Source organism: Vibrio sp. bablab_jr001 (assembly GCF_016464285.1).
In the GTDB taxonomy this organism is placed as follows: domain Bacteria; phylum Pseudomonadota; class Gammaproteobacteria; order Enterobacterales; family Vibrionaceae; genus Vibrio; species Vibrio fluvialis.
In genome coordinates this window covers 173,014-230,684 of record NZ_JACDWZ010000041.1, presented here as the reverse complement: position 1 = coordinate 230,684, position 57,671 = coordinate 173,014, and the positions used below count along the sequence as shown (strand labels likewise).

Here is a 57,671-nt window from a genome sequence, read left to right as displayed (position 1 = left end):
TCGAAAAAAAAATTCTTGATCTTTAGGCAAAAATGCAACCTTGATTTCAATTGATTAAAGTGGAAGCTAGAGCACAAAAAATACGCTAAAAATCCGTGGCCTAGTGTGATATTTAAGCACCGATTTTTAGCGAATAATGCCTCTTAAAATAGGCGCGTATGGATGATGTAATTGACGTCAACGTTTGCGCCCAGGCGGTATGTGTCAGTCAGTGGGTTGTAGAGTAACCCGGTGATAGCCTGTTCCTGCAGAGGAGTGGCATCAATCATCTTGAGTAGTTCAGAAGGACGAATGAATTTTTCGTGGTCGTGCGTGCCTTCCGGAACAATCTTCAGCAGCTTTTCCGCACCGACAATGGCAAACAGATAAGACTTAAAGTTACGGTTAAGCGTGGAAAAGAAAACATGACCGCCTGGCTTTACCAGCGCCGCGCACGATTGAATAACGGAAAGTGGGTCTGGTACGTGTTCGAGCATTTCCATGCAGGTCACCACGTCGTATGCCTGAGCGTTGTCTTGTGCGTGATCTTCGATGGTGCTCTGAATGTAAGTCAGCTTGGTTCCTGTTTCCAGGGCATGCAGACGTGCCACTTCCAGCGGCTCTTTACCCATATCTAGGCCAGTCACTTGCGCACCTTCACGAGCCATGCTCTCGGCAAGGATGCCTCCGCCACAGCCAACATCCAGCACTTTTTTTCCAAACAGTCCGTCAGCGCGTTCCAGCACATAGTTCAGACGCAGCGGGTTAATCTGATGTAGAGGTTTGAACTCACCTTCGAGATCCCACCAACGTGAGGCCATCTCTTCAAACTTCTTGATTTCATTTGGGTCGACGTTTTGCGGTTTGGTCATGCTATTCGTTGCCTGTGTTACGCATCCATGAATAAGGTGGCATTATAACGCCGTTGTCATTTCGCACCAGTTGTTATCTTTGAATCCCAAATGGATGAGCAAAAAATAACCTTTTATCAGTTGGATATGGGAGGAATGTGTAAATTCTCAGCACTTGATACACAACAAAGGTCACAACCTGATAAAAGGGGAGGGAAAGTGATGCCGAAGCTTGGAAACTTGTGTTATATTTTTTCACCTTATAAGTATCAATAATATTCAGGTGTTGCAGCATAAAGTGATTCATGCGGAGATTAGCATGGGCTTTATGTTGTCTGGATATACCGATCAAACTATAGAGGGATAATGGCTCTATGAGCGATCTAGCTAAAGAGATCACGCCCGTAAACATTGAAGATGAGCTACGAGGTTCATACCTGGACTACGCGATGTCAGTTATCGTGGGTCGTGCTCTTCCAGATGTGCGTGATGGCCTAAAACCAGTTCACCGTCGCGTGCTGTTCGCGATGAACGTACTGGGTAACGATTGGAATAAACCATATAAAAAATCTGCCCGTGTGGTAGGTGACGTAATCGGTAAATATCACCCGCACGGTGATAGTGCGGTATACGATACGATTGTACGTATGGCGCAGCCGTTCTCGCTTCGCTACATGCTGGTCGATGGTCAAGGTAACTTTGGCTCGATCGACGGTGATTCCGCGGCGGCAATGCGTTACACCGAAGTACGTATGGCAAAAATTGCCCATGAGTTACTGGCGGACCTTGAAAAAGAAACCGTGGATTACGTACCGAACTATGACGGTACTGAACAGATCCCTGCGGTTCTTCCTACCAAAATTCCTAACCTGCTGGTTAACGGTGCCTCTGGTATCGCAGTCGGTATGGCAACCAACATTCCACCGCATAACTTGACGGAAGTGGTTGACGGTTGCTTGGCGTACATCGACAACGAAAACATCACGATTGATGAGTTGATGGATTACATTCCGGGCCCGGATTTCCCAACGGCAGCCATGATCAGTGGCCGTAAAGGCATCATCGATGCTTACAAAACCGGCCGCGGCAAGATTTACATGCGTTCAAAAGCTGAAATTGAGGCGGATAAGAACGGTAAAGAAACCATCATCGTGACCGAAATTCCTTATCAGGTGAACAAAGCTCGCCTGATCGAGAAAATTGCGGAACTAGTTAAAGACAAGAAAGTTGAAGGCATCAGTGCACTGCGCGACGAGTCAGATAAAGACGGTATGCGCATTGTTATCGAATGTAAGCGCGATGCAGTAGGCGAAGTGGTTCTGAACAACCTCTACGCAAACACTCAGCTTCAGACGACTTTCGGTATCAACATGGTAGCGCTGGACAATGGTCAGCCTAAACTGTTTAACCTGAAAGAAATGCTGAAGTGCTTCGTCGATCACCGCCGTGAAGTGGTGACTCGCCGTACGATTTTTGAACTGCGTAAAGCTCGTGAACGTGCTCATATCCTTGAAGGTCTGGCACTGGCACTGGCCAACATCGATGACATCATCGATCTGATCCGTAAAGCACCAACTCCGGCTGAAGCGAAAGCTGGCCTGATTGCGCGTGGTTGGGATTTGGGTAATGTGGCAGCGATGCTTGAGCGTGCTGGCACCGATGCTGCTCGTCCAGAGTGGCTTGAGCCTCAATACGGCATTCGCGACGGTCAGTACTTCCTGACTGAGCAACAAGCGCAAGCTATTCTGGATCTGCGTCTGCACAAGCTGACTGGTCTGGAACACGAGAAGATTCTTGACGAATACAAACAGCTTCTGGAAGAGATCGCTGAACTGATGCACATTCTGGCAAGCACAGAACGTCTGATGGAAGTGATTCGTGAAGAGCTGGTTACTGTACGTGATAGTTACGGTGACGCTCGTCGCACTGAAATTACTGCGGCAAGCCATGATATCGATCTGGAAGAACTGATCGCACGTGAAGACGTTGTGGTAACACTGTCTCACGAAGGTTACGTGAAATACCAGTTACTGAGCGACTACGAAGCTCAGCGTCGTGGTGGTAAAGGTAAGAGTGCGACTCGCATGAAAGATGAAGACTATATTGAACGTCTTCTGGTTGCGAACACGCACGATAATATCCTGTGCTTCTCGACTCGTGGTAAGACCTACCGCATGAAAGTTTACCAATTGCCATTAGCAAGCCGTACCGCTCGCGGTAAGCCGATTGTGAACCTGCTTCCGTTGGAAGAAAACGAGCGCATCACGGCGATTCTGCCAGTGACCGAGTTCAGTGACGACAAGTACATCTTTATGGCAACCGGCGACGGTACTGTGAAGAAGACGTCTCTGGATCAGTTCGCAAACGTTCGTTCTAACGGTCTGATTGCGTTGAACCTGCGTGACGAAGACTCGCTGATCGGTGTAGATATCACTGATGGCGAAAGCGAAATTATGCTGTTCTCTAAATTCGGCAAAGTAGTTCGCTTCAAAGAATCAGAAGAAACTGCGGTTGTGGATGAAAATGGTCAACCTGTACTGGATGAAAATGGCCAGCCAGAGATCAAGTTCAAAGGCGTAAGACCTATGGGTCGTACTGCAGCTGGTGTTCGAGGTATGAAACTGGCTGATGGCGACCAAGTGGTATCGCTAATCGTACCGAAGACTGATGGTGATGTACTCACCGTAACAGAAAATGGTTATGGTAAGCGCACCAGCTTGTCTGAATACCCAACGAAGGGCCGTGGTACTCAGGGTGTGGTTTCGATCAAAGTCTCTGAGCGTAACGGCAGCGTAGTGGGTGCGGTTCAGGTTGACGAAGGTGATGAGTTCATGATGATCACCAATGCAGGCACACTGGTACGTACTCGTGTGGCTGAAGTTAGCCACGTTGGTCGTAACACCCAAGGTGTAACGCTAATCCGTACTGCAGAAGATGAGCAAGTGGTTGGTTTGCAGCGTATCGAAGAGATTGAAGAATCTGAATTCTCAGAAGAGGAAGGTTCGGAAATCGTAAACGAAGGCAGTGAAGTACCTGAAGCATCCTCTGAAGCACCAGAGACATCCTCTGAAGGTGACACAGAAGAATAATTCTTCTTAAAAGAAAAGCCGGGTTAATACCCGGCTTTTTTGTATCTTAACTCTTTTAATAGTTGAGTACTCAACTGGGTTAATAAACTTTGTTATTACAGATGATCGATTAAATACGGATGAATCCGTAAATAAAAATTGATGATCGTCAATTTTGAAACTCGATAGAATAAAGAAGCTAGCTATCTATAAGCGCGGTTGTATAAGCGGACGGCGTTATGAAACCGACAAGTGACTCAAGGCTTTCAGATGGTTATGTTGAGATATTACTGTTTTTGGGCATGTTTAATTAAATAACGAATTAACAGAATAGTGAGAGAAATAGAAAGAAAGGATCCAATTAAATTAGATCAAATAAAGAGTGTATGATCACTTATATAATCCTGCCTCAATTTAAACTTTAGAAAAATTAGTGTGACAATTATTCCAATAATTAAATTTAACTGACACCAATTTGATTTAAATGATATTATTCCGTTAGAACAAATAATAATCAGTAGGAAAAGGCAGTGGACTATTCAGTGATTACACAACTTAAGAAGGACTTTTACGCACAAATCAGTGCGCTTCAGTCGTGCTCTCTGCCACAAACCAAACCCACATTATCTATTTTGACAGCGGAAGAGCTTAAAGAGCTTGAACAAGTGTGGGTAGAACTCACGGTGTGGAAGAAAACGCAAAGCCATTAATCTACTGATTCTCTGAGAAATTCTGTAAACCCAGCTTGCTCAACAATAGGCTGGGTTTTTTATTGCGCATTTTCTAAATTGTTATAATATAACAATTCGAGTGATTTTGTGATCTTTTCGTTGAAAAGTGGGGTATCAGTCCCCATAGTAAGGTCACAAGTAAGGTATAAGAATGCATACAATAACCAGCATGCATCCAGTAATGAATCAGGTGAGTGCAGATATGGCGGAAGTAAGAGCCAGAGTTGATTTAAAAGTAGGTGCGAAAAGCAACATTGATGCAGAAATCCTTTCCTTTAAAGGATTGAAGACCGATAAAGAGCACGTCGCCGTCATTTTCAAGTCAGCAGATAAAACCCAGGAAATCCCATTAGTGCGTATGCACTCTGAATGTCTGACCGGTGATGTGTTCCACTCATCGCGTTGTGACTGTGGCGAGCAACTGGAAGAAACCATTACGAAAATGGGCGAACATGGTGGGATCATTCTGTATCTTCGCCAAGAAGGCCGCGGCATTGGCCTGTACAATAAGATTGATGCATACCGACTACAAAGTCAGGGCATGAATACTTACGAAGCCAATAACCATTTAGGCTTTGGTGATGATCTGCGTGATTTCACTGAAGCGGCTCAAATGCTCAAAGCGCTCAACGTGACTAAGATTCGTTTGGTGACTAACAACCCGAAAAAGATCCGCGAACTTAAAGAGCATGGCATCGAAATTGTTGAGGTAGTGCACACCGCTGCGCACATCAAATCTGGCAACGAGAACTACCTGAAAGCAAAAGTCTCTCACGGTAAACATCAGCTTAAACTTTAAGCTATTTCCTTAAATCGTTGATAAAAGCCTCACTTCGGTGAGGTTTTTTTCGTTACATCTTGCAAAAAAAATGTAAATTTGTATTATCGCGGCTAAAAGTGCAAATGATAATAATTAGCACTAGCAATGAATAAACGCTCAACAAGGATGCTTAAATGAAAGTTAAGTCACTTTTAGTCCAATCTATTGCCGCTTCACTGGCAGTTGCCAGCGGTGCAAGCTTTGCAGCAGTCACTCAGGATCAGGTTGTCGCTCATTATGCTGACATCGGTCATGCGGTGTTCTCTGACTCTCTGACCACAGCGAAAAACCTAGAAAAGTCTGTCGACGCATTTTTGGCTGCACCTTCCGATGCCAAACTACAGCAAGTCAAACAAGCATGGTTGGCGGCTCGCGTCCCTTACCAACAATCTGAAGTTTTCCGTTTTGGTAACGCCATTGTCGACGATTGGGAAGGACAGCTGAATGCATGGCCTCTGGATGAAGGTTTGATTGACTACGTTTCTGACGATTACCAATACGAACTGGGGAACGAAGGCGCAAGCGCAAACATCGTGGCAAACAAGTCTCTGACCATTGGTGCAACCACGATTGATGCTTCAACTATTACGCCTGAGCTTATTGCGAGCCTGAATGAAGTGGGCGGTTCAGAAGCGAACGTTGCGTCGGGCTACCACGCGATCGAATTCCTGCTTTGGGGCCAAGATCTGCACGGTACTCAACCTGGTGCGGGTGAGCGCCCATACACCGACTACGTTCAGGGCGAGGCATGTACACACGGTAACTGCGACCGTCGCGCTCAATACCTGAAAGCATCGGTACAACTGCTGGTTCAAGATCTGGAATGGATGGAAAAACAGTGGTCTGACAAAGAGAAAGGCAACTACCGCGAACAACTGCTTGCTGATTCTGCGCAAAATGGTCTGCGTAAGATGATGTTTGGTATGGGCTCACTGTCATTGGGTGAACTGGCTGGCGAGCGCATGAAAGTTGCCCTGGAAGCCAACTCAACAGAAGATGAGCACGATTGTTTCTCTGACAACACACACAACTCACATTTCTATGATGAGCAAGGTATCTACAATATCTACACTGGTACGTACACTCGCGCAGACGGTTCCACTCTGACCGGTGCTTCTATCTATGATCTCGTTGCACAGAAAGATGACGTTGCAGCAAAAGAAATCATGAAGCAATTCGATGCAGCACGTGCACAAGTGGGTGAACTGGTGAACTCCGCAGAGAAAAACAATCAGCATTTCGACCAACTGATTGCGGCAGACAACAAAGAAGGCAATGCTCTGGTAAACAAAGCGATCATGTCTCTGGTTGCTCAAACTGCATCGATTGAACGTGCGGCGAACGTTATCGGTATTGATAACCTGAACCCCGACACTGCTGATCACGAATTCTAAAAATAGATCTAATGAGCCCTGTTTACAGGGCTCTTTTTACCCAATCATCAGCGTGTCAAAAAGAGAATTTTTGCCATGTACGGCGATTGGGTTTCTTGCTTTTTATTACACGAGAAGAATGGAATGAAGTTGTATTACTCCGCGCTCCTTCTTGGCTTGATTTCCACACAAGGACTGGCTGGTGAGGTCAAATCTGGCGGGGCAACCAGTACGACCAAAAATGGTCAGAATGCGTATTCAATGCCAGCCTCTAACTTACCCATGTCCAAGCGTCTGGATTTCAGTGTCGGTAACAGTTTTTTCCGTAACCCTTGGGTGGCGGCACCTTCGTCAACAGAAGCCCGTGACGGTTTAGGGCCGCTTTTCAACACTAACGGTTGTCAGAACTGCCACATCAAAGATGGCCGCGGCCATCCGCCCGAAGAGAACGACACTCAAGCCGTTTCAATGCTGGTGCGTATGAGCATTCCGGCAACGACTCAAGCAGATCGCGCCATTTACGAGAAAGAAGGTGTAGTGCCTGAACCAACGTATGGGGCTCAGTTGCAAGATTTCGCTTTGCCAGGTAAAAAACCGGAAGGTCAGATTCACATTACTTATGATGAAGTCGCGGTGCGCTTTGCCGATGGTACGCCCGTGATGCTGAGAAAACCTAACCTTTCCATCGTAGACTTGGCGTATGGTCCGCTGCACCCGAACACTCAGCTGTCGGCACGCGTGGCTCCTCCTATGATTGGATTGGGTTTGTTGGAAAGCATTCCTGAATCTACGCTGATGGGCTGGGCTGACGAACAGGATAAGAACCACGACGGCATTTCCGGTAAACTCAACCGGGTTTGGGATGTTGAAGCTGAGAAAACCGTCATCGGCCGATTCGGTTGGAAAGCCGGCCAGCCTTCTCTGATGCAACAAAATGCAGCCGCATTTAACGGTGACATTGGTTTAACCAGTCGTCTGTTTCCACAGGAAAACTGTACAGCGAGCCAGACATTGTGCGACAGTTTGCCCAATGGCGGCTCACCGGAAGTGAGCGATAACATTCTCGATTTTGTTGAGTTCTATTCACAACACTTGGCGGTTCCTGTAAGACGTAATGTCGATGATCCGCAAGTGATGCAGGGCGAGCAGTTGTTTACTGATAGTGGTTGCGTTGCTTGCCATAAAGCCAATGTGATTACCGCCAAGCGAGAGCATCTTCCCGCGCTTTCAGAGCAGACGATTCATCCTTATACGGATCTGCTGTTGCATGATATGGGCGAAGGGCTGAGTGATGGCCGACCAGAGGCATTGGCGAGCGCTGAGGAGTGGCGGACTCCACCGCTGTGGGGTATCGGGTATACGCAGGAAGTCAACGGACATACCTATTATCTGCATGACGGACGAGCGCGAAATGTAATGGAAGCGGTATTGTGGCATGGTGGTGAAGCGAAAAAATCGCGTGACCGTGTGCTGCAATTTGATCAAAAACAGCGTGAAGCGCTGATCGCATTTTTGAATTCTTTGTAGGTGTGAGAATGACGTTTAAATCATTGACGCCAGTCGCTTTAGCGCTGGTTTTGTCGGCGTGTCAGAGTACCGGAATGTCTGACTCAAAGGCGGAGCAGACCAACCATGTCAGCCAGCCAGTTTATGTTTTGGAATACCAGTCGGCTGCACGTTTTAAGGCCGAATCAGACAATCTGGCTCTCGCGTTCAGCCGCTATTGCGAGCAGGCTGATCTGGATACGGATAAGTTGAAAACGCAGTGGCATCAAACCATGACTGCATGGATGGCATTGCAAGGTCAGGAGCGTGGCCCGGCGGCAGCGCTCGAACAAAGCTGGAATGTACAATTCTGGCCAGATAAAAAGAACACCACGGGTCGTAAGATGGCTTCTTTAGTGCATCAGGACCGAGAGTGGACGGCAGAGCAGATTGCGCAGCAAAGTGTAACAGTGCAAGGCCTAGGCGCACTGGAATGGATGTTGTACGATCCTAAATCACCGCTGACGTCAGCGCCGAAATCTGCCTGTCAGTCAGCTCTGGGTATCAGCCAGAACCTGGCCGATAAAGCGGCGTTGATTGAATCCGCTTGGCAACAAAACCCTTGGAAAACAATGGATGACGCGACCTGGGAATCGGAGTACGTTGCATTGCTGTCGAATCAGCTAGAGCACGCGATGTCAAAAATGACACGCCCGCTGGCTAATGTTGGTCAGCCACGTCCTTACTTCTCTGAATCCTGGCGTTCTAAAACGTCCATGCTGAACCTGAAAGCAAACGTGGAAGCGATGCAGGCGCTTTATCTGGCAAGCCTGGATGGGCAACTTCGTGAGCGCAATCTGGTTGAACTGGCTGATCGAGTTAAAACTCAATACGCGAATCTGGTTGACACTTGGCCAGCGGAACCAAGCCTGTTTGACATGCTGCAGACTAAAGAGGGTTACCGTGATGCCCTGTCTCAGTACAACAAACTGGATCAACTGAAATACCTGCTACATGAAGAAGTAGCAGTGGCTCTGGGCGTAGTATTAGGATTTAACTCTAGCGATGGTGACTGATCAAACTCGTCGCTCGCTACTCAAAGCAGCTTTGTTTGGCGCGTGTGCGCCAATGCTGCCTTTTGGCTGTGCGAGCCAGCCTAGCCAACAACCCGCTCTGATTGGTTGTGCGATTAAAAATCGCAATCAGTTCAGTGCGGTCATTGCCAACAGTCAGGGTGAAGCGATCAGCCAGTTGCCCCTGCCGGGACGTGGTCATGGCGTGGCCATTCATCCGAAGCTGACTCAGGCGGTGGCCTTTGGTCGTCGTCCGGGTGAGTTTCTGATGGTGTTTGATTATCACACCAGCGAGATGATTCTATTGCGTCCGGCTGACGATAATCGTCACTACTACGGCCATGGTGTGTATTCCAATGATGGCCAGTGGTTGTATGCGACGGAAGGTGAACGCGGTACCAGTCGCGGTATTATCGGCGTGTATGACGTAGCTCATCAATACCAGAAAGTGGCAGAACTGACCGGTTTCGGTATTGGTCCGCATGAAGTCATCGTGATGCCGGATGACACGTTGGTGATCGGCGTAGGCGGTGTTCATACCAATGGCCGTGAGCCGCTCAACATTGCAACAATGAAACCGAGCCTGACATACCTGTCAGCGAAAGGCGAGATTCTTGATCAGGTGTCACTGCCGGATCATCACCTCAGTATTCGCCATTTAGCACATGATGGCAGCGAAACGGTGCTTTGCGGTCAGCAATATCGCGGCAAACCGGAAGATTACCCATCGCTGGTCGCAATGCATACGCGTGGTGGCGAAATGATTCCACTGTTGGCTGAGCCAGAACAGTGGGCGCGTTTCAACCACTACATTGCGAGTATTGCTGCAACGGACAAATGGATTCTGGCGACGTCTCCCGTTGGCAACTGTTACGGTATCTGGTCGAAACAAACGCGCGAATTGGTTGAATTGTCGGCATTGCCGGATGCGTCAGGTGTCGTCGTCCATGGCGACCGTTTTCAGGTCAGTTCTGGGTCGGCACTGGTGGTAACCAGTGAGTACCCGCAGCCTGCGCAGCAAAACGTCACCAATGTGCAGTGGGATAACCACTGGTCGGCAATCATCTGACATCGCGCCGTTGTATTTGCTCAAAGCACAGTTCTGACACATTGATGAACTAACATATGCCCATTTCTTTTGCCATACTTAGCGTACTGGCGAGTGATTTGGGCATTGTTATATGAACCGTAGTCGTTTTGTTGTTTTCTTTTTGATTCTTCTCAGTTTTCCTTTAGCAGCTTCTCCTTACTTTGCCAATCTTGGCTGGCTGGATAGCCGCTCCTCGGTGACTCCTCTGCTTCAATATCCAGAGCAGATCGAACGCATCTATCACGAAAACAACGATCAGCTCATCTGGAGTGATTTGGCCACTCAGCAACATTTTGAGCAACAGCTGGACTTGATTCGGCGCGCCAACATCAGCCCGCTGTTTGAACGCCAGTATCATGCGCTTGCGCAGTATCGTGAAGCGGGTGAGTGGTTCGAATATGACTTACTGGCCACCGACACTCTGCTGCTCTATCTCAGCTATGCTGAGCGGGCGCCGAGCGAAGGGATGGAGTGGTTTTTTGATGGCAGTCTGAATCATACATTACCGGCGCCGAGTGAAAAGGCGCAGCTGGCTTTGCACATTGCAATCGGCTTGCAAGGTATTATCGACCTGATTGATCAATATACACCGAGCGATCCTGCGTACCATCAGTTGGTGAATGCCTATCGATACCTCAACCAGTTGGAACTGCACCATTTGCCGGTCTATGTTCAGGCTGGTCTGAAAAAACAAGGTGATAAGCTGGATGACCGTTCGACGCTGGTTCAGCGCTTAGCTCTGGTCAATATCGACGTGATAGGAATAAGTGACAATGTCACGTGGTATGACAAATCGCTGGTGGCCCCGATTAAGCAGTTTCAGAAGATGCATGGCTTAAAGTCCGATGGCATTATTGGTCCCAATACGCTGAAATGGCTGAATATGAAGGTTCCCGACCGTCTGGCGTTGCTTGCTCTGAACGCTGAACGTATGCGTTTGTGGAGTACTAATGATGACACGGTTATCGTCGTTAACGTACCTGGGTTTAACCTCAAATATTGGTATTCCGGTAAACCTGTTTTTCAGTCCAAGGTCGTGGTGGGCCGGATATCGCGCCCGACGCCCGTTATGACCACGCGTCTCGACTCATTGATTCTGAACCCAACCTGGAACGTGCCACACAAAATCATGGTGGAAGACATATTACCGATCACCAAGCGTGACCACACCTACCTGACTCGCCACCATATCGATATTCTTGAAAGCTGGCAGTCTGAGCAAACGCTGGATCCGGAAAAAATCGACTGGAAGAGTGTCAACCCGAAAACATTCCCTTACCGAATGCGGCAACAGTCCGGCAATCAGAATGCGTTGGGGCTTTACAAATTCAACACGCCGAACAAGCGGGCCATCTATCTGCATGACACTCCGAGTAAACATCTGTTCGACAACCCAACCCGAGCCTTTAGCTCAGGTTGCATCCGGGTTGAACATGCCGATCAATTCGCAACGACTTTGCTGGAAACGCAAGGTATTAACAACGTAGATCTTATCCCAGCCAACGAACGCTCAAACCGTTCAATTCCTTTGAAAAAGCGCATTCCGGTGCACATCATTTATCAAACCGTATGGTATGAAGAGGGCGAATTACACTATCGGGACGACATTTACCGCCTAGACCGGATAAAAGAGAACAATGGGTGATGCATCTCTAAATTTGCTAAAAAATGACACAAGAAAAATTTCTTTTATGCTCAATTAGTAAGCTATTTATCTGACAAAATGTGACCGATTCAGCACAAATTATGCATTTGATCTTGGACAAGGAGTCCGGTAGTTTGCCGGATTGTAGAGATCAAATTCCGTAAATAAAAAGGTGTTGTTTTGAGTCTGTCACGTCGAGATTTTCTTAAGTTTGCCGGTTCCGGCTTGGTGGTCGCAGCCTGTGCACCAGGTATTGCGCATGCATCATATCCCGATAAACGTCGTGTTTTGGCAATGAATAACCTACATACCGGTGAAACGTTAGAAACTTGTTATTTTAATGGTCAGCGTTATGTTCGTTCTGAGTTGCAGCGTCTGAATCACATCTGTCGTGATTTCCGCCAGAATGAAGTGCACCCGATGGACAAAAAACTGTTCGATCAAATCACCCGCATTCAAGCTGCGTTAGGCACTGATGCAGAAGTGCAGATCATTTCCGGTTATCGTTCACCGACGACGAATGCCATGCTACGCAGCAAGTCTTCAGGTGTCGCCAAGAAGAGTTTCCATATGCTGGGTCAAGCCATCGATTTTCGTCTGGAAGGTGTCTCGCTCAAGCAGGTTCACGAAGCGGCGCTCAGCCTCAAGGCTGGCGGCGTAGGGTACTATCCCAAGAGTCAATTCGTTCACATTGATACCGGCCCGGTTCGCCAGTGGCAAGGTGCCTAGCTTGTCAAAATGAGATGAGAGTGTCATAGTTCGGGCAATTTCGTTGTTCGAACAAGGTTTAGCATGTCTTTAAAATATCAAATTGTTCCCGTTACGCCGTTTGCTCAAAACTGCTCAATTGTCTGGTGTGATGAAACCATGCAAGGCGTCGTGGTTGATCCGGGCGGTGACGTGAAACAACTGAAAATGATGATTGATGAGCTGGGTGTGAATATCGTCAAGTTGGTGCTGACTCACGGCCATTTAGATCACGTGGGTGGCACGGAGCCGTTGGCGGATTTGCTTGGCGGGATCGATATCATCGGCCCACACAAAGACGATAACTTCTGGCTGCAAGGTCTGGAAGGGCAGAGCAAGATGTTCGGCTTTCCTCTGACAGAGGCATTTGTACCGACGGAATGGTTGGATGAAGGCGACACGGTGACATTCGGAAATCAAACTCTGAGCGTGCTACATACCCCGGGTCATACTCCGGGTCATGTGGTGCTATTCAGCGAAGAAGCCCGTCTGGCCTTTGTCGGCGACGTGTTGTTCAATGGCAGTATCGGTCGCACCGATTTCCCGAAAGGTGATTTCAATACGCTGATCACATCGATCAAAACCAAACTTTGGCCGTTGGGTAATGATGTCACGTTTGTACCAGGTCATGGTCCAACGTCTACCTTTGGTCACGAACGTGCCAGCAACCCGTTTGTTGCCGACGAAATGCCACTTTACTGATCCGATTCCGGCTCGGCGGCGGCAAGATAACGCCGGGCCAATCCCACAAATTCTTCCGCACTGCGGTCAAGATCATTGGCCGAAATAAACACATCGTAATCGTAATACTGGCGCTGATAGCGCATACGGTTTGCCAGCATCGCCATCAAGCCTTTATACACTTTACCTTTGCGTTGTTCGCAGAATGGCTGTGAGTCCAACACCATATCTTCGAACGATGATTCCTGATTTTTCTGCCGCGCCCCGAGATACAACAGCGCACGCTGACTGAGCAGAATTTCCGTCGCGATGCGCGGACAAATACCGTCGAGGTAAGGTTCGTACTGTTTGAGTTTGATGCCTATCCACGGCAGGGGTTGATACCAACCCTCCTGCTCGTAGCTACAAATACCAATATGACTGATGTTGCTCCATTTCACCACCCAGCCGCCATGAAACAGGTGCTGTTGAAAGTGGGTTGGTGTCAAGGTGTAGCCAACCCAACTCTTGCGAATGAGCCAATAACCTAAACCACACAGGCTGCCCATGGCGAAAAGGGAGATCAGCGCCTGAGGCCAGCTCGGCGACAAAATGACCAGAAACAGCGTGGCGACGATGGCCACGAAGCCGACCACTTTGGCGTAAGGGGAGTGCAGGTCAAAATGGTGATTTGATAAATGAACAGTTTGCATACAGCTCGCTACAATCGTCTGAAATTTCTCTGTATTTATACCCAGTAGTGCAACAAGTGATCACTTTACCTCATGATTAAATTGTAGTCATCCATGACATAAAAGCGTGTTTTTACCCTCGATCTTGACCAATACCCTACAAATGGCAGCCGAATTTTGTTATAAAACGCGCTTCAAATTTTCACCACTGCGCCTTATGCAGTGAAATGGAGACATACTCGATGAGACTTGCTCATAAGCGTAACGTGCAGGCTAAACTGCAAAAACGCATTAAAGCGATTGTAGCGAACTTGGCTCAAGCGCCGAAAACAGCAAAGCCTGTGACTGCGAAACCTGTTGTTGAAAAGAAAGCGGCAATCAAACCAGTCGCAGAAAAAGTTGCAGCAGCGACAAAAGTAGACGTAGCGTTAACTCCAAAACAGCAACAGGTACTGGATATCGTTGCTGGGAATGCAGAAGGCATCAATCCTAAGTCGATTGGTCTGGCCGCAGGTCAGGAAGATGCAAAAGCCGCTTCTTGGGCTACGGGTGCTCTGAAGAAACTGCTGGATGAAAACCTGGTGGTGAAAGAGCAACTGGCAGGCAACAAAGTTATCTACAAAGCGATCTAATTTCACCTTTTCAGATAGCGACAGTTCATTCACAAAAAGCCTCGGGTTCTCCGGGGCTTTTTGTTGTCTCACATTCGTCATTCATCACACTTCTGATAACTTTCTGCAATAACCAACTGGTGAAAAACAACTACGTATTAATTCATTTAATTGTTCGAGTAAGAATTAATATATTCTTATAAAACAAAAAAATAAATAAATTATCTGTATATCTCTTACGTGGTACTACTTACGACTTTAGTCCTGTTTTCTATTTCTAGTGTTATCAGTTTGCGTAATCACGCTCATTTCCTCTTGTTCAAACTTCTACCAAAGTGACATCGAACCCATGGCTCCATTGAGCTGAGGAACAATAACAAAAGGACGTGAATAATGAGTCTGATTCATCAATCTGTAAAACGTGTGGTTACTGGCCTGGCGGCAGTAGCGACATGCTTCGCTCTGTTTTCTGCCTCTGCTAGCGCTGCAGAGAAAGTCTACCGTTTGAAGCTGGCGGAAACCTGGGGACCAAACTTCCCGATTTTCGGTGATGCCACCAAAAACATGGCGGCAATGGCTGAAAAAATGTCGAACGGTCGTCTGCAAATTCGTATTGACTCTGCCAACAAACACAAAGCACCACTGGGCGTGTTTGATATGGTCAAGTCGGGTCAGTACGACATGGGCCATTCGGCTTCTTATTACTGGAAAGGCAAAGTTCCTAACACTCTTTACTTTACTTCTATGCCTTTCGGTATGACGCCTCCAGAACAGTACGCATGGTTCTACTACGGTGGTGGTATGGAACTGATGGAGAAAGTGTATGAGCCGCACAATATGCTCTCTTTCCCAGGCGGTAACACTGACGTGCAGATGGGTGGTTGGTTCCAGAAGGAGATCAACACGGTCGACGATCTGAAAGGTCTGAAAATGCGCATTCCTGGTTTCGCGGGTGAAGTTCTGGCGGAAGTGGGTGCCAAACCAACCAACATCGCACCGGGTGAACTCTACACTTCACTTGAGCGCCGCACTATCGACGCGCTGGAATGGGTAGGGCCGTCTCTTGACCTGCGTATGGGCTTCCACAAAATTGCACCTTACTACTACACCGGTTGGCATGAACCAGCGACTGAGCTGCAATTCCTGGTGAACAAACGTACCTGGGAACGTCTGCCAGAAGATCTGCGTGAGATTCTTCGTGTGGCAATGCGTACTGCGGCTTACGACATGTACACTCAATCTGTCCATGAGAGTGGTAAGAACTGGGCATCGATCACCACTGAATATCCGAACGTAAAAGTGAAGACATTCCCACCTGCGGTTATCGAAGCCCTGCGTGCTGCGAATGATCGTCTGCTTGCGGAACATGCCGCAGCCGATCCTCAGGCAAAAGAGATTCAGGAGTCACAGGCGAACTACATGAAACAAGTTCGTGCGTGGACCGATATCTCAACGCGCGCTTACCTCAACAGCGAACAGTAATCTCAACGGCGAGGGCTTAGGCTCTCGCCGCAAAGCCCAAGAAAAATTATAACGACAAGCTCCGCGAACTTCCTGGTTACGCGGAGCATCTTTCCAGTTTCCAGGGAGTCAGGAATGAGAAGTCTCATTTATATCGAAAGGTTGATTAATCGCATCAGCGATTTCTGGGGTTGGGTATCCAGCATACTCTTCATCTTGCTGGTGACCAACGTGGTTTATGACGTCATCATGCGTTATGTCTTTAATGATGTGTCGATTGCGTTTCAGGAGTTGGAGTGGCACCTGTTTGCCGCAGTATTTTTGTTAGGTATCCCGTATACCATCAAAGCGGGTGGCCATGTTCGGGTCGACATCATCTATGAACGCCTTTCCCATAAAGCGCAAGCGGTGGTGGATATCGCAGGCACGTTGATATTCCTGTTGCCGTTTTGTCTGTTAGTCATGTACTTCGGTATCGACTTTGCCAAAGAGAGCTTCGAACTGCATGAAACCTCTGGCGATCCGGGTGGCTTGCCATACCGCTGGCTGATCAAGTCGATTATTTCACTCTCATTCTTCTTTATGGCTATCAGTGGGTTGGGGCTGTTGCTTCACTCGGTCAACAAAATTGTCAACCCGCGTCTGATGCATTCTAGCCTCAACGACTCGAAGTAAAAGGACGACGCTATGATCGGTATCGTGATGTTTTTTGTGGCGCTTTTTGCGCTGCTGTTAGGCTTTCCTGTCGCCTTTACCTTTGGCGGCATTGCATTGATTTTCGGGGTGTGGGCAGAAGGTATCGACATGTTCGCTTTCATGCCGTATCGCATACAGTCCATTATGGAAAACACGGTCATGATGGCCGTACCACTCTTCGTATTCATGGGGCTGGTTCTACAAAAAACCAAATTAGCAGAGCAGTTGCTGGAGTCGATGGGGCGTCTGTTCGGTGGCGTTCGTGGCGGGATCGCGATTTCTACCGTCTTAGTGGGCGCGCTGCTGGCGGCGTCTACAGGTGTGGTGGGCGCTTCTGTGGTGGCGATGGGCCTGATTTCTCTGCCTGTCATGCTCAAGTACAACTACGACAAAGGGCTGGCGTGCGGCACCATTTGTGCGTCGGGGACGTTAGGGCAAATCATTCCACCGTCTATTGTTTTGATTCTGCTGGGTGACGTACTGGGTGTGCCGGTTGGTGACCTATTCCAGGCGGCACTATGGCCAGGTTTGGTGCTGGTTGGCGCGTACGTTCTCTATATTCTGATTTATGCCAAGCTCAACCCAATGGCGGCTCAGCCGATTGAACGTGACGACAGCGTGAGCCGCTCGCAAGAAGTCGTTCGAGCGCTGAAAGCGGTTATTCCGCCATTAGCACTGATTATCGTCGTACTGGGATCGATTTTCGCGGGCGTGGCAACGCCGACTGAATCGGCGGCACTCGGCGGTGCGGGTGCCTTGCTGTTGGCTGTAGCGTATCGTCAATTCAGCTGGAAAATGGTGTATGACGCATCGAAAGAGACGGTGAAAGTGACGGCGATGGTATTTGCCATCCTACTTGGTGCGACGGCGTTCTCGATGGCGTTCACCTACACTGGCGGCGACTTGCTGGTGGAGGAGTGGATGCTGAGTATCCCGGGTGATAAATGGGGCTTCCTGATCGTCACTATGATTGTGATTCTGATCCTTGGCTTCTTTATCGACTTCGTAGAAATCTGTTTCATTATCGTGCCTATTATTGCGCCAGTAGCGAATCTGCTCGATATCGATATGACCTGGTTTGCGATTCTTATTGCGATGAACTTGCAGACCTCCTTCTTGACACCACCGTTTGGCTTTAGTCTGTTCTATCTGAAAGGGGTTGCACCAAAATCGGTAACGACGATGGACATCTATCGTGGTGTTGTTCCGTTTATTACTATCCAGATTCTGGTGCTAGCGACGCTGCTGGTATTCCCCGGCTTCTATGGAATGTGATCAAATTCGAGGTTGTCGACTTCGGGTTTCTTAGAAACACAACATCTTGCTAAAGTGAAACTGCTTACCGACGTTCGGTGAGCAGTTTTTATTTTGGGGAAGGGAATGCCTCTTAAATTCAAATTGATACTGCTGACGCTGTTGCCACTGCTGTTGGTCACCGCGAGTATCAGCTGGATTTCCATTCATCAGGCCAAAAGTCTGGGTGAACGCGAAGTGGAAATCTTTAGGGCGAATTTAATCAAAGCCCGCGAAACCGCTCTCAAAGACAGCGTTGATCTGGCACTGGACGCCATCGCGCTGGTATACAACGATCCTAGTCTTTCGGACGATGATGCCAAGGCTAAAGTCAAAAAGGTTCTGACCAAGCTGCGTTATGGCTCGGATGGTTACTTCTTTGCCTACGATGCCAATGGCATCAACCTGGTTCATCCCACTCAGCCAGAACTCATCGGGCAGGATCTGCTCAAACTGCAAGACAGCGAAGGCGATTACCTTATTGAAGCGCTTTTGTTTCAGGCCCAGTCCGGCGGCGGGTTCCATCAATACTTGTGGCAAAAGCCGTCTTCCGGTGAAGTAGTGCCGAAACTCAGTTACGTTGAATGGTTGGACAAATGGGGCTGGATGGTCGGCACCGGACTGTACATTGAAGATGTCAGCCAGGAAGTGGCAATTATGCAGGCCACCATCAATAAAAACATTGATACGACATTTTTCTCGGTGATGGTGATTCTGGCCGTCACTGTCGCGGTGATCATCGTGCTCACGCTGGCCATCAACCTGCATGAGCACCGTCTGGCAGACAAAAACCTCAAAGAACTGGCTCATAAAACCGTGATGTTTCAGGAAGATGAGAAAAAGCATCTGGCGCGTGAACTGCATGATGGTATCAATCAATTGCTGGTGTCGAGCAAGTGCCATTTGGAGCTTCTTGGACATAAGCTTAAGGATGACACGTTGGCCGGGCACGTCGACAAAGCTCAGCAATCGCTGATGACGGCCATCAACGAGGTGCGGCGCATTTCTCACAATCTGCGGCCAAGTGCGTTGGATGATATTGGTCTGCAGGCTGCCATTGTTACGTTACTGGAAGATTTTCAGTCGCACTCGGGAATTCAAACCGACAGCCATTTCGATACCTTACCGGGCACGAAGCTCAAATCTGAAGTGGCGACGACGCTCTATCGAGTGGTGCAAGAATCGTTAAATAACATTGAAAAACATGCCCGTGCCAAGCGAGTCAGCGTGATGGTACAGCAGATGGGCACTATGCTTCAGTTGATGATTCGCGATGATGGCGTCGGATTTTCAATCAAAGATGCGCGAGTGAAGCGAGGGATCGGGCTGCGCAATATGCGTGAGCGGGTAGAATTTTTAGGCGGTGAACTGGAGCTGATGAGCGAGCCAGGGTTTGGGACTGAAATCACCGTGCTGTTGAATCTGGATGGATTAGTGTATGGGAAAACCAATTAGAGTGGTGATCGTCGATGATCACCGGGTAGTACTTGAAGGGTTTATGGCTCGCTTAGAAATGGAGCCGGAAATCGAAGTGATTGCGACCGCAAGCAACGGATTGGAAGCACTTGAGGTGGTGAAGCAACATCGCCCGGATGTGATTCTGATGGATGTCAGTATGCCGATTATGAACGGCATCGATGCGACGCGCTTAATTAAAGAAGAAGTACCGGATGCCAAAGTCCTGATGCTGACCATGCATGACAACCGTGAGTACATCATGAAAGTGATGCAGGCCGGAGCGGTTGGTTACATGCTTAAAGAGATTTCCGCCGAGAAGATGGTGCAGGCCATCAAAACTGTCAATCTTGGCTCAACCTATTTTTGTGAATCCGTCACGCAGACGTTGTTCACGCAGGACATCATTCCATCGGCTCAAAAGCCTAATCCGCTCAGCCGACGTGAAGAGGCGGTGCTTAAGATGGTGGCTCAAGGCCATAGCAGTAAGAAAATTGCGTCGTTACTCAACATCAGCTACCGCACGGTAGAGACGCATCGTCAGAACATCAAACATAAACTGGATATTCACTCGACGGCGGAGCTTGCGCAATACGCTATCCAGCATGGCATGCTGGAATGACATCAGCCGTAACGTTCAGCGGCAACAAAAAAGGTTGGGCTTATACCCAACCTTTTCTCGTTTTTACTCTGTAGTCATTTCTACCACGATATCAGCACTATTCCGGTTTCGTGATGCTGCCAATTTCCAGCATCGGCGCCACGTCGATGTTCTCGGCGTTCATCATTGCAGACAGACGCTGCACAGAAGAAAGCAGCAGAGACTGTTCCCAATCTTCCAGTTGGCAAAAACGCTCAACAAAATCTTCTTGTAGTGGCTGTGGTGCTTCCGCCAGCAGCTTGAGGCCTTCCTCAGTAAGATGGGCGTGCACTTTGCGCTTGTCGGTGTTGCTGCGAATACGTTGTACATAGCCGTTGCGCTCGAGACGATCGAGAATCGTCGTCGCCGTCGCTTGGCTCATGTTGGTGTGTTTAGAGAGCTCACGAATAGTGACTTCGCCCAATTGCTGAATTGATCGCATCAGAATCAACTGAGGTCCGGTTAATCCGGCACTCTTGCTCAATTTTTTTGAGTGTAGATCAATGGCTCGGATGATCTGGCGAATCGCGACCAGTACTTCTTCATGTTTTTCCAAAATTTACATCCACAACGTATCGAAGAATTTAGGCGCGACGATACATCACTTAAAGCCGGATGAAAAGTATTGACTTCATACTTTTCTATCTCCGCTTTTGACCTATTTTAATCAATGTCTAGTGATGTAAAATGTTTTGTGTACGAACAATATTTTTATTGTTTTTGTTTAATAGATAAACAACCGTTAGCATTTTTCAAGAAAATTAGTACAAAAATCAACCTTTGGGTAGATCTCTTGCACTTGATGTGTAAAATATAGGTCAACTTTACATTAGAACAATAGTTATGAGTACGAAATATATTTGCTGTTTTCAACCTGAATTTATTTCGTTGTCATGGCTGTAGAGTTCAATCTTGAATGAATAAAAGAGAGGACAAATGACGAAAGGTATTGATAAGTACAGTATCGACAGTACCGATTACACCGTCGGGCAGGACAATGTCCAGAAGTGGGGTTTTGACGTCCATAACCCGGTTTTTGGTATCAGTGCAGGTTTAATTCTGCTGTTTCTGTTAGCGACATTAGTCGTGGATGCCGATACGGCGAAAAGTGCACTCGATGGTATTAAGTGGAAAATCATTGGCTCGTTTGACTGGCTGTTTATCTGGTCCGGTAACATTTTCGTGATTTTCTGTCTGGCGCTGGTGGTTTCACCTTATGGCAAGATCCGTCTGGGAGGTCAGGAAGCCGTTGCCGATCACTCATTCATCTCATGGCTGTCAATGCTGTTTGCAGCGGGGATGGGTATTGGTCTGATGTTCTGGAGTGTGGCAGAGCCGGTGGCGTATTTTACCGGTTGGTATGAAACGCCGCTGGGCGTAGAAGCCAATTCTCCGGAAGCAGCTAAGCTGGCGCTGGGGGCAACCATGTTCCACTGGGGCCTTCACCCTTGGGCAATTTATGGTGTTGTGGCTTTGTCACTGGCGTTTTTCTGTTACAACAAGGGGCTTCCGCTGTCGATTCGATCGATTTTCTATCCGATTCTGGGCGATCGCGCCTGGGGCTGGGCGGGGCACGTTGTGGATATTCTGGCCGTATTGGCCACACTGTTCGGCTTGGCAACGTCACTGGGTTTAGGTGCCCAACAGGCGGCAAGTGGTATTCATCATGTGTTTGGTATTGATGCGGGTATTGGCCTTCAGATTGTCGTTATTATTGGTGTCACGCTGCTGGCGACTTTCTCGGTCATCCGCGGTATCGATGGTGGTGTGAAAGTAATTTCCAACATCAACATGGTGGTGGCATTCCTGTTGCTGATTCTGGTGGCGTTAATTGGCTATGCGGTTACGTTTGGTTCGATTCCGACCACACTGATGTCTTACATCGAAAATATTATTCCGCTGAGCAACCCACACGGCCGTACAGATGAAGCTTGGTTCCAAGGCTGGACAGTATTCTACTGGGCATGGTGGATTTCATGGTCGCCATTTGTCGGCATGTTCATTGCGCGTGTTTCTAAAGGTCGTACGATTCGTGAGTTCATCACCGCAGTGCTACTGGTTCCAACGGCTGTGACACTGATCTGGATGTCGGTATTTGGCGGTTTGGCGGTCGATCAGGTTGTGAACCATGTGGGCGAACTGGGTGCCAACGGACTGACCGATGTATCGCTGGCGATGTTCCAGATGTTTGATGTGCTGCCATACGGCACCATTCTCTCTGTGATTGCTGTGGTTCTGGTTCTGGTTTTCTTTATTACGTCGTCCGATTCAGGTTCTTTGGTTATCGACAGCATTACGGCGGGTGGTAAGTTGGATGCTCCTGTTCTACAACGTATTTTCTGGGCGCTAATGGAAGGAGCAATTGCGATTGCGCTGCTGTGGATTGGCGGTACTGAAGCCGTTCAGGCATTACAGGCGGGCGCGATCTCAACTGCGCTGCCGTTCACACTGGTACTACTGCTGATGTGTGTCAGTCTGGTGATGGGCATGCGTACCGAACGCTTCGAGCGTTAACCATTAAGATGTTTGAAAGGCCGGCGTATCGCCGGCTTTTTTTATGGATTATAAATTGACATGCGCCATTGGTTTGACGGAATAATTGCCTGTAAAAGCAATGACTTATATACTTTGCATTGTTTTAGACATATTTCGTGCAACTGCAACAAAATGTAGATACTATCTGCCGCGAATTGTTCCAACTTCTAACAAAAAATTGCGATGAAACTGACATTAAAACAAAAACTCATCGGCGCAAGTTTGTCTGCAGTGGTCGTAATGGCTGGTGCACTGACTTGGTTGTCTGCCGATCAACTGAAAGAGCAAACCACGCGTGGTGTGCTTGACCGCGCTGAAGCAATCTCCGCAACCGCATCGAAAGGCATTTCCGACTGGATCAGTATCCGGAAAGACATCTCTTCGGCGTTCAATGATTACACCGCACAATCTGATGTGGTCCCATTCCTGCAGCAAGCGCGTAAAGCGGGCGGATTTGACGACATCTTCTTTGGCACTCCAAAAGGTGACATGTACCGCTCCCATCCAGAGCGCAATCGTGCTGACTACGATCCTCGTACTCGTCCTTGGTACAAAGATGCTTCTGCAGCAGGCAAGCAGATCATCACAACGGCTTACAAAGATGCCATCACCAACGCACTGCTGGTGACCATCGCAGAACCTGTTCGTCAAAACGGACAATTTGCGGGTGTCGTAGGTGCGGACGTATTGATTGATCAGTTGATCAACGATGTATTGAGTATCGATGCGGGTGAAAACGCCTATGCGATGCTGATTGATACACAGGATGGTACGTTCCTGGCGCATCCAAACAAAGATCTGCTGCTGAAACCGGTAAACAGCCTGTCTAAATCTCTGACTATGTCAACGATTGAGCAGTCTGCGGCTGCGCATCAGTTGCTGACGGTCAATCGCAACGGCAACGATGAATTTTTCTATTTCACTAAAGTGCCAAACACGCCTTGGGTGTTTGCCGTGCAGATGGACAAACACACTGAGTTTGCGTCACACACGCAACTACTGACCAGCCTGCTGGTTATCGCTGTGATCATCACAATCATCGTGGTTGTGATTGTTTCCTGGTTGGTGAGCTTCCTGTTCCGCGATCTGGGCCGCGTGTCAAAAGCGCTGGCAGAAATTGCCTCGGGTGAAGGTGACCTGACGCAGCGTCTGGAACCACGTAGTGACGACGAAGTCGGCCAACTGGCAAGTAACTTCAATACCTTCGTGGGCAACATGCACACCATGGTAATGAAGCTGAGCCACGTTTCTAAGTCGCTTTCTTCTCAGTCTCAGATGACGGCGGCGCACGCTGAAGAACGCAGTGCGCGTATTCGCATGCAGCAAGACGAGATCAACATGGTTGCAACGGCAATCAACGAGATGGCGGCGGCAACTCAAGAGATCGCCAACAACTCTGAAAATACGGCGCAGAACTCTTCTGAAGCGGTAAGCGCATGTGTGCATGGCGCGAAACAGGTTTCTCAAACGCAGAACTCTATTCACTCTCTGGCACAAGAAGTTCAGGTGGCAACGGGTGTTATTCAAGAGCTGGAAGTTCACGGTAATCAGATCAGCACCATCCTGTCGACCATTCAGGATATCGCGGAACAAACCAACCTGCTGGCACTGAACGCAGCGATTGAAGCGGCTCGTGCGGGTGAGCAAGGTCGTGGTTTTGCGGTGGTTGCTGATGAAGTTCGCGTACTGAGCCAGCGTACTCATGCGTCGACGAAAGAGATTCAGACCATGATCGAAACGCTGCAAGGCACAACGTCGAAAGCGGTGGGTATCATGAATGACAGCCGCATGTTGGCTGACACCAGTGTGGATGACTCAAACTCTGCGGCGGCAAGCCTGACTCAGATCCATAACGCGGTGGAAATCATCAGCGATATGGCGACGCAGATTGCATCAGCAGCAGAAGAGCAGGCGTCAGTGACGTCCGAGATCACGCGCAATACTGAAGGCATTCGCGATGTATCAAATGATCTGGCTCAGGAAGCCCATGAAGCGGCTTCTCAGGCGGCCGAACTTTCTCAGCTGTCGTTTGAACTGGAACAAGAAATCCGCCGCTTTAAGCTGTAAAGCACAGTCGGATAGACAAAAAGGAGCCCTAGGGCTCCTTTTTTCATGCGTGACTTAAAATGAACTTGCCTTACAACCAGAATTGACGAACCGGTTGATCTGCAGAGAAATGATGTGCAATTTGCGCCTGAAGCAGTTCAGCTGTCGCAATCGCGTCGGTTAGTGCGTGGTGCGGCGTATAGGCAGGCAAGCCATAACGCATACGTGACTGGCCGAGCCGAACCGATTCTGGCTTTTTGCCACGCAGTCGATTCCAGAGTCCGGCAGTGTGGCGTTTTTGAATCATGGCTTCGATTTCCATTGTATCAATGACCGGAAACTCGATGCCTTCACCAATCCGTCGTCTAAGTGCACGGTCAAGAAATTCACGCTCGATTTTGTGATAGTGCACCACCAGAATTCGGCCTGCCAGCTGGTCAAGAACCTGTTCAAAAATCTCGCTCAGATCTGGCGCATCCATGATGTCGTTATGAGTAATGCCATGAATGACAATGGAATGTTCATCGAGTTTTTGACGTGGGCGAACCGTCCAGTGCTCGCCACGTTTCAGGTAAATGCGGTTTAGGGTAAACGGCACCAGGCCGATGGTGATGATTTCATCCTTATCTACGCTAAGGCCGGTAGTTTCAAAGTCCATCGCGACAAATTCCACCTCGCCGAGCGGGGTATTGCCATCCGGCAGAGCAGAAGAATAAAAGCGCTGCAGGCTAGGGTGGCTGACCACGTTTTGTTTTGCACGATATTTATAGGGCCAGTTGATACTTGGCGCCTGAAACAGTTTCTTCATGGTGTCGCCTATTTAAAGTTGTTGCTGGCCTGATAACGATATTTCAGAAAATTCTGCGCGTTACTGAGAATTTGAAACGCATCTTTAAGATTACGGCGCTCAAATTCCGACAGATTTTCTGGTTCGATGTTGTTGTCTGGATCAATATTATTTTCAACATCAAACGCTTGATGGCGGATACGCACCATGGAAATGAACTCCAGCGCATCACGCAGATCCTGTCCGCGACCTTTGGGCAGAATGCCGGCATCAATGATGTCATCCAAGCGTTCGAATGAGTTCTGCGCGCGTGAGCCTACCGCGAGCGCATGGACCCGAATCAAATCGGCAAGCGGTGCCGTGCCGCGACGCTTGAGGTTGATGGAGTTATTATGGCGGCCATCTTTCTCCATCACGAAGCTCTTGAAGAAACCTAACGGCGGCGTCCGGTTCAACGCATTACGCGCCAGACAAGCGAGGAAACGGTTATTGCGGCGCGCTCGGCGGACAATAAAACCATTGAGCTGTTCTGCCCATTTCAGACGGCCATAGACGCCATCCAAATCAAAGAAGATTGACGCATTGAGCAGGGCTTTCGGATTCGGGTTATCAATCCAGTCGGCGAAGCATGCTTCCCACTCTTGACGCGTCATACGCCAGATTGGGTTGGTTGCCATAATATCGCCGGTGCAATAGCTGTAACCGCATTGATCCAGTGCATCGCAGACGAATTTGGCTAAGTCTGCGAAATACTGGCCGTGAATAGCCTCATCGTAACTGTCGTCCAGAATAATGGCGTTGTCCTGATCGGTGACAATCAGTTGTTCGTCACGCCCCATTGATCCCAGCGCGAGGAAACAATACGGAATGGGAGCCGGGCCGAGGTGTTCTTCAGCCAGTTCAATAATGCGCTGTTTAAAGCTGCGGCCAATCACCGACATCGCTGTACCGACCATATGTGAGTTGGCATCCTCGTTGACCATACGCACGAAACTGTCTTTGACTTGTTTCGATATCAGTGCCAAATCGGGAATGGATTTCTGTTGGAAGATGCTGCTGACCAACAGTAAGGAGTTCTGCGATTCGTAACGAACGATATCCGTCAGATCGATGATGCCGATAGGGTTACGTTCTTTGAGGACGGGAAGATGGTGTACGTTGTAGCGCAGCATTGTCAGCATGGCTTCATAAACATACGCATTGTGGTCGAGCGAAATTACCTCAGTGGTCATCACATTGGTGACAGGTTCGCTATGATCGATACCTGTAGCAATCACGCGGCGACATAAATCGCGATCGGTCAGAATACCTATTAGTGGCCGGTTGTCGTCGTCATCGTTTTGCAAAATATCTGGGTCGATGATGAGCACTGATGAGACGTTCTCTTCCGCCATTTTGACCGCCACTTCCTGAATGGTTGCGGTTTTGTACACGAAGGGCGCTTCTCGGGTAATCAGGCGCTTCACTTTGACGGTGGTGAGATCGTTTTGCTCCGCCGTATTCGATACGGTCTGACGCAAGCGGGCGTTATCCTGTACTTCCACATAGTCGGCGAAAGCGTCGTGGTCTTCATAGAGAGATTGAAACGTTGCCTCGGGAATGCAGTAGACCAAGGTGTCTTCAATCGCTGTTACTGGAAATCGGACTTTATTGTTGGTGAGCAGCCCCATCTGACCAAACAGTCCGCCTTCGGTTAAGCGGTTATAGAGCTCGCCCTTACGTCGATAGACTTCAACCACGCCGCTGCGCACCAGATAGAGGTCTTCGATATGGTCGCCGAAGCGGATGATTGGGGTGTCCTGACGGAAGTAGGCGATTTCAACGTTGTGGGCGACGTCTTCCAGCGTTGCTTCGGGCAAATCGCGAAAAGGCGGATATTGGCTGAGGAAGTTTTTTATTTCTAAAAGTTCGGCTTCCATCTGGGGCTCCTGTCGTTACGTCGTGCATACAAAAATTAGCATACACAGCTTGGCGGTGTTGGAAACCATTCATACTACACGAATTTTTCGCTGAAGGCAGAAATGCAAAAGATATCGCATCCTCATACTAAGGTTTAGTCTAAGCTTGTTTAAAAGACGTTCAACACCGGGAGAGAGTGATGAGAAAACGTTGGGGAATCATACCGCTACTTGCCATTGCACCTATGGTCTCTGCACACAGCCTCAATGATCAGCTGCCGCTGCAATACGATTACCTGAATATGGAGGTGAGTTCCGGAACGGTCAGCGATCTCTACGCGGCGGGAGACAGCGATAATGTTACCGGCTTACTGTTTGGTGTCAGCCACAAGTGGGATGAGAGTGATTGGCTGCTCGTCGCCGACTACAGCGCACGCTTTTACCACCCTGACGACGATACGATAGAGCGTTATCAACTGAGACTCGGAGGCGGGTATCGTTGGTTGTTGGCTGAGAATTTGGATTTGTTCACCCATGTCAAAGCGGGGGGCATGCGCATTCGTGTTGAAAGTGATTACAGTGAAAATGACTTTATCTACAGCGCAGATGTGGGTGTGCGCTATGCCTTTACCTCAACATTTGAAATGAGCTTGATTGGTGAAGCCATCCGTAACAAGTGGCAGGATGAGAACGTTGCAACTCTGCGCGCCGATTATTACTTCTTCAAGCGCGTGGCGTTAGGCGCCTTGGTGTCTTATCGTGATGGAGAAGGCAGTCATATCAATGAAATGGGTTTAACGCTCCGATTGAATTACTAAGAAAAAAGCCGGCTTTCGCCGGCTTCTTTTTACTCTCGCAATTACAGAACTGCTTTGATGCCTTCACACAGTGGAGACATGTTTGACTTAGTCATACCAGCAACACTGATACGGCCAGAGCCAACGATGTAGATAGCGAGTTCGTCTTTCAGACGTGCTACCTGTTCTTTGCTCAGGCCAGAGAATGAGAACATACCGTTTTGACGTTCGATGAAGCTGAAGTCTGCCGTTACACCGATTTCTTTTAGTGTTGCGACGAACAGTTCACGCATCTCTTGAATACGTTCACGCATTTCTGCGACTTCTGCTTCCCATTCCGCACGCAGAGCTTCATCGTTCAGGATGTAAGTCACGACAGCAGCACCGTGTGCTGGCGGGTTAGAGTAGATCGAACGAATGATCGCTTTCACTTGTGAGAAAGCGGTTGTCGCTACTTCTTCTGAAGCGGCAACGATAGTGAAGGCACCGACACGCTCATTGTACAGACCGAAGTTTTTCGAGAATGAGCTCGCAACCAAGATCTCTTTATTGTATTTCGCGAAGGTACGCAGACCCGCCGCATCTTCTTCCACACCTTTTGCGAAACCTTGGTAAGCAAAGTCAAACAGAGGCAGCAGGCCTTTTTCTGCAACGAGCTTGGCCAGTACTTCCCACTCTTCAGCTGTTGGATCGATACCTGTTGGATTGTGGCAGCAGCCGTGCAGCAGAACCACATCACCCGCAGATGCTTGCTCTAGGTCAGCAACCATCGCTGCGAAATCTTTGTCTTTCGCTGCTGCGTTGTAGTATGAGTATTGAACGGTTTCCAGACCCGCAGCGTTAAACACACCATGGTGGTTTGCCCATGTTGGGTTGCTGATCCACACCTTAACATCGCCGATTTGACGTTTGATGAACTCGCCCGCTACGCGCAGAGCACCAGTACCGCCAGGAGCTTGAGCCGTTTTTGCCAGTTTGTTGGTTACGATGTCTGAATCAGCACCGAACAGCAGTTTTTGAACCGCCAGACCATATTCCGCAGTACCTTCGATAGTCAGGTAAGATTTGGTTTTTTCTGACTCTAGCAGCGCTGCTTCTGCTTTTTTCACTGTCGCAAGAACTGGAGTTTCACCAGCTTCATTCTTGTAAATACCAACACCCAGGTTGATTTTGTCTGCACGAGGATCTTTTTTAAATTCTTCAGTGAGACCAAGAATAGGGTCAGCCGGGGCCGCGACAACTTTTTCAAACATAATGCTCATCCATGTTAGTTAAGGTGGGTGGAAAATTTCATCAAAATTTATCGTATTTATACCTTTCTGAAATACCTGTGACAACAGCACTTAACAGAAAAATTCAAAAAATTTTCATTTGGCTCTGAAGTCTAAAAAAAGCGACGATTTTGGCAGGGAAAGAGGGGGGAACCGAGCGCGAATTTTATCGCTTTACTGACAAAGTGCGTAAAAGTTACTCATCCTTCGATGGACTTTCACTGCTTGGTCTATAAGGCGTCAGATGATGAAAGAAGAATCAAAAATGTTATGTAATCGTTATCGTTTTTACACCGTCGGTCCTATTCTCGATTTTTATACATTCAAATCAGAAAATTAAGCCACTGCTGGACAACAAATTTATTGAGTTGGTGAAATTTTGTACCAACGAAAAACTTGCCTAACAGAACGAGTAAACAGCAATGGTGGGGAGAGTTAAACCACAATAATAAAGGCTTTCACCGCGAACAATGAAAGCCTTAGCGTTACTGATTCTCGTTGAGATGTTTAACAATGGCTTTTTTCGCATCTTCTTCTGTGGCTTCTTCACCCTCTGCAACCTCCAATGGTTGTTTGGGATGAAGACCTGTTGCGTCTTCGGCGATGTGTAACCAGTCCGGATGCCAATAATAGGGATTGGAAGCATAGGGGTGATCCCAGCTATGCACGCCATCTTTGACACCGTTGTAATAGAGATCTTCGATTTTAAACACTTTCATGATCGGCTCCCGTTTTCATTCCCGTTCTCCTTAAGTATGAACAAGGCTGAGTCATTTCTCTAATGACATTGAGAAAAGTATCAACCGAATTGAGCTGAAGAGCACGTCGAAGCAAATCAAAATAAAGCTCAGTTCAAACCCGGTCAGAAAACTGTACCACTTTTATACTGGATAACTGTTCTAGGTAGCCAGTAAACGAATGTGCTTCAATGGGTTAGGGAGTTAATCGCTCAGGAGCTAGTATGAAAATCAGATCGTTTCCACCGGAAGTAAAGTTGATTGGTGTGGCTATTCTTAGTGCGTTGATTTTAATTTTTGCGCATCTGATTCTGGCGAAATCGTTCGCTGAATTATTTTGGACAGAATACACCGCTGCGGCAATACCATTTGTGATGTTGGCTATCTGTGTCGCGAGTGTGCGTTATGCAGTGAAAATGAATATGGACCAGCCTTAACCAAGCGCCAGAAGCAAAAAAGCCTCCGAACTGGAGGCTTTTTTAATTCATACAGGCTTAGAAGTTCGCGCTGCGTGGAGTACGTGGGAATGGAATTACGTCACGAACGTTACCCATACCAGTCACGTAAGAAACCAGACGCTCGAAGCCCAGACCGAAACCAGCGTGCGGCACTGTGCCGTAACGACGTAGGTCGCGGTACCAGCTCATGTGCTCTGGGTCGATGCCCATTTCTACCATGCGTGCATCCAGAACATCCAGACGCTCTTCACGCTGAGAACCACCGATGATTTCGCCGATGCCCGGTGCCAGAACGTCCATCGCTGCTACAGTTTTACCATCATCATTCAGGCGCATGTAGAAAGCTTTGATGTCTTTCGGGTAGTTCTTCACGATAACTGGCGCTTTGAAGTGTTCTTCAGCTAGGTAACGCTCATGCTCAGAAGACATGTCGATACCCCATTCAACTGGGAACTCGAATTCACGACCAGAGTCTAGAAGGATCTGAATTGCATCAGTGTAATCTACTTGTGCAAAGTCAGAATTTACAAAACTCTCTAGACGAGTAATCGCATCTTTGTCGATACGAGAAGCAAAGAACTCAAGGTCGTCACGACGCTCTTCAAGTACTGCTTTGAATACATACTTCAGCATGTCTTCTGCTAGTTTTGCTACGTCATCCAACTCTGCGAACGCAACTTCTGGCTCAACCATCCAGAACTCCGCTAGGTGACGGCTGGTGTTTGAGTTTTCAGCTCGGAAAGTCGGGCCGAAAGTGTACACTTTGCTTAATGCACAAGCGTAGGCTTCTGCGTTTAGCTGACCAGATACCGTTAGGAATGTTTCTTTGCCGAAGAAATCTTCGTTGTAGTCCACATTGCCTTTGTCATCGAGTGGTAGGTTCGCCATATCAAGCGTCGATACGCGGAACATCTCACCAGCACCTTCTGCATCTGAAGCAGTGATCAGTGGAGCAGACATCCAGAAGTAGCCTTGCTCGTGGTAAAAACGGTGGATCGCTTGAGAAAGAGAGTTACGTACACGAGCCACAGCACCGATAACGTTAGTGCGTGGACGCAGGTGTGCGACTTCACGAAGGTACTCGATAGAGTGACGAGTTTTCGCCATTGGGTACGTGTCCGCATCTTCAACCCAGCCGACAACTTTAACTTCAGTTGCTGCCAATTCAAATGCCTGACCGCTCGCTGGAGACTCAACAATCTTACCTGTTACTTCAACAGAGCAGCCAGTCGTTAGCTTTAATACTTCGTTGTCGTAATTATTCAGATTATTTGGGACCACGGCCTGAATCGGGTCGAAACAAGAGCCGTCATAAATGGCAAGGAAAGAGATTCCAGCTTTGGAATCACGACGCGTACGGATCCAGCCGCGAACAGTGACTTCACTGTCTACTGCCAGCTTACCGCTAAGTACGTCTTTTACAGGCGCGTAAGTCATGTTTGATATAGTCTCCATTGAGGTAAAAATTCCACCCAAGGTTCAAAAATGTGCTTAATGTTTAAAAAATAAGCGAAACATTGGGTTGGATTGAATTTTACAGATTCAAGGGGACATATTACCTGTCAATTCACCAGCATCAACTATTAATGTGCTCAGAACGCTCATTTCTTATGCGAAAGCGTAAATTGATTGAGCAAAGATTCCAGACGTTGCGACAACTGCTCGAGATCCAAGCTGATTTCCCGCGTTTGCGTGGCCGATTGTGAGGTGTCATCCGCATGGCGGGTGATGACTTCAATCTTGCCTTGAACATCCTGGCTGACGCGTGTAGTGAGGCGCGTCTGTTCCTGAATGCTATTGGCATGCGCCAGCACCTGTTGCATTTCCGACACCACATTTGTCATCGCCGCCGACAGTTCTTCGATCTCTCCGGAGCGCTGATGAGCCTGAGCGCACACGGTGTCGACGGAAGACAGCGATTGTTCGCTGTCGCGTTGGAACTGAGCGATGATTTTCTCGATATTCCCGGTTGCTTCCGCAGTGCGAGAGGCGAGGTGGCGCACTTCATCGGCTACGACGGCAAACCCGCGACCCTGTTCGCCAGCACGCGCTGCCTCAATCGCCGCGTTGAGTGCCAACAGGTTGGTCTGCTCTGCAATGCCTTTGATCACTTCCAGAATGGTCGACACTTCGCCAGTCTGATCGTTGAGCTGAGAAATCTTGTCTTTGACCGACTCAATGTCGCCAACCAGATGTTTGATGTCTTCACTTGCCAGATGGGCTTGTTTGGCACTTTGTTGTGCGACCGAAGTGGTGTGATTGATCAGCGCCGACGCATCAACCGTCGCTTGTTCAACTTCACTCTGTTTGGCTTGCATTTCTGCAATGTTGCTTTGCACTTCAGACGTTTCGCGCTGCTGGTTGTTCGCGGCTTGATCGGTCACCTGCGCAACATCGGTTAACTGATTGGCCGAACTTGCCAAAGAGTGAGAAGTATCCTGTACCTGTTCAAGGCTGTTGGAAACGGTATCCATCAGTGAATTGATTGAAGAGGCAAGCTGGCCCAGTTCATCATTTTTACTGTGGTCGAGACGCTGGGACAGGTTTTTACTGTCGCTGACACGGCTCATAAAGCTGGAGGTATGTTGCAGTGGTCGCACGATAATACGGCGAATCAGCATCATGGTGACCAGAAAACCGATCAAGGCAATCGCAGACATGATGCCAACCCCAATCCAGGTACGGTGGCTGATAAGCTGATTCAGATGGCTGAGATTGTATTCCAGGCGAATAACCCCCAGCACTTGACCTTCTGGCGCCATATGGCAGGCCACGCAGTTGGTGCCGCGATAGCTTTCACTCGATTTCATTGGTAGGGCAACCACAATCCCTTTGCCCCAATCGGCTTCATAAGGCTCAAGAATGAACTCGCCTTTCAACGCTCGGCGATCAATATCATCCACGGGCTTTTGATTTTCCTGGCCAGGGCCGTACAGCTTGCTTACCGCGTCACCGCGTAACACACGGACTTGTTCAATACCTTCTTGAGCAAGTGCCTTCTGGCGCAACGTCTCTTTTTGCGCCATGGTGCCGGTGAGCATCATCATATTCAGGCTGTCAAAATAGTTGCTGGCTTTATCGTGCAACTGTTCACTCAGGACGGAGTTGATTAAATCGCGTTGCTGCCAGTATTGATAAGCCGTCGAGCCGGCCAGCACCATGGCGAAAACGGAAATTAGGGTCAACAGAAGCTTGGTTGTAATAGTTGAGCTCATGATTTGCTTATCGTTTTTAATGTAGGGTTGACGGTGTGAATATATCGTTAAAGTAAAGTAGTGCAAAAATGAAACTTAAGTTACTGTGACCACAAACAAAATATGGTTTTTAGAATTGTGACACAGGGAACTTGTGCTCAAAAATTTGACATCGCTGCCATATTTACGACGCAAATAACGGTTGGAGGAAAATGAGGAAAGAGTGGAATTACTGTTTGAGTGACTTGTCTCACAGAGCGAGATTCCGTAGTATTGCGTCTCTTTTGAAAGCCCGAGAACCAAGATGAAAACCGAGATTTACAAAGAGTTCATGTTTGAAGCAGCGCACCATTTGCCACACGTGCCAGAAGGTCACAAATGCGGCCGCTTGCACGGACACTCTTTTCTGGTTCGCCTGTACGTAGCAGGTGATGTGGATCCTCATACGGGTTGGTTGGTCGACTTCGCTGAAATCAAGGCTGCCTTTAAGCCGATTTACGATCGTCTTGACCATTACTACCTGAATGACATTGAAGGTTTGGAAAACCCAACCAGCGAAGTGCTGGCAAAATGGATCTGGCAAGAGCTGAAACCTAGCCTGCCGATGCTGAGCAAAGTGGAAATTAAAGAAACCTGTACCGCAGGTTGCATTTACAGCGGCGAAGCATAAAAGAAAGGTCACCTGAGGTGACCTTTTTTCTGTCCGGAATTGGCGGCGACGTCAGGATCAATCTCTTACGATATCTTCGCCGCCGAGGCTTTGATACACCGTAGCGATGTTCACCAGCTGGTTATAGCTGTTTTCCAGTAATGACGCTTTGGCACTGCGCTCATTTTCCTGAGCATCAAGCAGGGTGGTGATATCAATCGCACCGTACTCATATTGGCTTTTATAGATGCGGGCAACTTCTGCGGCGCTGTCGTACTGCTTCTGTAACTTCTCTGCCTGAAATTCATAGTTCTCTTTCGCAGAAAGCGCGTTATCAACGTCCTGCAACGCGGCATACAGTGTTTTACGGTAGCTGATAATGGCCGATTCATACTTCACTTGCGCGATATCGCGATTGAGCTGCATCTCATTCCAGTTAAGGAATGGCAGCGTCAAATCGGCACCCAATGTGCCAATCGGATCGCTTAGCAATTTACGCAGTTCAGTAGACGATCCGCCCAGCGCACCGGTCAGTGTCAGTGACGGGAAGTAATTGGTGTCGGTATTATCTTTTGTGGCCAGTACCGATTTCAGTTCAAACAGTGACTGTTTAACGTCCGGGCGACGATTCAGCACATCGGCCGGCACACCCGCTTCGATGGTTGGGACAGCATAATCGGGCAGCGCCGGAATACTGGTCGCGAGATCTTGCGGTGGTTGGTCAAACAAAATGGCGAAGGCATTGACCGCTTCGGTCCGCTGTTGCAGGTAATCACGATGCGTCGCTTCCAGACCCGCCAGAGTGCGTTCAGCTTCCAGCACATTGACTCTGGTGACCGAGCCATGACGATACTGGCTCTGTGTCAGCGCTAAAGTTTCCTTGGCATCATTGATGTCGTTGTTGCTCAGTTCGACACGCTGATTCAGATAGCCAATTTGCCAATATAGCTGCGCGGTGGTGGCGACCAGGCTCTGCGCAGTCGCTTCACGCTCTTGCTGCGTTGCTAAGGCCGTCCACATCGCTGCATCTTTGGCCGCCGATAACTTGCCCCAAAGATCGAGCTCATAGCTGACACTCAGACTGGCCTGATAACTTTTCGAACTGTCGCCACCATCCAGCGGTTTAGAGCGTTCACCCGAAACGCTGGCTGAGACATCCGGATAGGTATCACTGGTTGCCAACCCTGCTTCTAAACGCGCTTGTTTGAGCGTCAGCGTGGCAATCGCCAGGTCGCTGTTTGTGGCCAGTACTTTCTCAACCCATTGATTGAGTTGTGGGTCGCCAAAACTGGTCCACCACTGACTGATTGCCTGTGTCTCGCTTTGGGTTTGGCCAGTTTGCCATTGTTCGGGAACGGTTACGTTCTGTTCCGGTAACTCTGAACGCGCAACACAGCCGGTGGCGAGCAGCACACACAATGCGATAGTTGAATATTGATAGCGTTTCATCGTGATTTACTCCCGAGCCAGGGCATCAATCGGGTTAAGCTGCGCCGCGTTTTTCGCAGGCAGGTAACCAAACAGAACGCCGATCAGAGTGGAACACAAGAACGCCGACACAATCGAAGTGGTGGAATAAATCATAGAGAAACTACTACCAAAGGTGGCAAACAGCGCACCAATTAAATAGGCGACACCGATACCAATCGTACCGCCACATAAACAAACTAATACGGCCTCAATCAGGAACTGACGCAAAATGTCATTTTGCCTTGCACCGACAGCCATACGCACACCAATTTCCCGTGTCCGCTCAGTGACGGATACCAGCATGATGTTCATCACTCCGATGCCGCCGACAATCAGTGAGATGACTGCGATGGCTGAAATCAGCAATGTCATGGTTGCGGTGGTTTTCTGAATATTCTGCTGAATGGTGTCCGTATTAATGGTAAAGAAATCCTGCGTGCCATGGCGCATTTTCAGCAGCGAAATGATCGCCTGTTCTGCGGCATCACTGGGTGTGCTGTCATTGACACGAACCGAAATACGATCCAGATAGTTCTGGCCCATCATGCGGGCGCTGACGGTGGTGTAGGGCACCCAGATGTTGAGCGAGTCGCTATTTCCGAACGCACTTTCTTTGGCCTGAGTGACCCCAATGATGCGCACGGGCAGATTGCCGGCAAAAATGACTTCGCCAATTGGATCCTGATTCGGGAACAGAGATTTCAGCGTGTTGTTGTCTATCACGGCTTCTTGCGCCAGCGTCTCGACGCTGGATTGATCCCAGTACTGACCGTCGGCCAGTTCATAACCCCGTACGCGGAAGTAGTCCGGCCCGACACCCTGAACTGACGCTGTCACGGCCTGGTTACCGTATTTGATGGTGACGGAAGTGCTGAGCGTCGGTGTCACGCTGTCGACAAACGACAGATTGGATAGTGCATTAGCATCCGCCGCCGTTAAGGTGCGGACTCGCCCTGAGCGTCGGTCACCAAATCCCGTGCCCGGCATAACATCAATGGTGTTTGTTCCCATTGACGAAATACTGTCGAGAATCGATTTCTGCGAACCGTTACCGAGCGCAACCACCGAGACAACCGACGCGATGCCGATGATGATCCCCAACATTGTCAGGAAGGTACGCAATCTGTGGTTCGACATGGCGAGCAGCGCCATTTTGAGTGCTTCCCAGAAATCATCCAGTAGCTTACGGCTACGCGAAAATGCATTATCGGCTTTGGGTTCACTGACGGAGTCAAGATTGGCGTCAGCTTGCGTGTGTTTGTTCACCGTGTCGCTAAGAATTTCACCATCTTTAATTTCTATGATGCGATCTGCGTATTCGGCCACTTTCATATCGTGAGTCACGATAATGATGGTGTGACCCAACTGATGCAGTTCCTGCAGCAGCGTCATCATTTCTGAGCCGCTCTTACTGTCGAGTGCCCCCGTTGGTTCGTCGGCCAGAATGACATCACCGCCGTTGACCAGAGCTCGGGCGACCGAAACGCGTTGTTGTTGGCCACCACTGAGCTGGTTTGGTTTGTGATCCAAACGATCAGAAAGCCCGAGACGGCCAAGAAGCGTTGTGGCCCGCTCCTGGCGGGATTTTTTGTCGTAACCGGCGTAAATCGCGGGGATTTCCACGTTGCCCAGAGCCGTCAGATCGCCCAGCAGGTGATAACGTTGGAAGATAAAGCCAAAGTATTCACGACGCAAACGCGCCAGCTCATCGGAATCAAGCGTTGAGGTGTCCTGACTGTTGATCCAGTACTCACCGGCGCTCGGCTGATCAAGACAGCCGAGAATATTCATCAGCGTCGATTTACCCGAACCTGACGCGCCCACGATGGCAACCATCTCGCCGCGCTCAATCGTCAGGTTGACGTCTTTGAGTACCGTGAGGGTTTCATCGCCTGCGGCGAAGTGGCGGTAAACATGATTGATTTGAAGTAATGCTTGAGACATCAGAAACGCATCCCCGGTGGGCCCATGCGGCGGCTCGACATCGTGGTGCTTTGTCCCGGCATACCCAGAATGATTTGATCGCCTTCATTCAGGCCGGAAGTGATTTCGGCATTCACTTTGTTGTTGATACCGACAGTCACATCACGCATTTCTTCCTGACCATTCACCAGCACAGGCACCTGATAGCCCGGTTTCGGCCCCGGTTTGCGAATCAACACTTGCGCCGGAACCAACAGGGCGCTTTCCGCCTTATCGAGCACAATAGACACTTGTGCGGTCATGCCGATACGCAGCGTGCGATCCGGGTTATCAACTTCAAACAGGCCGTGATAGTAAATCGCTTCGTCGTTGCTGACGGACAGATCTTTATCATCGCCGTCCATGAGTGTCGGCCCCGGCTCAATGGCGCGCAAAGTGCCGTGATAACGCTTATTCGGCTTGCCTAGAATCGTGAAGTAGACGGGCAGGCCAGGCTTGACGTTGACCACGTCCGCTTCTGAAATTTGCGCCTTGATGGTCATCTTATCCAACTGTGCCAGCTCAATGATGGTGGGAGTGGTTTGATTGGCGTTGACGGTTTGCCCCTCTTCAACGGCGCTGTAAACCACGGTGCCATCAAAAGGTGCTTGAATGGTGGTGTAGCCCAAATCCACTTTTGCGCTGTCGACGGTAATTTTGGCTTGCTCCAACTCGGCTTTGAGCTGTTCCAGTTCCGCCTTGTAAACCGCGAGTGACGCTTCTGCCGATTCATAATCGGCTTTGGAACTGGCGTTATCGGCCAACATGCCTTTCTGACGGTTGAACTCGGCTTGCGCCTGACGAATCTGTGCTTGCTTGGCGCGGATTTGAGCATTGGTGCTATTCAGCGAAGCGTTCGCCTCTTTAAGCGTGTTCTGCTGGGTCAGGCTGTCTATCTGGGCAACCAGATCGCCTTGTTTGACTTCATCTCCCAGTGACACCGCCAGTTTTTCGATCTGTCCCGAAACCTGAGCACCTACGGCAACCAGCTTGGAGGCTTGAAGCATACCGGTTGCGAGAACGGTATTTTCGATGTTGCCGCGCTGGACAGGCTCCGTCGCAAAGCTTGGCGGGGCTTCTTTAGGATAAAAGTAATAGCCGGCACCAGCGGCGAAAAGGCCAACTAACACGATGGCGAGAATTTTTTTCTTAGTTGTACGTTTAGACATGAGATTAAAAATGAACCAAATTGAGACGGCGAGAATTATTACTATTTATAAGCCGATCACGATTTGAAACAAGCCGTTAGTGAGTAAAACTAAGTAAAGATTAGTAAAGCGGGCACAAAAAAGCCCGATGGGGGAACATCGGGCTGAATCTTTTTTCAGGTTGGAATTAGCAGATAACTTTTACTGCCAGACCGCCTGTCGACGTTTCGCGGTATTTCGCGTTCATGTCTTTACCGGTTTCCAGCATGGTTTCGATAACCTTATCCAGAGACACGCGTGGCGCAGAAGAGCGACGCAGAGCCATACGGGTAGAGTTGATCGCTTTCACCGCTGCAATACCGTTACGTTCGATACATGGCACCTGCACTTGGCCGGCAACCGGGTCACACGTCAGACCTAAGTTGTGTTCCATCGCGATTTCAGCGGCCATACACACTTGCTCAGGGCTACCGCCAAGCAGCTCAGCCAGACCAGCGGCTGCCATTGAACATGCTACGCCCACTTCACCCTGACAGCCAACTTCAGCGCCAGAGATGGAGGCATTTTGCTTGTACAGACCACCGATTGCGCCAGAAGCCGCAAAGTAACGGATGTAATCTTTTTCGGTTACGGTTTGGATGAACTTGTCGTAGTACGCCAGAACCGCAGGAATGATGCCACATGCACCGTTGGTTGGTGCTGTCACCACGCGGCCACCGGCTGCGTTTTCTTCGTTCACAGCAAATGCGTACATGTTAACCCAGTCAACCACCGCCATTGGATCGTTGGTGATTTTCTCTGAAGTCAGCAGTTGTTGACGCAGAGCAGCCGCACGACGAGGAACACGCAGAGGCCCAGGCAGAATGCCTTCGGTGCTCATACCACGTTCCATACATTCACGCATGGTGCGCCAAATGTTGGCGAAATAAGTACGCACTTCTTCATCAGAGTGCAGCGCTTTTTCGTTCGCCATCACCAGTGTACTCATCGACAGACCGCTGTCTTTACACTGGTTTACCAGCTCTTCAGCTGTGCTGAACGGGTAAGGCACTTGAACAGGAGACTCAATGGCTTTACCAAAGTTCTCTTCATCCACGATGAAACCACCGCCGATAGAGTAGTAAGTCTTTGAATATGCAACGTCTTCATCAATCCACGCGTGAATCTGCATACCGTTTTCGTGCAGAGACAGGTTCGTTCTGTGGAAGTTCATGCCACCTTCACGAGGGAAGGCAACCGTATGACAGTGCATGCCGACAGGTAGGCGTTCAGTTTCTTCAACGCGGGCAATGAAGCCCGGAATGGCATCGATATCCACTTTTTCTGGCGTGTTGCCTGCCAGACCCATGATGATCGCGATATCCGTGTGGTGACCTTTCCCTGTCAGTGACAATGATCCATAAACGTCCACGGTGATTTTAGTGATGTCGCGCAATTTTCCCATTGCACGCAGGTCATCAATAAACTGCTTACCCGCTTTCATCGGTCCGACTGTGTGTGAGCTCGAAGGACCGACACCGATTTTATAGATATCAAATACACTAATCATATTGATTACCTCAAAAGTAAGCCCCCCTTATCGGTAAGGGAGGCTCTTTATTATCGTTATATTCTGTGTTCTAAGCTCATACTTTACGTAGAGATTAAAGAGCGCCGTAGATTACAGAACTAATGGCTGCAAGACCACAAATAACTGTGAAAATTTGCACTGGTGCTGAAGTCTTGTACTTCGCCATTGCAGGCACTTTCTGCATCGCGAAAACCGGCAGCAGGAACAGGATTGCGGCAATCATTGGAGCGCCCATGGTTTCAATCATGCCCAGGATGCTTGGGTTAACAATTGCTACCATCCAAGTGGTCACTACGATGAAGATCAGAGAGATTTTTTCAATCTTGCTGATAGGCATCTCGCTGCGAGATTTTACCAGGCCGACCAGACCTTCGTGCGCACCCAGGAAGTGGCCGAAGTAGCTTGAAGTGATCGCTGCAAATGCCACGATTGGACCCAAGTAAGAGATCATTGGTGATTCATGGATGTTTGCCAGGTAAGACAGAACGCTGATGTTTTGCTCTTTCGCCATAGCCAGTTGCTCTGGAGACAGAGACAGAACCACAGAGAAGACGAAGAACATAACAAAGCCCATCAGCATCATGGCTGCGCCGCCAGTGATCATGTCGGTTTTAGCAACCGCATTGTCACCGTGTTGCATGCGCTGTTCTTTAGTGAACTGGCTGATGATTGGGCTGTGGTTGAACGAGAACACAATGATAGGGATCGCAAGCCAAATGATAGCAGGCATACCAGACCAGTCAGGTGCCACTTCCATCATAGAAGTGTTCCATTCAGGGATCAGGAATACAGACAACGCCAGCAGGATGAATACCAGTGGGTAAACCATCGCAGAGGTTGCTTTCAGCATCAATTCTTTACCGAATACGACACCAGCAGTCATGGCTGAAATCAGCGCACCTGACAGTAACCAGCGAGGAATCGATTCCATGCCGATCTGGTTTACCAGGAAAGAATCCACGGTGTTTGTAATACCAACACCGTAGATAAGAACGATAGGGTAAATCGCGAAAAAGTAAGCAAAGGTAATAAGGTTAGCGCCAGCTTTACCAAAGTGTTCTTCTACAGTGTCTGTGATGTCCGATTCAGGGTTTTTCGCTGATAAAACGAAACGTGCCAAGCTCTTATGAGCGAACCACGTCATTGGAGCAGCGAGTAGGGCTAAAATAACTAATGGCCAAAAACCGCCCGCGCCAGCCTTGATAGGCAGAAACAGAACGCCTGCGCCTACGGCGGTACCGAACAGCGACAGAGACCATACGAAATCTTTATAGGTCCATTTACCAGCAGATTGTGTGGTAGATGAAACCGTAGTGGTTGTATTCATGTTGTTTTACTCATTTTTGGGAACAGGAAATAAGTCGAGCGCAATTTTGCAGAATTTTCTTCTATGAAAACTAGATCTAAATCATGAATTGTCTGCGCTTATTGAATGATATGTCAAAAACCCATCTCGGATCACGAAAAACCTGTGCTACATGTAAAAATTGTTAATGAGTTGGATTAGTAAAAGTTATCCGAATATGTGCAATCATGAGAATAACTTATCGCAAACGTTTGCGTCAAAGGTGGGGTTGTTAGCAGAGTGTTGGTGAAAAGCTAATAAAACTAAGGAGTGGCGAGTTCATCGACCACTATTTATGTGTTTTTGTAGGGATTGGATGATTTGTGCCGTCATACCCCATATAAAATGATGTTTATATGGAATGGCGAACACTCGGTGAGGAGAGTTTTTGATTTGAAAAGTGTTGCTGAACAGTTGACGACGATCCAACAGGAAGTCGGCAGGGACTTCAAAAACTTCTTCTACCTCGTTCGCATCGATGAGGGTTTTATAATCTGGTGAAATAAATGCCAACACGGGTGTTACCGCAAATTTACTCACGGTAACAAGCTCGGGGAGCTGACCAAGAATTTCAATCTGATCTTCCTGAATGCCGATCTCTTCACGCGTTTCACGCATGGCGGTTTGGTACAGCGTGCCATCGCTCTCTTCATATTTCCCACCCGGAAAACTGATCTGGCCCGGGTGATGTTTCAGATGTGCGGCGCGTTTAGTGAGCACCACATTCAAACCCGTCGGTCGTTCAACAAAACCAATTAAAACAGAAGCTTTTCTTAACGAAAGGGATTTCAGGTGTGCGACGCGATGAAGGGATTCTGCGTGGTAGCCCACCGGAGTAATCAGTTGGAAACCCCGAATCAATTCGGCTTTGCTGATTGGACGCAAAATTATTCTCTCCATCGGCGATTTGAAAATCTAAACTTTATGAATCATGCTTTTATGAGCCTAGTTTAAGGATAGCTCAATAATATGAAAGGCATTATTTTTACCGAGTTTCTCGAGCTGGTTGAAGATAAGTTTGGCTTAGACGTATTGGACCAGGTTCTTGAGCAGGCGGCAGATTCCGGAGTGTATACGTCAGTCGGCAGTTATGATCATAAAGCCTTGGTGAAACTGATTATTGAGCTCAGCCGTGTGACTGGGATTGATAGTAATGAGTTACAACGGGTTTATGGTGTCAGCGTTTTTCAGTCGCTGTATCGGACAGTGCCTGCGTCTGCTAATTTGTCTCAGGTGAACAGCTGTTTTGCGTTTATTCGTCACGTAGAGGACTACATACACGTGGAAGTTAAGAAGCTGTATCTGGACGCCAAACCACCCCGATTCCTGTTTATCGATGAATCCGCCACAGAGGTCAGTTTTGATTACCAGAGTGCTCGCTGTATGTCTCATGTTTGTTTGGGGCTGCTGCAAGGATGCGCAGACTACTTCGGTGAAAAAATTGATGTTGTTATGGAACCCCAATCGGAAGACCTCAGTCGGGTCCGGTTTACCGTAACGCTGATTGAATAGGTGAAAGCATGAGTTCTGAGTCTCCCATGGAACGGAAGCTCAAACGAGAAATGGCTGCACGTAAAGAAGCTGAAAAGCTGCTTGAGCAAAAAAGCTATGAGCTGTATCAGGCCAATCAGCAGTTAAATTTGGCCCTGAAACAGTTGCAAAAGCAAACGTCGCAGGATTTGCAAAAGTTTGAGTTTGAAGAGCACATCGACTCCACGCTGATATATTTCGGGCGCGCGTTTCTTTCGCGTGCACTGGACAGCACCTTACTCGCCACGTTCATTGAGCGCCTGATCCAGACACCAGTCATCACGAGTGTATTTCTGCAATTGTCGCCGGATCAAGTGGATGGGTTGGTTGAGAACCAACTCGGGAACATTGAGCTGTCGCTGATCCAACCCTATATGGAAGTGCCGCACTGGCAGCAGGATTACCTTTGCCTGCCGCTGATGGTTGAGCGTTTGTCGGCTGGCCATATGGTGTTTGAGATTCATTCAGAGAACATTGAACGAGAGTTCATGGTTAAGCAGTTGTCCTTAGTCGGTGAGTTGCTGTGCAGCGCGCTCAGTCGTCAGATGATCATGAAACGTCAGGTCGAGTCGCGAAAGCGGGCAGAAGAGTCAGAAAAAGCGACCAAAGAATTTGTCGCTATGATTAATCATGAATTGCGTACGCCGCTGAATGGCTTGCTCGGTAGTGCCGAACTGCTTGCCGACACCCTGTTGGATGCAGAGCAGCAAAGTTATCTGACCAACTTGCAACACTCCGGGGACATGCTGCGCGTCATCATCAACGACCTGCTGGATTTCAGCAAAATGAATGCGGGGATGATGCAACTCATCATGACGCAATTTCGCTGGCAGGATCTGCAAAATACTCTGTATGGCATTTTCACCAACAAAGCGCGAGAAGGTGGCATCGGGTTTGTGATTGAATCTCGGGGCGACTTTCCTGCCTATTGGATTGGCGATGTTGAACGTATTAACCAGATTCTGGTGAATCTGGTTGGTAACGCAATCAAGTTCACCCATACCGGCGAAGTGAAAGTGTTGGCGCGCTGGATCAATGACCGTCTGCTACTGCGTATTACGGATACCGGAATTGGTATCCCCTTTGAGTCTCATGCCACCTTGTTTGACCCATTTACTCAGGTTGATCGCTCATCAAGCCGTCAGTATGAGGGAACCGGACTTGGTCTGGCCATCTGCAAGAATCTGGTCGAGCTCATGCAAGGCGACATCGACTTTTCCAGTGTGGAAGGCGAGGGAACAGAGTTTTTTGTTTCAATACCGCTGGAGATTGGCTCGCGTGAGCTGAAAGTGCCAATGTACGAAAGCCGGCCGCTACGCGTCAGCCCTGATACTCTGCGCCAGCATTCTATTCTGGTGGTGGACGATATTCGTATGAATCAGTTGGTGATCAACCAAATGCTGAAAAAGGTGAATCTTACTCCGGATAATTGTGAAAACGGAGCACAGGCGATTGAGGCGGTTGAGAACAAACCGTATGACCTTATTTTTATGGATTGCCGTATGCCAGAAATGGACGGTTTTGATGCCACTGAAAGACTGCGCAAAAGTGGATTCAACATGCCTATCATCGCACTTACCGCGGCGACGACATTAGAGGAGCGGGAGCGCTGCCTTCAGTGTGGAATGAATGACATCCTGACCAAGCCTTACACTGCGCTGGATCTGGATGCCATCCTCAACAAATGGCTGAGTTAATTTTCCAACACCGGCAGAATACGGCTCAGCTTATCTAACGTTTCCTGATATTCCGCTTCACATTGGCTGTCGGCGACCACACCACCGCCTGCCCACGCATACAACTGTTGATTCTGCGCGACCAGAGTACGGATGGTAATGCTGGTATCCATTCGGCCGTGACGGCTGATGTAACCAATCGACCCACAGTACGCACTACGACGATGAGGCTCGAGCTCTTCAATGATTTCCATCGCCCGAACTTTGGGCGCGCCAGTAATTGAACCGCCCGGGAAGCAGGCGCGAAGCAGATCTGCGCAATCGTATGGGTTGTCCAGTTCAGCGCGAATAGTGCTCACCAGGTGGTGCACCGCCGGAAAACTCTCAATGTCGAACAGTTTAGGGACGTGTACTGAACCCGGCTTGGCAACGCGGCCAATGTCGTTACGCAGCAAATCGACAATCATCAGGTTTTCTGCCTGATCTTTTTCCGCTTGGGCGAGTTCGGCGGCATTGGCGGCATCGACGACCGGATCGCCACTGCGCGGGCGAGTGCCTTTGATCGGCTTGGTTTCGATAATGCGGTCTTTGACTTGCAGGAAACGCTCCGGGGAAACACTTAAAATGGCCCCTTGTTCTGTGCGAATGAAGGCAGAAAACGGCGCCAGATTGAACTGTTCGAGTTTCAGATAAGCCAGCCATTCGCTGCCTTGGTAATGCGCCTGAAAACGCTGTGCCAAGTTGATTTGATAGCAGTCTCCAGAGAGCAGATATTCCTGCACTTGCGTAAACTTCTCACGGTAGCTGTTGGGTGTCATGTTTGACTGCCAAGGCGAGGAGAGGGCAAAAGGCGTCAGCGGTTTTTGATTGCCGTCTGCGAGCAGTGATTCTGCATTTTCAATGTTCTGACCAATCACACGCGCGGTTTTCAGTTGATGATCAACGACAATTGCCCATTCATACAGGCCAACGGCCATGTCCGGCGCTGTTAAATCGTGTTCGGCAAGGCTAGGCAGACGCTCAACGCGGCGCCCCAAATCATAAGCGAAATAGCCCAGTGCGCCGCCGATAAAAGGCAGATCATCACTGTATTGCAACGCTGGGAGATAGTGTTGCTGTAACGTAGCCAGCAATTCAAAAGGGTCATCTTGTGACAATGTCACACCACTGGGTTCGCGCACTTCGGTTTCGTCGCCAAAAGTGGTGAGAGTGACGATAGGATGAGCAACCAGAATGTCGAATCGACTGTCGATATGCGTGTCGGATGCAGAGCGGAGCAACATCGCCCAAGGCTGGCTTTCAACCTTTGAAAACAGCTGATTAGCGAGATCCGGTTGATAAGTAAGCGGCTTAGCTTGAATCTGAGTTTTTTCGTTGTTATTCATTTGTGTAAATTGTGACAGAGAGACAGTTCACTGCATAGCGTGTAGAGGAAAGCAAGAGTATCATAAAACTCCAACGAAAAGCTGCTACTTGATAGACGTGCTCTTGTTCAGTCGATTTTCGCCTTCTGGCTCCACTGACTCGTTTTGCATTTCTCTCAAGCGTCAGCCCACGGAAGCATAATGATAACGAGGCATGCAATGACGGTTATACGCAAGCAGGATGTGATCAGCAGTGTTGCTGATGCACTTCAGTACATTTCTTACTACCACCCTCTGGATTTTGTCCAAGCTCTAGAAAAAGCCTACCACCGTGAAGAAAGCCAGGCCGCGAAAGACGCGATTGCCCAGATTCTGATTAACTCTCGTATGTCGGCAGAAGGCCACCGTCCTATCTGTCAGGATACCGGTATCGTGACCTGTTTCGTCAATATTGGTATGGGTGTTCAGTGGGATTCCACGGATATGACCGTGCAACAAATGGTTGATGAAGGTGTACGCCAGGCTTACACCAATCCGGATAACCCGCTGCGTGCATCGGTACTGATGGATCCTGCTGGCAAACGTATTAACACCAAAGACAACACGCCAGCTGTGGTACACATCAACATGGTACCTGGCGATAAAGTAGAAATTCAGATCGCGGCGAAAGGCGGCGGTAGTGAAAACAAAACCAAGATGGTGATGTTGAACCCGTCTGACGACATCGCAGAGTGGGTTGAGAAAACCTTGCCAGCCATGGGTGCAGGCTGGTGTCCTCCTGGCATGCTGGGTATTGGTATCGGCGGCACGGCTGAGAAAGCAGCGGTACTGGCAAAAGAATCGTTGATGGAACACATCGACATTCAAGAGCTGATTGAACGTGGTCCGCAAAACGCAGAAGAAGAGCTGCGTCTCGATATCTTCAACCGTGTTAACAAGCTGGGTATCGGTGCACAAGGTCTGGGCGGTCTGACGACTGTGGTTGACGTGAAAATCAAAACCGCACCTACGCATGCAGCGTCTAAGCCTGTATGTCTGATTCCGAACTGTGCGGCGACTCGTCACGTACACTTCACTCTGGATGGCTCTGGCCCTGCTGATCTGCAGCCACCAAAACTGGAAGAGTGGCCACAAATCACTTGGGAAGCGGGCGCGAACACTCGCCGCGTAAATCTGGATACCGTCACCGCTGAAGAAGCTCAACAGTGGAAGACTGGCGAAACTCTGCTGCTGTCTGGTAAGTTGCTGACTGGCCGCGATGCGGCGCACAAACGCATTCAAACCATGCTGGACAATGGTGAAGGCCTGCCAGAAGGCGTCGACTTCAAGGGTAAATTCATTTACTACGTAGGCCCGGTTGACGCTGTGGGCGACGAAGCAGTGGGTCCAGCTGGCCCAACAACGTCGACTCGTATGGATAAATTTACCGACATGATGCTCGATAAAACCGGCATCATGGGCATGATTGGTAAAGCAGAACGCGGCCCTGCGACGGTGGAATCGATCAAAAACCACAAAGCCGTTTATCTAATGGCCGTGGGTGGCGCAGCCTATCTGGTGTCTAAAGCGATCAAGAAAGCGCGCGTCGTGGCGTTTGAAGATCTAGGTATGGAAGCGATTTACGAATTTGAAGTCGAAGATATGCCAGTCACCGTTGCGGTTGACTCTCAAGGTGTCAACGCACACCAAGTGGGTCCGGACACGTGGAAAGTGAAAATCGCTGAAGCGGCTAAGTAAAAGTGAATGGTCGGGTCTGTGATCCCGATTGCACACTCTTAGCAAATAAATGACAAAGGTGCTGCGTCCGCAGCACCTTTTTTCTATATACTAATTCCCTATATACTTAAGTCACTTATTAAAAACGTCAGGAGAGCAACATGCCTCGCTTTATTCGAATCCTGCAGATCGCGATCGCGGTGGTTGTGGGCGCATTTTTAGGTTACGACCTGATTTTGCACGGTATCAGTATCTTTGATGATAAATACGTCACCATTACTTGTGTGTTGTTTGTGTTGCTGCAAATTGCTCTGCTGGTGATATACAAGCTCATAGAAGAAGACTAAATCGTCAGATATCCGAGGGCGAAGAAAAAGCCCGCTGACGGAATCGATATTTCGCTTATCTAAGCCTCTGATTTTATTCAGGGGCTTTTTTATTCATCTCGTATTAAGATTACTCCAGCTAACCTACTTAACATTGTGAGTTCCAGTTGTACTCATATTTGTTTTTTCCAGTGGAGACCATGAATGAAGCGAATTGGCCAAGAAATGACGGATCTGATCCATCGCGGTTTAGATTCTCACGTACGTTTAGCAGTAACGGGGCTGTCACGCGCCGGTAAAACGGCGTTTATCAGCTCTCTGGTTAATCAGTTATTGCATACGTCTACCCACAATAATTTGCCCCTGTTGGCTGCCGCGCGAGACAAGCGCATCATTGGTGCCAAGCGAGTACCGCAAACCAATTTGATGGTGCCTCGTTTTGCTTACGATGAGGCGATGGAGCAGTTGCATAGCATTCCTCCGCAATGGCCAGTGCCAACACGCGACGTGAGTGAGATTCGTCTGGCGATCAAATACCAAAGCAAACGTCGCACGCGTAAGTTAATCAGCAGCACTTCAACGCTGTATCTGGACATCATCGATTATCCGGGAGAATGGCTTTTGGATTTACCGCTGCTGGAACTCGACTTTGCGACGTGGTCCGCGCAGCAATTTAACGCGCTGCATGGCACACGTGCTGAGTTAGCCAAACCCTGGCTGGCGGCACTGGATGCACTCGACCTCGATCAGGAAGCGAATGAGAAAACCCTGGCACAGATTGCGGCTCTGTATACCGAATATCTGCATCAGTGCAAGGAGCATGGTTTGCATTGGGTTCAGCCGGGCCGATTTGTGTTGCCGGGTGAGCTGGAAGGCGCGCCAGTGCTGCAATTTTTCCCTTGTCGCAACGTCACCAGTGAACGCAAAGCGGTGAAACACTCAATGCTGGCGCTACTGAAGCAACGGTACGAGGAGTATCAGAACAAAGTGGTGAAAGCTTTCTATAAACACCACTTTGCCACCTTCGACCGTCAGATTGTATTGGTGGATTGCCTGTCGCCTTTGAATGAAGGACACGAGTCCTTTATGGATATGCGCAGCGCGATTGAGCAGATCATGCAGAGCTTTCGTTATGGCCGCAGCGGCATCCTGAGCCGGCTGTTTGCGCCCAAAATTGACAAAGTACTCTTCGCTGCAACGAAAGCGGATCACGTCACGCCGGATCAACATCCCAACATGGTGTCTCTGCTGCAACAGATGATTCATCCGGCATGGCAGCACGCGGCGTATGAAAATATCGATATGAGCTGTATCAGCATGGCCTCGGTGCGGGCAACTCAGTCAGGCTATATCGACGCGCCGCAAGGCAAAGTTTCAGCCATCCAAGGTGTGACGGCAGCAGGGGACGCTATCACAGTTTATCCGGGTGACGTGCCGAAAAAGCTGCCTAATCCAAACTATTGGCAAGAACACCAGTTCGACTTTACGGCATTTCGTCCGATGGGAAATAGTGGTGATGAACCTTGCAAACACATCCGTCTGGATAAAGCGTTAGAAACACTGATTGGAGACAAATTGAAATGAGCGAATTGAAAACCAAACAAGTGTTCAGCCAGCCGCTAAAAACGCAAGAACCCAACGTAGAACTTAATGCGCAGCAGCAGTTTTCTGCCGCGCAGACATTTGTGCCAAGCGTCGCTGAAGAGGTTGAAACTGCCGTTGAATCGCAACTTGAACAAGTGATTCGCCCTAAACGTGGACGCAAATGGTTTGCGGCCACAATGCTGGCTTCCTTTTCTGGTTTGGTGGTCTGGCAAGCCGTTGATAACGTCGTCACGTCGATTCAAAGTGCAGATTGGCTCAGCCTTGGTTGGGCAGGTTTCATTTCAGCACTGGCCGGATTGGGTTTGAGCGCTTTGGGTAAAGAGTTGTGGAAACTGCGCAAACTGCGCAACCATTTCTCCGTTCAAGAGCAGGCTGAAGCTCTGATCAACACCGATGCGGTGGGACACGGCCAGGCGTTCTGTGAACTGATTGCCAAAGAGAGTGGCATTCAAACCAAAAGCCCGGCTTATCAACGTTGGCAGAGTAGCCTCGACAGCAGCCACAGCGATGCTGAAGTGTTGGAAATGTACGATGCAATGGTGGTGAGTGAGCAGGATAAACAGGCGACCAAACTGGTGTCACAGTACTCAACAGAAGCCGCCGCGCTGGTGGCGATCAGTCCTCTGGCGGTGGCCGACATGCTGCTGGTGGCGTGGCGCAATTTTAAGATGATCGACCAACTGGCAGACTTGTATGGCGTTGAGTTGGGTTACTGGTCACGTCTGAAATTGTTCAAAGCGGTACTGGTGAATATGGCTGCTGCGGGCGCAAGTGAACTCGCGATTGACGCCAGTATGGATCTGCTGTCGATGGACTTGGCGGGCAAGGTGTCCGCTCGAGCCGGGCAGGGGCTGGGAGTCGGCATTCTTACTGCTCGATTGGGTCTCAAAGCCATGTCTCTGCTGCGTCCACTACCGTGGCACAAAGACCGCGCGGTGAAGTTAAGCGCAATTCGTAAACAAATCGTGGCGAAAGTCACGGCGCTCACCGTCAAATAAACGAAAGTGTGCGCTGAAACAAGAGATTACTTGACGCACTTCTGGCCTTGATAGAAACTACTGTCAACTTTTCGTGACACTTTCTGATTAGGATAAGATTCAGTGCGTCTTGAAGTCTCTTGTGAAGACAGACTCGGGCTAACCCGGGAACTGCTCGATATTCTTGCCTCAAAAAACATCGATTTACGTGGAATTGAAATCGATGTGATCGGCATTATCTACCTCAACTGTCCGGACATCGATTTTGAAACCTTCAGTGAACTGATGGCGGAAATTCGCCGCATTCCGGGAGTCAAAGATGTCCGTAAAATCCAGTTCATGCCGATTGAGCGTCACAACACCGAACTGATCTCTTTACTAAACAATCTTCCCGATGCGGTTCTTGCTATCGATCTCAAAGGCTCGGTAGATATGGCGAACCACTCTGCGTTATCGCTGTTCAACAAAGAATCGCAGGAGATGATTGGTCATCACATTTCGGGCTTACTGCCAGCATTTAACTTTGCCCGTTGGGTAGAAGGCAGTAAAGCACGTGTGCGCGAAGAGATTGTGCTGGATGGTCTCGACTATGTGATGGAACTGATGCCGGTTTACATCACTGGTGAATCCAAAGAGTCGACACTTGCCAGTTCGATGATGATCATTCGCTCAATGGCCTCGCATGTGATGGCGGATGATAATCTGCCACTGCACAACAATCTCGGATTTGAACATTTTGTCGGTGTTTCCAATCGCCACAAGGCGTTGATCAGCCATGCGAAAAAGCTGGCTATGCTCGATCAACCGCTGTTGCTGGAAGGGGAAACGGGCACGGGTAAAGAGATGTTGGCGCGTGCGTGTCACAATCGATCCAACCGTTCCGGTGCGCCGTTTTTGGTGTTGAGTTGCGCGTCGATGCCCGATGATGTGGCTGAAACCGAACTGTTTGGCCATGCTCCGGGGTCGTTTAACCACCAGCAAGGTCATAAAGGCATTTTTGAACAAGCGAATGGCGGTACGGTATTCCTCGATGAAATCGGTGAAATGAGTCCGCATTTGCAAATCAAACTGCTGCGTTTCCTGCAAGATGGTACGTTCCGACGTGTTGGTGAAGAACATGAAGTGCACGTCGACGTCCGAGTGATTGCCTCAACGCGTCACAATCTGGCTGAGTTAGCCGAATCGGGCAAGTTCCGCGAAGATCTGTTCTATCGTCTCAACGTTTTGACGCTGCGTATTCCGCCACTGCGTGAACGTCCTAGTGATGTTCAGCCGCTACTGGATCTGTTCATCGCCAAACACAGCAATAAACTTGGTATGATGAAGCCGAAACTGGCCGACGATCTACTTGATCAGCTCGCGCAATATCAATGGCCGGGCAACATGCGCCAGTTGGATAACATGGTACTGCGCGCCCTGACCGAAATGCCGGATGATGTGCTGACGGTGGATTATTTCCATCTGCCACAACTGGAAACGGTGGCGACGGGTATGACCAACATCAACTTGGATGGTTCGCTTGACGACATTATGAAAGATTACGAAGCGCAGGTGCTTGATCGCCTGTATCAATCTTTCCCGTCGAGCCGAAAGTTGGCGAAACGCCTCAATGTGTCACATACCTCGGTGGCCAATAAACTGCGTGATTACGGGATTAAGAAGCGCTGATGGAAGGATACAACACCTCTGGCCACGTATTTAAAACCGATGGCGAGATTATTTTACGCACGGCGGAATTTGACGACGCCGCGCGCATTTCGAATTACTTTACGGTCAATCGTGATTATCTCAAGCCTTGGGAACCTAAGCGTGAAGAGGCTTTTTTCTCTGAGCTTGGCTGGCAGCAACGCCTGATTAAACTCAGCGAACTGCACAAGATGTCGCTCGGTTTTTACCTGCTGATCATCGATGCTGACAGCGACGAAATGCTGGGTACGATTTCGTTCAGTAATATTTCCCGTTTCCCGTTTTATGCCTGTAATGTCGGCTACTCGCTGGCGGAGCAAGCGCAGGGCAAACAGATCATGACTCGCGCGCTGAAAATGGCGTGCGACTACATGTTTAATGAACAAAATCTGCATCGCGTGATGGCTTCTTATATGCCTCACAACAAACGCAGTGAAGCCGTATTGCAACGACTCGGATTTGTGCACGAAGGCCAAGCAAAGGACTATTTGTTGATTGATGGTCAATGGCAGGATCACAACCTGACATCATTGGTGAATCCCAACTGGAAGGAATAACATGCAATCAAGAATGCAGCAGCAACTGAGTTTAGTTCTGGAACTGGATCGCCTGAAAAGCGTATTGCGTCGTACCCGAGTCAAATGTGCAGAGGGACGACTGGAAAACAGTGCTGAGCACAGCTGGCATGTTGCCATGATGGCGTTGTTAATGCAGGAACATGCGAACGAACCTGTCGATATCAATCGAGTCATCAAAATGTTGCTGATGCACGACATGGTTGAGATTGATGCAGGGGATACCTTTGTTTACGATACCGCCGCATCCGCTGAGCAAGCGCAAAAAGAACTCGCCGCGGCCGAGCGACTGTTTGGGCTGCTACCAACAGAGCAGGGCGAAGAACTATTTTGTTTGTGGCGTGAATTTGAAGCGGCACAATCGGCGGACGCTAAGTTTGCCAAAGCGTTGGACCGCCTGATTCCGATGATGTTGAACTATCATAATCAGGGACAAAGCTGGATGGAAAACGGTGTTTCCCGCCAACAAGCACTGACCGTGAACCGTCGTATTGACGAGGGTTCACATGCGCTGTGGGAATACGCACAGCAAATGATTGAACACGCCACCGAACAAGGTTGGCTAAAAGCCTGAAGGACATTTCATGTCGTATTTGCCTTTGGAACAGTACCAAAGAAAATGGATTTTTACCCACCAGTCCATGCCCGTACCGGAGCAGGATCTGGAACAAATTAAACCGATGTCGCCGATGCGTGCCGCGCAGTTCTGGAAAGAGAACTTAAGCCCACAAAGCCCGGATGCAGAGCGCTTTAGCTCACAGGACTGGCCAAGCAAAGCCAGCAACTGGAGCAATGAAGTGGATTGGATGAGTGAGTGGGAGAGCGACGATGCTGCGATGCCACAAGCTATTCTCGATCATATTGATTGGCAGGATGATGTGACCGTCTATTTCTGTTATGAAAAGTACAACGTGATTGAAACCAAGTGGTCGGTTTTCAAACGCCATTGGAAGAACTTCCTGTTTTACGATGATGGTCCGATCCTGCTTGGCCGCCGACGCAAACAGGCGTTGTGGTTCAGCACTAACGGCACGGTCAAAATCGGCCAACACGATGAATAATAAAAAAACCGGCTTCTTGCCGGTTTTTTTATGTTTTCTATCTGACGGGGTTATTCCTGAATCACCACTACTTTATTTTTCGCCGCCGACATCGTACTGCCCATTGATGCGCTGATGATCAGCAAGATAGCGGCCCACTGCGACCAGCCGAGCGTTTCACCCAGAATCACCAAGCCTGCCATGGCGGCAATGGCCGGTTCCAGGCTCATCATCACGCTGAAATGCTGCGTCGACAGACGGCTCAGCGCCATCATCTCCAAGCTGTAAGGCAAAGCGCTCGACAAAACTGCGATGGTCAGCGCCATAGGTACAATCGACCAGGTAAACAGTGGCCCGGTCGCCAAACTGGCACCAATCGGAAAATATATCACGCTGGCAATACACAGGCCGATCGCAACCGTCGCACCGCCGGAACCCACTGATCCCGCACGTTGACCAAACCAAATATAACCCGCCCAGCAACCACCGGCCGCAAGCGCCAGCGCCACGCCAATCGGATCAAGGGCGTCCACGCCCGACATGTCAGGCAGCAGCAACGCGAGGCCAGCCACAGCCAGTGCAATCCAGATAAAGTCGCGTTTGCGGCGTGATGAAAGCAGCGCCAGCATTAATGGTCCAGTGAATTCCAACGCCACACCGATACCAAGCGGAATGCGTTCCAGTGCAAAGTAAAAGGAGAGTTGCATGCCACCCAGACTCAGACCATACACCAACATGGCGCGCCACTGAGGTACGCTGAGGCGAAGGCGCCATGGACGAAAAATCAGTGTGAGAATAATCGCAGACAATGCAATGCGCAGCGCAACCGTGCCGCCGACACCGACAACAGGGAAGAACTGTTTAGCAATCGAAGCACCGGATTGAATCGTCACCATGGCGCACAACAGGCAGCCAACGGCGAGCAGTACCGGAGATTTGTTCAGTAACATAAACACCAAAAAGTATGAAACAGGAGGCGCAGCGATTATGCCGCAAATAACGTGCGGTGAATAGGAGACGCCGTATCATTTATCTGCCCGCGACATACCGCCAATATTTGCTAGCAGGGACGCACTTTTCACATCTGCTCAGCGAAGCTCCGTTAATCATTGATCTAAAGCCAAACTTTTGTTTCTACGTGGCTGATAATGAGCCTATTCGTTTGGAAAATCCTAATCAGCGCAGGTCGCTTTCAGACCGGGCAGAACCCTCAGGAAGAGAGCTTATGATTCGTCCGTACCTCAAATTTATCATCCCGATTGCGATTCCTTTATTGGTGTTGCTGATGCCGCTTAGTGCATTTCCGTTTGATGGGCTGACCATCATTCAGCAACGGGTTATTGCGATATTCCTGCTGGCCGCCTTGCTCTGGGTGTTTGAACCGATTCCGATTTACGCGACATCGGTGGTGATCATTGTGCTTGAGCTGATGATGTTGTCGGACAAGGGGTTGGTGTTGTTCAGACTCAATGAGTCGTCACCCGAATTTGGCGGTTTGCTGCACTACAGCGACATTATGGCGACCTTTGCCAGCCCGATCATCATGCTGTTTCTGGGGGGATTCTTTTTGGCGATGGCAGCGACGAAATATCGTCTTGATGTGAACTTAGCCCGTGTGCTGCTCAAGCCATTCGGCCAGAATCCGAAATACGTCATGCTGGGACTGATGATGATCACCGGCATATTCTCGATGTTCATGTCCAATACCGCCACCACAGCGATGATGCTGTCTATTCTGACACCGGTCATTGCGGTATTTGGTCCGAAAGATCCGGGGCGTATTGCGTTCGCCTTGTGTATTCCGGTTGCGGCTAACATTGGTGGCATTGGTACGCCAATCGGCACACCGCCGAATGCCATTGCGCTTAAATATCTGGTTGGTGAGAACCTCATTACCTTTGGTCAGTGGATGGCCTTTGGCGTGCCGTTTGTCATCATTCTGATGACGCTGGCGTGGTTTCTGATTGGCTTTATGTACAAAGCTGAGCAAACCCAAATTGAGCTCAGCATCAAAGGTAAATTCCTTAAAACACCCAAAGCCATGGTGGTGTACGTGACCTTCGCGCTCACCATCATCTTGTGGTTGATGGGTTCGCTGCATGGCATGAACTCGTACACAGTGGCGTTGATTCCGGTCGCGGTGTTCTCCGTGACTGGCATCATCAACAAAGAAGACCTGAAGAAAATTTCCTGGGACGTTCTGTGGCTGGTTTCCGGTGGTATCGCGCTCGGTCTGGCGCTCGACAAAACCGGTCTTGCGCAATTGATGGTCAACAGCATTCCGTTTGATCAGTTCTCGCCTTATGTGGTGCTGTTTGGTGCCGCCTTCCTGTGTTTAATGATGGCAAACTTTATGTCCCATACCGCGACCGCCAACCTGTTGATGCCAATCATGGCGGCACTGGGCGCATCTATGGTCTCGCTGGTGCCACTGGGCGGAGAAGTTACCCTGATTCTGGTAGTCACTTTTGCGGCGTCGCTGGGTATGTCGCTGCCCATCAGTACGCCACCCAACGCGTTGGCACATGCCACTGGCCATGTGCAGAGTAATCAAATGGCGCGTGTCGGGGTCATCCTTGGTGTGGTAGGGGTGCTGCTGAGCTTTGTGATGGTTTGGCTGCTGCATGTGTTAGGTCATATTGGTTAAGCGTATGAACAATCAGGAGTCGGCGCTCGTTGAACGTTATTTCAGTTGCCCTCAGCGGACTTTGCGCCTGGCAAAAGGTGAACGAGTGCTGGAACAAAATGGCTATAACGACCGCCTTTACTATGTGCGGGAAGGAGAGCTGACCGGCCATTTCCGGGAAAAAGAAGGCAAATCGATTCGCGTCTTTTCCGCCTCACAAGGCGCATTTATTGGTGTGCACAGTTTCTTTTCGGGAAATTGGACAGCGTCATCGACCGTTGAGGCGCAAACTGATGTCGAACTGGGTTGGATT

50 protein-coding genes (1 of these 50 running past the window's edge) are annotated in these 57,671 nt (G+C 49.1%); 33 read left to right on the top strand and 17 right to left on the bottom strand.

Going from position 1 to position 57,671, the window contains the following annotated elements; genetic code table 11:
* Positions 1-143 precede the first annotated feature (143 nt).
* Complete coding sequence (gene ubiG / locus JIG40_RS07020) at positions 144-851, bottom strand: bifunctional 2-polyprenyl-6-hydroxyphenol methylase/3-demethylubiquinol 3-O-methyltransferase UbiG (protein ID WP_032080242.1); 708 nt, start codon at positions 849-851, stop codon at positions 144-146.
* Positions 852-1,204: 353 nt separating this feature from the next.
* Here ubiG and gyrA point away from each other — a divergent pair, with 353 nt between their 5' ends.
* From gyrA to JIG40_RS06970, 10 genes are all read left to right on the top strand, one after another.
* Complete coding sequence (gyrA, locus tag JIG40_RS07015) at positions 1,205-3,919, top strand: DNA topoisomerase (ATP-hydrolyzing) subunit A (protein ID WP_199465035.1); 2,715 nt, start codon at positions 1,205-1,207, stop codon at positions 3,917-3,919.
* A gap of 509 nt (positions 3,920-4,428) precedes the next feature.
* Positions 4,429-4,608: a hypothetical protein gene (locus JIG40_RS07010; protein ID WP_020330379.1), complete on the top strand. Its 180-nt coding sequence runs from the start codon at positions 4,429-4,431 to the stop codon at positions 4,606-4,608.
* Positions 4,609-4,780: 172 nt separating this feature from the next.
* Positions 4,781-5,428 carry a GTP cyclohydrolase II gene (gene ribA / locus JIG40_RS07005; RefSeq protein WP_020330380.1) on the top strand — a complete coding sequence of 216 codons (648 nt, stop codon included), beginning with the start codon at positions 4,781-4,783 and terminating at the stop codon, positions 5,426-5,428.
* A 155-nt stretch (positions 5,429-5,583) separates the two neighbouring features.
* Positions 5,584-6,843 (top strand): imelysin family protein, encoded by a 1,260-nt coding sequence (locus JIG40_RS07000; protein WP_199465034.1) that lies wholly within the window; start codon positions 5,584-5,586, stop codon positions 6,841-6,843.
* Positions 6,844-6,966: 123 nt separating this feature from the next.
* On the top strand, positions 6,967-8,349 hold the full coding sequence (locus JIG40_RS06995; RefSeq protein WP_199465033.1) for a di-heme oxidoredictase family protein: 1,383 nt from the start codon (positions 6,967-6,969) through the stop codon (positions 8,347-8,349).
* Positions 8,350-8,357: 8 nt separating this feature from the next.
* Complete coding sequence (locus JIG40_RS06990; protein ID WP_020330383.1) at positions 8,358-9,383, top strand: imelysin family protein; 1,026 nt, start codon at positions 8,358-8,360, stop codon at positions 9,381-9,383.
* Entirely contained in the window at positions 9,373-10,449 is a 1,077-nt protein-coding gene (locus JIG40_RS06985) for a DUF1513 domain-containing protein (protein ID WP_199465032.1), read from the top strand. The genes JIG40_RS06990 and JIG40_RS06985 overlap by 11 nt, the downstream gene beginning before the upstream one ends.
* 112 nt (positions 10,450-10,561) lie before the next feature.
* Complete coding sequence (locus JIG40_RS06980) at positions 10,562-12,115, top strand: L,D-transpeptidase family protein (protein WP_199465031.1); 1,554 nt, start codon at positions 10,562-10,564, stop codon at positions 12,113-12,115.
* 180 nt (positions 12,116-12,295) lie between these two features.
* Positions 12,296-12,844, top strand: a complete 549-nt coding sequence (locus tag JIG40_RS06975) for a DUF882 domain-containing protein (protein WP_020330387.1) — start codon at positions 12,296-12,298, stop codon at positions 12,842-12,844.
* A 63-nt stretch (positions 12,845-12,907) separates the two neighbouring features.
* On the top strand, positions 12,908-13,564 hold the full coding sequence (locus JIG40_RS06970) for an MBL fold metallo-hydrolase (protein WP_020330388.1): 657 nt from the start codon (positions 12,908-12,910) through the stop codon (positions 13,562-13,564).
* Here the strand turns inward: JIG40_RS06970 and JIG40_RS06965 are convergent.
* Positions 13,558-14,235: a DUF2982 domain-containing protein gene (locus tag JIG40_RS06965; RefSeq protein WP_020428550.1), complete on the bottom strand. Its 678-nt coding sequence runs from the start codon at positions 14,233-14,235 to the stop codon at positions 13,558-13,560. The two genes, JIG40_RS06970 and JIG40_RS06965, sit on opposite strands and share 7 nt — an antisense overlap.
* A 221-nt stretch (positions 14,236-14,456) precedes the next feature.
* Here JIG40_RS06965 and JIG40_RS06960 point away from each other — a divergent pair, with 221 nt between their 5' ends.
* The 6 genes from JIG40_RS06960 to JIG40_RS06935 all read left to right on the top strand — a co-directional run bounded on the left by JIG40_RS06960 (position 14,457) and on the right by JIG40_RS06935 (position 20,352).
* On the top strand, positions 14,457-14,846 hold the full coding sequence (locus tag JIG40_RS06960) for a hypothetical protein (protein WP_020330390.1): 390 nt from the start codon (positions 14,457-14,459) through the stop codon (positions 14,844-14,846).
* 372 nt (positions 14,847-15,218) lie between these two features.
* Positions 15,219-16,307, top strand: coding sequence for a TRAP transporter substrate-binding protein (locus tag JIG40_RS06955; protein ID WP_020330391.1), 1,089 nt, complete (start codon positions 15,219-15,221; stop codon positions 16,305-16,307).
* 114 nt (positions 16,308-16,421) lie between these two features.
* Positions 16,422-16,961, top strand: coding sequence for a TRAP transporter small permease subunit (locus JIG40_RS06950; protein WP_020330393.1), 540 nt, complete (start codon positions 16,422-16,424; stop codon positions 16,959-16,961).
* A gap of 12 nt (positions 16,962-16,973) precedes the next feature.
* Complete coding sequence (locus JIG40_RS06945; RefSeq protein ID WP_158130253.1) at positions 16,974-18,257, top strand: TRAP transporter large permease subunit; 1,284 nt, start codon at positions 16,974-16,976, stop codon at positions 18,255-18,257.
* A gap of 105 nt (positions 18,258-18,362) precedes the next feature.
* Positions 18,363-19,730, top strand: a complete 1,368-nt coding sequence (locus tag JIG40_RS06940; protein ID WP_154184362.1) for a cache domain-containing protein — start codon at positions 18,363-18,365, stop codon at positions 19,728-19,730.
* Entirely contained in the window at positions 19,714-20,352 is a 639-nt protein-coding gene (locus tag JIG40_RS06935) for a response regulator transcription factor (RefSeq protein ID WP_020330396.1), read from the top strand. Before JIG40_RS06940 ends, JIG40_RS06935 begins: the two co-directional genes overlap by 17 nt.
* A 97-nt stretch (positions 20,353-20,449) precedes the next feature.
* On the opposite strand, the gene JIG40_RS06930 is transcribed toward JIG40_RS06935, so the two are convergent.
* A complete protein-coding gene (locus JIG40_RS06930; RefSeq protein WP_020330397.1) occupies positions 20,450-20,926 on the bottom strand; it encodes a MarR family transcriptional regulator in 477 nt (158 codons plus the stop codon).
* A gap of 380 nt (positions 20,927-21,306) precedes the next feature.
* Here JIG40_RS06930 and JIG40_RS06925 point away from each other — a divergent pair, with 380 nt between their 5' ends.
* Both JIG40_RS06925 and JIG40_RS06920 read left to right on the top strand, forming a co-directional pair.
* Positions 21,307-22,884, top strand: a complete 1,578-nt coding sequence (locus JIG40_RS06925) for a BCCT family transporter (RefSeq protein WP_020330398.1) — start codon at positions 21,307-21,309, stop codon at positions 22,882-22,884.
* A gap of 204 nt (positions 22,885-23,088) precedes the next feature.
* Positions 23,089-24,972 carry a methyl-accepting chemotaxis protein gene (locus tag JIG40_RS06920; protein WP_020431173.1) on the top strand — a complete coding sequence of 628 codons (1,884 nt, stop codon included), beginning with the start codon at positions 23,089-23,091 and terminating at the stop codon, positions 24,970-24,972.
* Between the two features lie 70 nt (positions 24,973-25,042).
* On the opposite strand, the gene JIG40_RS06915 is transcribed toward JIG40_RS06920, so the two are convergent.
* Both JIG40_RS06915 and JIG40_RS06910 read right to left on the bottom strand, forming a co-directional pair.
* Positions 25,043-25,759 (bottom strand): 3'-5' exonuclease, encoded by a 717-nt coding sequence (locus JIG40_RS06915; RefSeq protein ID WP_020330400.1) that lies wholly within the window; start codon positions 25,757-25,759, stop codon positions 25,043-25,045.
* Positions 25,760-25,767: 8 nt separating this feature from the next.
* Positions 25,768-27,657: a DUF294 nucleotidyltransferase-like domain-containing protein gene (locus tag JIG40_RS06910; RefSeq protein ID WP_199465030.1), complete on the bottom strand. Its 1,890-nt coding sequence runs from the start codon at positions 27,655-27,657 to the stop codon at positions 25,768-25,770.
* Positions 27,658-27,836: 179 nt separating this feature from the next.
* Here JIG40_RS06910 and JIG40_RS06905 point away from each other — a divergent pair, with 179 nt between their 5' ends.
* The gene (locus JIG40_RS06905) at positions 27,837-28,454 is read left to right on the top strand and encodes a porin family protein (RefSeq protein ID WP_143682768.1); all 618 of its coding nucleotides are present in this window, start codon (positions 27,837-27,839) and stop codon (positions 28,452-28,454) included.
* Positions 28,455-28,495: 41 nt separating this feature from the next.
* On the opposite strand, the gene JIG40_RS06900 is transcribed toward JIG40_RS06905, so the two are convergent.
* Positions 28,496-29,695, bottom strand: a complete 1,200-nt coding sequence (locus JIG40_RS06900) for an amino acid aminotransferase (protein ID WP_024374372.1) — start codon at positions 29,693-29,695, stop codon at positions 28,496-28,498.
* A 494-nt stretch (positions 29,696-30,189) separates the two neighbouring features.
* Positions 30,190-30,423: a hypothetical protein gene (locus JIG40_RS06895; RefSeq protein ID WP_020330940.1), complete on the bottom strand. Its 234-nt coding sequence runs from the start codon at positions 30,421-30,423 to the stop codon at positions 30,190-30,192.
* A 242-nt stretch (positions 30,424-30,665) separates the two neighbouring features.
* Between JIG40_RS06895 and JIG40_RS06890 the strand changes: the two genes are divergently transcribed.
* Complete coding sequence (locus JIG40_RS06890; protein ID WP_020330941.1) at positions 30,666-30,878, top strand: hypothetical protein; 213 nt, start codon at positions 30,666-30,668, stop codon at positions 30,876-30,878.
* 57 nt (positions 30,879-30,935) lie between these two features.
* Here JIG40_RS06890 and asnS read toward each other — a convergent pair whose 3' ends face one another.
* Both asnS and JIG40_RS06880 read right to left on the bottom strand, forming a co-directional pair.
* On the bottom strand, positions 30,936-32,336 hold the full coding sequence (asnS, locus tag JIG40_RS06885; protein ID WP_024374375.1) for an asparagine--tRNA ligase: 1,401 nt from the start codon (positions 32,334-32,336) through the stop codon (positions 30,936-30,938).
* Between the two features lie 164 nt (positions 32,337-32,500).
* Complete coding sequence (locus tag JIG40_RS06880; protein WP_024374376.1) at positions 32,501-34,114, bottom strand: methyl-accepting chemotaxis protein; 1,614 nt, start codon at positions 34,112-34,114, stop codon at positions 32,501-32,503.
* 283 nt (positions 34,115-34,397) lie between these two features.
* On the opposite strand from JIG40_RS06880, the gene queD reads away from it, so the two are divergent.
* On the top strand, positions 34,398-34,763 hold the full coding sequence (queD, locus tag JIG40_RS06875; protein ID WP_020330944.1) for a 6-carboxytetrahydropterin synthase QueD: 366 nt from the start codon (positions 34,398-34,400) through the stop codon (positions 34,761-34,763).
* Positions 34,764-34,820: 57 nt separating this feature from the next.
* Here queD and JIG40_RS06870 read toward each other — a convergent pair whose 3' ends face one another.
* The 6 genes from JIG40_RS06870 to JIG40_RS06845 all read right to left on the bottom strand — a co-directional run bounded on the left by JIG40_RS06870 (position 34,821) and on the right by JIG40_RS06845 (position 43,122).
* Positions 34,821-36,191, bottom strand: coding sequence for an efflux transporter outer membrane subunit (locus JIG40_RS06870; RefSeq protein WP_199465029.1), 1,371 nt, complete (start codon positions 36,189-36,191; stop codon positions 34,821-34,823).
* A 6-nt stretch (positions 36,192-36,197) separates the two neighbouring features.
* Positions 36,198-38,156, bottom strand: coding sequence for a MacB family efflux pump subunit (locus JIG40_RS06865; RefSeq protein WP_199465028.1), 1,959 nt, complete (start codon positions 38,154-38,156; stop codon positions 36,198-36,200).
* Positions 38,156-39,343 (bottom strand): efflux RND transporter periplasmic adaptor subunit, encoded by a 1,188-nt coding sequence (locus tag JIG40_RS06860; RefSeq protein WP_020431156.1) that lies wholly within the window; start codon positions 39,341-39,343, stop codon positions 38,156-38,158. Before JIG40_RS06860 ends, JIG40_RS06865 begins: the two co-directional genes overlap by 1 nt.
* 166 nt (positions 39,344-39,509) lie before the next feature.
* A complete protein-coding gene (locus tag JIG40_RS06855; RefSeq protein WP_061056469.1) occupies positions 39,510-40,871 on the bottom strand; it encodes an L-serine ammonia-lyase in 1,362 nt (453 codons plus the stop codon).
* 94 nt (positions 40,872-40,965) lie between these two features.
* Complete coding sequence (locus JIG40_RS06850; RefSeq protein WP_020330949.1) at positions 40,966-42,219, bottom strand: aromatic amino acid transport family protein; 1,254 nt, start codon at positions 42,217-42,219, stop codon at positions 40,966-40,968.
* A 297-nt stretch (positions 42,220-42,516) separates the two neighbouring features.
* On the bottom strand, positions 42,517-43,122 hold the full coding sequence (locus JIG40_RS06845) for a CoA pyrophosphatase (protein ID WP_020330950.1): 606 nt from the start codon (positions 43,120-43,122) through the stop codon (positions 42,517-42,519).
* A gap of 84 nt (positions 43,123-43,206) precedes the next feature.
* Here JIG40_RS06845 and JIG40_RS06840 point away from each other — a divergent pair, with 84 nt between their 5' ends.
* Together JIG40_RS06840 and JIG40_RS06835 are read left to right on the top strand one after the other, a co-directional pair.
* Entirely contained in the window at positions 43,207-43,749 is a 543-nt protein-coding gene (locus tag JIG40_RS06840) for a heme NO-binding domain-containing protein (protein WP_199465027.1), read from the top strand.
* 8 nt (positions 43,750-43,757) lie between these two features.
* Entirely contained in the window at positions 43,758-45,464 is a 1,707-nt protein-coding gene (locus JIG40_RS06835) for an ATP-binding protein (protein ID WP_199465026.1), read from the top strand.
* On the opposite strand, the gene pabB is transcribed toward JIG40_RS06835, so the two are convergent.
* Positions 45,461-46,828: an aminodeoxychorismate synthase component 1 gene (gene pabB / locus JIG40_RS06830; RefSeq protein ID WP_199465025.1), complete on the bottom strand. Its 1,368-nt coding sequence runs from the start codon at positions 46,826-46,828 to the stop codon at positions 45,461-45,463. The genes JIG40_RS06835 and pabB overlap by 4 nt on opposite strands.
* 198 nt (positions 46,829-47,026) lie before the next feature.
* Here pabB and JIG40_RS06825 point away from each other — a divergent pair, with 198 nt between their 5' ends.
* The 8 genes from JIG40_RS06825 (at position 47,027) to JIG40_RS06790 (ending at position 54,753) form a co-directional block, all read left to right on the top strand.
* Entirely contained in the window at positions 47,027-48,544 is a 1,518-nt protein-coding gene (locus tag JIG40_RS06825) for a fumarate hydratase (protein WP_020330954.1), read from the top strand.
* A 140-nt stretch (positions 48,545-48,684) separates the two neighbouring features.
* Positions 48,685-48,870 (top strand): hypothetical protein, encoded by a 186-nt coding sequence (locus JIG40_RS06820; RefSeq protein WP_020330955.1) that lies wholly within the window; start codon positions 48,685-48,687, stop codon positions 48,868-48,870.
* Positions 48,871-49,053: 183 nt separating this feature from the next.
* Entirely contained in the window at positions 49,054-50,433 is a 1,380-nt protein-coding gene (locus tag JIG40_RS06815; RefSeq protein ID WP_199465024.1) for a YcjX family protein, read from the top strand.
* Positions 50,430-51,452, top strand: a complete 1,023-nt coding sequence (locus tag JIG40_RS06810; RefSeq protein WP_199465023.1) for a TIGR01620 family protein — start codon at positions 50,430-50,432, stop codon at positions 51,450-51,452. Before JIG40_RS06815 ends, JIG40_RS06810 begins: the two co-directional genes overlap by 4 nt.
* A gap of 102 nt (positions 51,453-51,554) precedes the next feature.
* A complete protein-coding gene (tyrR, locus tag JIG40_RS06805; RefSeq protein ID WP_020330959.1) occupies positions 51,555-53,099 on the top strand; it encodes a transcriptional regulator TyrR in 1,545 nt (514 codons plus the stop codon).
* Positions 53,099-53,674, top strand: coding sequence for a ribosomal protein S5-alanine N-acetyltransferase (rimJ, locus tag JIG40_RS06800; protein WP_061056475.1), 576 nt, complete (start codon positions 53,099-53,101; stop codon positions 53,672-53,674). The genes tyrR and rimJ overlap by 1 nt, the downstream gene beginning before the upstream one ends.
* 1 nt (position 53,675) lies before the next feature.
* Positions 53,676-54,266 (top strand): HD domain-containing protein, encoded by a 591-nt coding sequence (locus tag JIG40_RS06795; protein WP_061056476.1) that lies wholly within the window; start codon positions 53,676-53,678, stop codon positions 54,264-54,266.
* A 10-nt stretch (positions 54,267-54,276) separates the two neighbouring features.
* Positions 54,277-54,753, top strand: a complete 477-nt coding sequence (locus tag JIG40_RS06790; protein ID WP_020431137.1) for a DUF2947 domain-containing protein — start codon at positions 54,277-54,279, stop codon at positions 54,751-54,753.
* A 50-nt stretch (positions 54,754-54,803) separates the two neighbouring features.
* Here JIG40_RS06790 and JIG40_RS06785 read toward each other — a convergent pair whose 3' ends face one another.
* The gene (locus JIG40_RS06785; RefSeq protein ID WP_020431136.1) at positions 54,804-55,682 is read right to left on the bottom strand and encodes a DMT family transporter; all 879 of its coding nucleotides are present in this window, start codon (positions 55,680-55,682) and stop codon (positions 54,804-54,806) included.
* A 278-nt stretch (positions 55,683-55,960) separates the two neighbouring features.
* Between JIG40_RS06785 and JIG40_RS06780 the strand changes: the two genes are divergently transcribed.
* Positions 55,961-57,379, top strand: coding sequence for an SLC13 family permease (locus JIG40_RS06780; RefSeq protein ID WP_199465047.1), 1,419 nt, complete (start codon positions 55,961-55,963; stop codon positions 57,377-57,379).
* A gap of 4 nt (positions 57,380-57,383) precedes the next feature.
* A protein-coding gene (locus JIG40_RS06775) for an ATP-binding protein (protein WP_024374013.1) crosses the window boundary here: on the top strand, positions 57,384-57,671 show its beginning. The gene runs 1,047 nt beyond the window's last position; only the first 288 of its 1,335 coding nucleotides appear in the window; its start codon is at positions 57,384-57,386; the stop codon falls past the right edge of the window.

Excerpts from the sequence above, each read along its gene's own strand:
- JIG40_RS06920 (WP_020431173.1), top strand. The coding sequence starts at position 23,089 with ATGAAACTGACATTAAAACAAAAACTCATCGGCGCAAGTTTGTCTGCA.
- JIG40_RS06840 (WP_199465027.1), top strand. The coding sequence starts at position 43,207 with ATGAAAGGCATTATTTTTACCGAGTTTCTCGAGCTGGTTGAAGATAAG.
- JIG40_RS06950 (WP_020330393.1), top strand. The coding sequence starts at position 16,422 with ATGAGAAGTCTCATTTATATCGAAAGGTTGATTAATCGCATCAGCGAT.
- asnS (WP_024374375.1), bottom strand. The coding sequence starts at position 32,336 with ATGACTTACGCGCCTGTAAAAGACGTACTTAGCGGTAAGCTGGCAGTA.
- JIG40_RS06790 (WP_020431137.1), top strand. The coding sequence starts at position 54,277 with ATGTCGTATTTGCCTTTGGAACAGTACCAAAGAAAATGGATTTTTACC.
- JIG40_RS06960 (WP_020330390.1), top strand. The coding sequence starts at position 14,457 with ATGAGACTTGCTCATAAGCGTAACGTGCAGGCTAAACTGCAAAAACGC.
- JIG40_RS06880 (WP_024374376.1), bottom strand. The coding sequence starts at position 34,114 with ATGAGCTCAACTATTACAACCAAGCTTCTGTTGACCCTAATTTCCGTT.
- JIG40_RS06795 (WP_061056476.1), top strand. The coding sequence starts at position 53,676 with ATGCAATCAAGAATGCAGCAGCAACTGAGTTTAGTTCTGGAACTGGAT.
- pabB (WP_199465025.1), bottom strand. The coding sequence starts at position 46,828 with ATGAATAACAACGAAAAAACTCAGATTCAAGCTAAGCCGCTTACTTAT.
- JIG40_RS06820 (WP_020330955.1), top strand. The coding sequence starts at position 48,685 with ATGCCTCGCTTTATTCGAATCCTGCAGATCGCGATCGCGGTGGTTGTG.
- JIG40_RS06815 (WP_199465024.1), top strand. The coding sequence starts at position 49,054 with ATGAAGCGAATTGGCCAAGAAATGACGGATCTGATCCATCGCGGTTTA.
- JIG40_RS06900 (WP_024374372.1), bottom strand. The coding sequence starts at position 29,695 with ATGAGCATTATGTTTGAAAAAGTTGTCGCGGCCCCGGCTGACCCTATT.
- JIG40_RS06985 (WP_199465032.1), top strand. The coding sequence starts at position 9,373 with ATGGTGACTGATCAAACTCGTCGCTCGCTACTCAAAGCAGCTTTGTTT.
- JIG40_RS06955 (WP_020330391.1), top strand. The coding sequence starts at position 15,219 with ATGAGTCTGATTCATCAATCTGTAAAACGTGTGGTTACTGGCCTGGCG.
- JIG40_RS06860 (WP_020431156.1), bottom strand. The coding sequence starts at position 39,343 with ATGTCTAAACGTACAACTAAGAAAAAAATTCTCGCCATCGTGTTAGTT.
- JIG40_RS06970 (WP_020330388.1), top strand. The coding sequence starts at position 12,908 with ATGTCTTTAAAATATCAAATTGTTCCCGTTACGCCGTTTGCTCAAAAC.
- JIG40_RS06945 (WP_158130253.1), top strand. The coding sequence starts at position 16,974 with ATGATCGGTATCGTGATGTTTTTTGTGGCGCTTTTTGCGCTGCTGTTA.
- JIG40_RS06850 (WP_020330949.1), bottom strand. The coding sequence starts at position 42,219 with ATGAATACAACCACTACGGTTTCATCTACCACACAATCTGCTGGTAAA.
- JIG40_RS07000 (WP_199465034.1), top strand. The coding sequence starts at position 5,584 with ATGAAAGTTAAGTCACTTTTAGTCCAATCTATTGCCGCTTCACTGGCA.
- JIG40_RS06890 (WP_020330941.1), top strand. The coding sequence starts at position 30,666 with ATGAAAATCAGATCGTTTCCACCGGAAGTAAAGTTGATTGGTGTGGCT.
- JIG40_RS06825 (WP_020330954.1), top strand. The coding sequence starts at position 47,027 with ATGACGGTTATACGCAAGCAGGATGTGATCAGCAGTGTTGCTGATGCA.
- JIG40_RS06915 (WP_020330400.1), bottom strand. The coding sequence starts at position 25,759 with ATGAAGAAACTGTTTCAGGCGCCAAGTATCAACTGGCCCTATAAATAT.
- JIG40_RS06935 (WP_020330396.1), top strand. The coding sequence starts at position 19,714 with ATGGGAAAACCAATTAGAGTGGTGATCGTCGATGATCACCGGGTAGTA.
- JIG40_RS06965 (WP_020428550.1), bottom strand. The coding sequence starts at position 14,235 with ATGCAAACTGTTCATTTATCAAATCACCATTTTGACCTGCACTCCCCT.
- JIG40_RS06940 (WP_154184362.1), top strand. The coding sequence starts at position 18,363 with ATGCCTCTTAAATTCAAATTGATACTGCTGACGCTGTTGCCACTGCTG.
- JIG40_RS06990 (WP_020330383.1), top strand. The coding sequence starts at position 8,358 with ATGACGTTTAAATCATTGACGCCAGTCGCTTTAGCGCTGGTTTTGTCG.
- JIG40_RS06895 (WP_020330940.1), bottom strand. The coding sequence starts at position 30,423 with ATGAAAGTGTTTAAAATCGAAGATCTCTATTACAACGGTGTCAAAGAT.
- ribA (WP_020330380.1), top strand. The coding sequence starts at position 4,781 with ATGCATACAATAACCAGCATGCATCCAGTAATGAATCAGGTGAGTGCA.
- JIG40_RS06785 (WP_020431136.1), bottom strand. The coding sequence starts at position 55,682 with ATGTTACTGAACAAATCTCCGGTACTGCTCGCCGTTGGCTGCCTGTTG.
- JIG40_RS06855 (WP_061056469.1), bottom strand. The coding sequence starts at position 40,871 with ATGATTAGTGTATTTGATATCTATAAAATCGGTGTCGGTCCTTCGAGC.
- gyrA (WP_199465035.1), top strand. The coding sequence starts at position 1,205 with ATGAGCGATCTAGCTAAAGAGATCACGCCCGTAAACATTGAAGATGAG.
- JIG40_RS06925 (WP_020330398.1), top strand. The coding sequence starts at position 21,307 with ATGACGAAAGGTATTGATAAGTACAGTATCGACAGTACCGATTACACC.
- JIG40_RS06910 (WP_199465030.1), bottom strand. The coding sequence starts at position 27,657 with ATGGAAGCCGAACTTTTAGAAATAAAAAACTTCCTCAGCCAATATCCG.
- JIG40_RS06865 (WP_199465028.1), bottom strand. The coding sequence starts at position 38,156 with ATGTCTCAAGCATTACTTCAAATCAATCATGTTTACCGCCACTTCGCC.
- JIG40_RS06980 (WP_199465031.1), top strand. The coding sequence starts at position 10,562 with ATGAACCGTAGTCGTTTTGTTGTTTTCTTTTTGATTCTTCTCAGTTTT.
- JIG40_RS06905 (WP_143682768.1), top strand. The coding sequence starts at position 27,837 with ATGAGAAAACGTTGGGGAATCATACCGCTACTTGCCATTGCACCTATG.
- JIG40_RS06835 (WP_199465026.1), top strand. The coding sequence starts at position 43,758 with ATGAGTTCTGAGTCTCCCATGGAACGGAAGCTCAAACGAGAAATGGCT.
- JIG40_RS06870 (WP_199465029.1), bottom strand. The coding sequence starts at position 36,191 with ATGAAACGCTATCAATATTCAACTATCGCATTGTGTGTGCTGCTCGCC.
- ubiG (WP_032080242.1), bottom strand. The coding sequence starts at position 851 with ATGACCAAACCGCAAAACGTCGACCCAAATGAAATCAAGAAGTTTGAA.
- JIG40_RS06995 (WP_199465033.1), top strand. The coding sequence starts at position 6,967 with ATGAAGTTGTATTACTCCGCGCTCCTTCTTGGCTTGATTTCCACACAA.
- queD (WP_020330944.1), top strand. The coding sequence starts at position 34,398 with ATGAAAACCGAGATTTACAAAGAGTTCATGTTTGAAGCAGCGCACCAT.
- JIG40_RS06810 (WP_199465023.1), top strand. The coding sequence starts at position 50,430 with ATGAGCGAATTGAAAACCAAACAAGTGTTCAGCCAGCCGCTAAAAACG.
- rimJ (WP_061056475.1), top strand. The coding sequence starts at position 53,099 with ATGGAAGGATACAACACCTCTGGCCACGTATTTAAAACCGATGGCGAG.